We start from the raw sequence: 56,504 nt of genomic DNA on the forward strand, positions 1-56,504 counted from the left end.
GCTCGCATCCATCGGTAGCGCCACAGGCTACAACGTCCGCTAACCGCATGTACAGACCGCGGGACCCCTGGCCTTGTTACCTGCGCCGCCGGTGTGTCACAGCTTGGGCTTGTTATCTTTCATGGCATCCAGCGCCTTTTTCCGCGCGGCTTCTTCTTCATTGTTTTTCTTTTCCAGCACGTCGTAGCGAACCTTGTGGTCAACGATTTGGATCGCTGATCCGGTGATCATGTCGGAGCCATAGTGGCGATTCAATTTTGCATTCATTTGAATCCCACAGTTTGGCTCAAAGGCCGCTGGTACGGCCAAGTTAATGCTGTCGCCTTTTAATCTGGATAAATCTGTGCGTGGCGTGGTGACGTTGCCGCCCGCTCCAAAGGGGCACATGGTAGATCCCTTAATATTCGTCAAGGCATAATTTCTGTCATAAGCCCACAGCATGGACAGCTGATCGGGTGTAACGTCAGAAGGGGCACCATATTTCTGCTTCAGTGCTGAAATAAAAGTTGCTGTGGGAATATAGCCACCTTCTGGGTATTTTTGAGCACGTCCCAAAAACCAAATTTTCCCAGAGTCATCCTGCAGCGCAATCATGTGGTCATTGACTCTGTTATCCTTGCTTTCTGCAATTCCCTGAATTCCAACCACTTTACCTTCGCGGGTCTTGATTTCGCTGAATTTGTAGTCCGCATTCACCTTTTCCATCAGCGGTTTTTGTGTGGCAAGCAATGCCCCAATTTTCACCTCTCCAATGTCTGGGAGTGATTGTGCGAAAACGGACGATGCAGTGATGACTAAGCTGGTAATAATGGTATGTTTGAAAAATTTCATGGCTACTAAGACGTTGATTTGTATTTGGCGCGAGCCATGTTGTAAAACATGTGCCCGCACATATTGCGTCACCCGAAATGGAGCTCTCTTGACTCTATAGGGCGAACGAATCTTATAGGCGTCTCGTTGCTGGTGATTGGTGCCAAGTTTTTAATTTGTTTCAAAACATTGCTTCGGTGTGCTTGTGTATTTATCGATCGCACGTGCGATTTTTCCAGATCAGTTGGGCTGATTGCGTACTGCCTCACTGGGAAAAAATGAATCGACTTTTTCCATGCCGTTAGCAGCCGCACCTTGGCTGGCGTGAAGCATGCGCCAGTACTTCAGCCTGCTGCGCGAAAAGTGAGATTGATGCGGTGTGCACCGGTCCGCGGGTGGTGTGCTTCGGGCAAGGGCAGCACCCCATGAAACCGCAAGCGCGCAGGCCCGCCCCAGACCACCACATCGCCGTGCAGCAGCGCAATACGGCGGGTCTTGTCCGCCCGCTGCGCACCACCCCACAGAAACATCGCCGAAACACCCAGCGACACCGACACGATGGGGTGGGCGTAGTTGCCTTCGTCGCGGTCCTGGTGCAGCGACAGGCGCGTGCCGGGGGCATAGCGGTTGATGAGGCAGGCGTCGGGCGCAAAGTGGGCAAAGCCTGCGGCCTGCGCTGCATCGAGCGCCAGCTGGCGAAACAGCGGCGGCATGGCGGGCCAGGGCTGGCCGGTCTGGGGGTCAGAGCGGTCATAGCGGTAACCGCTGCGGTCACTCACCCAGCCCAGCGCGCCGCAGTTGGTCATGGCCACCGACATGGTCAGGCCGCCGGGGGTGACGAGGTGCCTGAAGGGCGCCTGGGCGGTGATCTGCTGCACCGCAGCCAGCAAGTCCGCCGCCTGCGCCAGCGCAAAGCCGCGCAGCACCAGGGCGCCGGGCTCCAGCACCTCGGGTGCCCGGGCGGGCTGGGGTGGGTCGTCGAACAGGCTGGCGGTCATGGCATCTGTCATCTTTGGCGAGGGGCTGCCTGCAACGGCTTTGGCGGTGACAACCTCATTCAGCATCATGAAAGATGATGCCCAGCGTGTGCCGCTGCCCGCTGCGCAAGCGGCTCACGCCATGGCGCATCTGCACGCGGTAGGGCCCGCGCGTGCCCTGCACGGGGCGGTGGTGCACGGCAAACACCACGGCGTCGCCGCGCGAAAGCGGCACCACCTCGGCCTGCGATTGCATGCGCGGGCGCTGCTCGGTCAGCACGAACTCGCCGCCGGTGAAGTCTCGCCCCGGCTCCGACAGCAGGATGGCCACCTGCAGCGGAAACACATGTTCGCCGTACAGGTCCTGGTGCAGGCAGTTGTAGTCGCCCGGCCCGTACTGCAGCAGCAGTGGCGTGGGGCGCATCTGGCCGGCGGCGTGGCAACGGGCGATGAAGTCGGCATGCTGCGCGGGGTAGCGCACGTCAATGCCCATCGCGGTGTTCCATTGGTTGGCGATGGGGGCCAGATGCGGATACAGCGCCCCGCGCAGACCCGCCACCAGATCGGGCAGCGGGTAGCTGAAGTACCGGTATTCACCCTGGCCAAAGCCGTGGCGCTGCATCACCACGCGGCTGCGAAAGGTGCCCTCTTGCGCGTGGCCGTACAACTGCGCCAGGGCGGCGCACTCGGCAGTATTCAGCAACCGGGGCAGCACGGCATTGCCTTGCTGGCGCAGGGCCTCGCTGGCGGTTTGCCAGTCGATGGTGGCCGCGCGTTGGTGCCACACGCTATCCGCCAGAGTGCCCGGGCTGGAAAAAGCCGCCACGCTCATGCCACCTTCTCTGCCGGCAGCGGGGCCGCTTCTGCGTCGGACTCGCGCGTCAGCAGGGCGCGTTTGCGCTCCACGCCCCAGCGGTAGCCCGACAGCGTGCCATCGCTTTTCACCACCCGGTGGCAGGGAATGGCCACCGCCAGCGCATTGGCCGCACAGGCCTGCGCCACGGCCCGCACGGCAGTGGGCGCGCCGATGCGCTGGGCCACCTCGGCATAGCTGGCCGTCTGCCCGGCCGGGATGGCCTGCAGCACCCGCCACACCCGCTGCTGGAACGCGGTGCCGCGCACATCCAGCGGCAGGTTCAGCCCCAAGCCCGGGGCCTCGACAAACGCCACCACCTGCGCCACCAGGGCTTCAAACGCGGCGTCGCCGCCAATCAGTCGGGCCTGCGCAAACCGGTCCTGCAGCTCGCGCAGCAGCGCGTCGGGGTCGTCGCCCAGCAAGATCGCGCAGATGCCCCGGTCGCTCTGCGCCACCAGAATGGCGCCCAGCGAGCACTGGCCGATGGCAAAGCGGATGTCTTGCGATGCGCCCCGTGCGCGATATTGGCTGGGCCGCATGCCCAGCACCTGGGCCGACTGTTCATAAAACCGGCTGCTGGACTGGTAGCCCGCGCCATAGATGGCGTCCGTCACCGAGTCCATGGTCGGGCTGTCGAGCGCACTGCGAAGCCGCTGCGCGCGCTGGGCCACCGCATAGGCCTTGGGGGTGAGGCCCGTGGCCTGCTTGAAGATGCGGTGCAGGTGCGAGGCACTCAGGCCCACACGTGCTGCTAGTGCATCGAGGGTGGGTGCTTCACAGGGCGCGGCGCTTTCGATGATGCGGCAGGCTTCCGTCACCAGCGCCGCGTGGTGCGACAGCGCGGTGGCCTGGCGCGGCTTGCAGCGCTGGCAGGGCCGGAACCCGGCGCGCTCCGCATCGTCGCAACTGGCATGGAACAGCACGTTCTCTGGCCGGGGTGTGCGCGACGCGCAACTGGGGCGGCAGTACACGCCCGTGGTCTGCACCGAGTACCAGAACGTTCCATCGGCCTCAGTGCTGCGCGCTACCACTGCCGCCCAGCGCGGGTCGGCCTGGGTGGCGGCCGCCTGCTCGGCTTTGGTGTTGGGACGGTGGCGGGTGGGCATGGGGGTGCTGCGGGGAAGAAGGGCGGACACATTCATCATGGTGCACGGCTCATGAGGTGGGTTGCAATGCCATGCACTCTAGGGACAGGGGCTGTGGGGCGCACTCCGAAGCTTGCTTTTGAATTCTGCGCTTTTGCGCAAGGCTCCCCGCACGGATGAGTTTGCTCACCTATTGATAGCTGCCAGCGCATGATTTACTAGCGCTACAAGGTAAAAACGCCCAAAACTCAGGTTTCAGGTGGCTGCAGCGGCCGGGGCCGCCGTTTGCCTGTGCCACCCCAGCGCAGCGCGTCTTCGCCGGGTATGCCCAGCGGGTTGTTGGCCGGTTCGGTCAAGGGGGCCAGCAGCGCGTGCAGGTCGGCCTCGCTGAACTTGACTGCGCCTTCGGCATCGTGCCCCAGCACGCCCTGGGCCAGCGCGCCCTTGCGGGCCTGCAGCTCCAGCATGCGCTCCTCGATGCTGCCTTCCACCACCAGCTTGTAGACAAACACCGGCTGGTCCTGCCCGATGCGGTGGGCGCGCGCGGTGGCCTGTTCTTCTACGGCGGGGTTCCACCAGGGGTCCAGGTGGATCACGGTGTCGGCGGCCGTGAGGTTCAGGCCCAGGCCCCCGGCCTTGAGGCTGACCAGCAGGATGGGGGCGCTGGTCTCGTCCTGCGACTGGAACTGCCGCACCACCGCGCCACGCTGGCGGGGTGGCGTCTGGCCGGTGAGTGTGAGGTAGGGCAGGGCCAGGGTGTCGAGCATCTCGGCTGCCAGGCCCAGCATTTCGGTGAACTGCGAGAACACCAGCACGCGGCGGCCTTCATCAACCAGGGCGGGTAGCAGGTCGGCCAGCAGTTCGAGCTTGGCGCGCTCCATGGCGTGGGCTGTCTTCGTCGTCCCCTTCACCAATCGCGGGTCGCAGCAAACCTGGCGCAGCTTGAGCAGTGCATCCAGGATGGCGATTTGCGAGCCTTCAAAACCCTGCCGCTCCAGTGCGCGGCGCACCTGTTTGTCGGCGGTGGTGCGCACGGCCTCGTACAGCTCACGCTGTTTGCCTTGCAATTGCACGCACAGGATGGTTTCGGTGCGCGGCGGCAGTTCGGTGGCCACGTCCTGCTTGCGGCGGCGCAGGATGAAGGGGCGCACACGCTGCGACAGCAGCTGGGCGCGCAGGGTTTCGCCGTTTTCCTCGATGGGCTTGCGCCAGCGGGCGTTGAAGCTGCGCACATCGCCCAGAAAGCCAGGCATCAAAAAGTCGAACTGCGCCCACAGCTCGCCCAGGTGGTTTTCCAGCGGCGTGCCGGTCAGGCACAGCAGGTGCGGCGCCTGCAGCTTGCGCAGTGCTCGGGCGCTGCGGCTGCCGGCGTTTTTCACCATCTGGGCCTCGTCCAGGATGAGCAGGTGGAAGGGCTCGGCGGCCAGCGCCTCCACATCGCGCCAGAGCAGTGGGTAGGTGGTCAGTACCAGGTCGTGGTCAGCGATGTGCAGGTAACGTTTGCCACGGTCGGCGCCATGCAGGGCGAGCACGCGCAGGCTGGGCGCCATGCGCGCGGCCTCGGCCTGCCAGTTGAAGAGGAGCGAGGTGGGTAGCACCACCAGCGCCGGTCGCTTCAGCCGCCCGGCCTCCTTTTCGGTCAGCACATGGGCCAGCGCCTGTGCGGTTTTGCCCAGGCCCATGTCGTCGGCCAGGATGCCGCCCAGGCCCTGGGCGCGCAGGTACTGCAGCCAGGCCAGGCCTTCAAGCTGGTAGGGGCGCAGCTGCACCTGCAGGCCCCGCGGTGCGGCCACCGGCTGGGGCGCACCGATAGAGCGCAGGCGCTTGGCGAGCTGCGCCAGGCCCACGTCGCCCTGCAGCTGCCAGTCGTTGTTCCAGCCGTTCACCGTGCCCACGCGGTGCACCTGCACGAGCCCTGCACGCAGGGCCTCAATGCGGCGGGCCTCCCAGGCGCCCAGGCGCAGCGGGTCGCCGTCCTTCAGCTGTTTGCGGGTGGGGTCGGTCAGCAAATCGACCATGGCGCCCACGATGGCCTTGAGTGGCCCGGCAGGCGCCTCGATGCGCTTGCCGCCGGGCGCGCGCAGCGAAATGATGGCGATGTCATCGATGGTGGCCATCTGCCGCGCGTTGAGCCAGCGGGCGTCGCGGCGCAGCAGGTCGGCCAGCATGGGGGCCAGGTCCAGCGTTTCACCGTCGATCTCGATGCCCAGGCTGAGCAGCCAGGCGCCCTCGCGCTCGGGCAGCATGAGCTTTTGCACGGGGCGCTGGCGTGTGCCCAGCGGGCCATCGACTTCCTTGGCCAGCAGCTCGCCAGTGTCGGGGGCGATGACCAGCTTCCAGCGCGACACGGGCACGCTTTCGTGCGCAAATCCGGGGTGTACCACCACGCTCCAGCCCTCGGTTCGCAACTGGGGAACCACGTCGGCCCAGAAGTCGCCAAAGTGCGCCTCCTGCGCCAGCGTCCACACAGGGCCCAGCGTGGTGGCGGCTGCGCGGTGGCGCCACTGCAGGCTTTTGGGGTCTACAGGGGTCAGGCCCAGGTCCCACACGCGGTCCATGGCGTCGGCTTCAGCCGCCAGGTTGCGCTGCATGCGCACCACCGGGCCACCGGTGTCGAACAGGTCTTGCACCGGGGCCGGGCGCGCGTTGAGGATGGAGGTGGGGGCCGGCGTCTGCCAGGTGGCGCCATCGTCGGTGCGGTAGGTCCAGTCAATCTGCACCAGCGTGACGCTGTCACCACGCGGGCCCAGTTTGCCCTGGGGCGCCATGCCCAGCAGACCATCGCCCCGACCCAGCGTCATGAGGGTGATGCGCGGGCGAAAGTGGCCGGGGACGACGCCATCGGGTGTGTTGGGCACCGGGCCGTGGCCCGGGGGATGGCTGCCATCGCCCCGCAGCTGCGCCATGACCTGCGCGGCCTCGGCGTCAGTCAGCGGGGGCAGCTGCTGCAGGGCGGCGCTGTCAGCACGGTTGCGCAGGGCCTGGGCCCATTGCGCAACCACATGGGCACGGCCTGCGGGGGGCGTGGGTGGAACGGGTGACTGCGGCATGCTGGGCATGGGCTGGCATTGTGCCCATGCGTGGCGTGCCCTTTCGTCTAAACGCTGCGTTGGGTGCCCAGCGCCAGTGCAAACAGCTCGTTGCGAAAGTGGATGCCCAGGCGGCTGAATGCGCGGTTGCGGTAGGTTTTGACGGTGGGCAGGCTCAGGCCCAGGTCGCAGGCAATGCCTTCCTGCGTCATGCCTTGCAACAGGCGGGCGCACACGTCCAGCTCGCGCTCGGTCAGCCCTGCGTGGGCGCGCAGCAGGCGTTCGCGCAGTGCGGGCAGGCTGTGGGACAGCGCGGGCGCGGTGGCCTGCGCCGGGGGCTGCAGTGCGGGTTGCAGCACGCCGGGGCGCTGGGCCAGGGCGATGTGCTTGCGGGTCAGCGCCAGCAGCACAGGGGCCATGCCTTCAAAGTCGCTGATCTGTCGGTCCTGGAACGGCTTTTGGTGCTGGTGGCGGTAGAAGTTGACGGCAAAGACCGAGCCATCGCTCTCGTGTTCGACCACCGACACCCGCTCGGCCACGCCATGGGCCTCGTATACGCGGGCGCGGTGTTCTGCGTCCACCTCGGGCGCCGTCAGGTGGCACAACTGGGTGGGCGCTTCGGCCGGGGCGGCTTCGTCCAGCGAGCGGCCCCAGGTGCGGTCGGTGCGGTAAGGGCCTGACAGGTAGGCCCACCAGCAGTCCTGCGTGGTGTCGGGAATGCCGTAACTGGCCGACATGAACAAGGTGGGTTTGCAATGGCGCCCGGTGCGGTACACCGACCACGACGCTGCGGGCAACACGGGGGCAAGCTCTTGCAGCATGCCGCAGGCAAACCCGTCGTCACCCAACTGGTGAACCATGGCGCCCAGGGCTGAGCCCGTGAGGTTGGGCGTGGGCGCAATGCTGCTGCCCGAGGTGCTTGCAGGGAGCCAGTGCCTCATGGGTTGCTCGGGGTATGCCGGGTGGGCTTTGTCATTGCTGTCATCTTCAGGGATGACAGGGGTCAAGCGCCACGGGATTTACGCTAGGTGCAACCCCGCAAGCAGGCTGAGTGCAAGCCGCCCAGCATGCGCCAGCCCCTTGCCAGACACCCGAAAGACGGAGCCCATGACCGAACCCGTGCCCTTTGTGGAACCTAGTTTGCGATTTTTTGCCGACCTGCGCGTGGAGGTGGGCGTGCCCCAGGAGGTGGGCCGCACCGTGCACGGCCTGCGCCGGCTCATCCCCATCCTGGGCGGTAAGGCCCAGGGCGATGGCTGGCAGGCCCGGGTGATGCCCGGCGGGGCGGATTTTCAGCTGATCGTGAGCGACACCCTGGCCGAGCTGGACGCGCGCTACACGCTGGAGGCGGATGGCGGCGACTTGATCTATGTGCAAAACCGCGCCGTGCGGTCCGGCCCGCCCGAGCTGATGGCGCGCCTGGTGCGTGGCGAGGTGGTGGACCCCGCGCAGATCTACTTTCGCTGCAGCCCCCAGTTCGAGACAGCGTCTCCCGCGTTGCGATGGATCGGGGAGCGCATGTTCACGGGCACCGGTGCGCGGTTTCCCGATGCAGTAGCCATGCGGTTCTGGGAGCTGATGTAGCCGCACAGTAGTCACGCATTTCACTTTTTTGATGACCGACAGCACACAACAACACCCTGGAGACCTTGCCATGACCTCTTTTTCCACGCTCACCCGCACCCTGTCTCGTGGACTCTCCCGCCGCCATGCCCTGCGCAGCGTCTGCCTGGCAGCCACGGTGGTGGCGGGCCTGGCCCCTGCCACCGGCGCCGTGGCGCAGACGGCGGGCTACCCCAACAAGCCGGTGCGCATCATCGTGGGCTTTCCGGCAGGCACCGGGCCGGACATCGTGGCGCGGCTGTTGGCGCAGAAGCTGTCGGAAGGCTGGGGCAACCTGGGCGTGATCGTGGACAACAAGCCCGGCGCCGGGGGCCTGATCGCTGCGACGGAGGCCGCACGCGCCACCCCTGATGGCTACACGCTGATGCTGGGCGAAACTGGACAGCTCAGCATTGCGCCCAGCAGCTACAACAAGCTGCCATATGACCCGCAGAAGGACTTCGCGCCCGTGAGCCAGGTGGTCACCGCCGACTTCGCGTTGCTCGTCAACCCACAAAAGGTGCCGTCGCGCAATGTGAAGGACTTCGTGGCCTGGACCCAGCAGCAAAAGGGCCTGTTCCTGGCCACCTTTGGCGCGGGTACCCCGGGGCACTTTGGCGCCTTCATGTTTGGCGAGGCCGTGAAGCTCAAGCCCGAGCCGGTGCACTACAAGAACACCACCGACGCGCTGGGCGGCCTGTTCAGCGGTGACGTGCAGGGCGTGTTTGCCAGCGTGGGCCTGGCCGCGCCCAACGTGAAGGCCGGCAAGCTGGTGGCGCTGGGCACCACAGGCGGTACCCGGTCCAACGCACTGCCCGACGTGCCCACCATCAAGGAGCAGGGCTACCCCAGCCTGGAGTTCAACTCGTGGTTTGGCATCGTGGCCCCGGCCAAGACGCCCCCCGAGATCGTCGCCAAGCTGAGCGCCGACATCATCAAGGCCGTGCAGTCGCCCGAGGGCAAGGCCAAGATGGAAGAGGCCGGTTTCCGCGTGACGGGCACCAACCGCGAGGAGTTCGCCCGCATCATCGCGGCCGACACGGTCACTTGGGGCAAGGCCGTGGCCGCCACGGGCTTCAAGGCCGACTGAGTCGGTACGGGCCCGGTATCGCAGGGCGCAAAGCCCTGCGATAGCAGCAAGCCTTTCGCCCACCAAAAAAACTGCGCGCCTTTCTCAGCGACGCCCTGACGGCCGTCGCCGGGCGTTCCTGCGCCAATGGTTCAAACCCACAAGACCGATTCACCGAGGAGACCACCATGCCATCCCTGTCATTGGACACCCCCATCGCGCAACGCGTTGCGCTGCCCGCCGCCATGCTGCTGCCGTTATTGCTCAGTGCCTGCGGCGGCGGTAACGCCGTACTGGTGACCGAGAGCGCCAACCCGGCCGCCGCTTGCGCTGCGTTGAGCACCAACGCGCAGCTCAGCAACACCAACTTGTCCACCAGCTATGTGCCACCCGGCACTCGCCGCCCCGGTGGCGCTGCCGCGGGCGACTTTTTGCCCGGGCACTGCGTGGTCACGGGCGCCATCAACCCGCGCGTGGGCGTGGATGGCAAGAACTATGCGATCGGTTTTCAGCTCAGCCTGCCCGACCGGTGGAACGGGCGTTTTCTGTTCATCGGCGGGGGCGGCAACGACGGCATCCTGCGCGACACCTCGCTCAGCTCCAGCATTTCGGGCGGCACGCCGTCGCCGCTGGGGCAGGGTTTTGCGGTGGTGTCCACCGATGCGGGCCATACCGGCACCAGCGCCAGCTTTGGCGCCGACCCGCAGGCGCGCACCGACCATGCCTACAACTCTTACGACAAGACGGCTGTGGCCTCCAAGTCGCTCATCAGCACGCGCTACGGCCGCAAGCCCGACTACTCCTACTTCTCTGGCTGCTCCGGCGGCGGGCGCCAGGGCATGATGTTCTCGCAGCGATTCCCGGACTACTTTGACGGCATCACCGCCGGAGCGCCCGCCATGCGCGTGTCCAGCGGTGCCACGGTGGCCGCCATGTGGAACACCATCCAGTTCAACGCCATTGCGCCCCAAGACGCCAGCGGCAACCGCATCCTGTCGCGCGCCTTCAGCAACACCGACCTGAAACTGGTGGCCACTGCGGTCAATGCCCGCTGCGACGCGGCCGACGGCGTGGTGGACGGCCTGGCCCAGAACGTCAACGCTTGCAAGGCGTTTGACCCCAGCGTGCTGCAATGCGCGGGCGGCAAGACCGACAGCTGCCTGTCGTCCGCCCAGGTGGGTGCGCTCAAGAGCGTGTTTGCCGGGCCCCGCAATTCCGTGGGCAAGGCGCTGTACACCGGCCAACCGTGGGACGCCGGGCTGGCGGCTCCCGGCTGGCGGTCCTGGACGCTGGGTAACTCGACCACGGCCACACCCGACGCACGCTACATCACGCTGATGGTGGATGCCCTGGTCAACGAGTTCTTCACACCGCCGGATCTCTCGTTCAACCCGCTGGCCTTCAACTTTGATACCGACCCCGCACGCATGGCAGCGTACTCGGCCATCTACGACACCTATGCCGACGACAAGCTGGCGGCCTACAAGCAGCGCGGCGGCAAGCTGCTGTTCATCCACGGCATGTCCGACCCGATCTTCTCGGCGTTTGACACCGTGGACTACTACGAACGCCTAGCGGCCAACAACGGGGGTGTGGCGGCGACGCAGAGCTTTGCGCGGACCTTCCTGGTGCCCGGCATGAACCACTGCTCGGGCGGGCCGGCCACCGACAGCTTTGACTCGATCCAGACCATGGTGGACTGGGTGGAGAAGGGCATCGCACCGCAAAGCATTGCGGCCAAGGCGCTGCCCACCAACACCGACTTCCCCAACCGCACGCGTCCGCTGTGCCCCTACCCGCAATTTGCCAAGTACAAGGGCTCGGGCAGTGTGGAAGATGCCAGCAGCTTTGTCTGCTCGGCGAGTTGACGCGCAGCCGGTAAGGCGTCGCTACGAAGAAAAAAGGGCCCCAGGGCCCTTTTTTCTTGTTGCCATCGGGCTCAGAGAGTCAGTGTTTTACCGCAGAGGCTGACGCCGGTGGCGGCAAGCGCAGCTGGGCCTGCTGCACCACACGGATGCAGTCGCGCAAATGCTGCTCCCCCAGGTAGCGCAGGGTGGCGTAGCCAATGGTCGCCGCCACTGCCTGGCCTGCCAGGGGCACGTATTTGGCGACCTGTTTGGTGCTCAGGCGCAGGCCCACGGTCTGCGTGGCCCGCAAGACCAGCTCGCGGGTGATCAGCTTGCCGATGAGCACTGACCCCACCAAGCCCACCGCCTTTTGCACCTGCTCCCGCTTTTTGGGGTCCAGCTGGTCGATCTGCTCGGCCGTGAGGCCGAACTCGGCGTTGATCTGGGGGATCAGGCGGGAGAGCAGGGCAGCATCCACCGCCCAGTCCAGCCCCGGCACAGGCACCACACTGGCGGCGGCTGCCACCACGGCGCGGCGGTGCAGCAGCTTGCGCGCGCGGCGTACAACCGCGGCCAGTTCAGGGTCTCCAGCGGCCATTTGCAATGAGGTGGGCATGGGTGACAACGTGATGGAGGGTGATTGGACGAAAGTGTGTGATTCAAAGCGCAGATGGCGGGCAGCTCAGCGAGCGGGGCAAGATCCAGGACCTCTCAGGACTTGCCCTTGACCAGGCCGTACACCACCAGCAGAGCGACAGCGCCCAGCACGGATGCAATCCAGCCAGCGCTGTCGCCCTGCGCATACCAGCCCATGGCCATGCCCACGTAGCTGGCCAGAAACGAGCCCGCTACACCGAGCAGCGCCGTCATGATCCAGCCCAGCTTGTCGTCCCCGGGTTTGACGGCACGGGCAATCAAGCCCACCACCAAACCAATCAGCAACATCCCCAGAAGTGACAGCATGTTTTTCCCCTTGATAGTTGGTTCAGACGATAGAGTCACTTTACAGATGGGGCAGTCAAAGCGCTGTCGGACAATGCCCCCTGTCAGCGTCCCCCAGGCAAGGTGGTGCTGTGCCGTGTGGAGTCCCACGGATGCAGGGGGCGTTCAAAAAGGCAGCGCTCAAAGCGGTGCGCATGCAGGTCCATGCCCGATATCTGGTGGTCGGTGCGCGAGCACACGTAGCGCCCGTTCGGCAGGCTGGCCCAGGCCGCCTCGGTGAGCAGGATCTCGTTGGCCGTGGCAATGTCTTCGCCCAATTTGCAGGCGCAGTTCATCTCGGGGCCAAACAGGTCCTCGCGTGCAATCACCAGGGTGGGCCCGAAGCCAATGCCTGCGCTCACGTTCAGCGTCCGCTCGGGCGGCAACACGGTGTTCATGGCGCCCAGGGCGCGCAGGGTGTCCAGCGCGGCCTCCAGGGCTTGCTCGGGCGTGGCGAACACCGCAAACAGGTTATCGGCCTCCTGCTTGATGACCTCACCGCCGTTGCCTTCGATCGCAGGGCGCGCTGCCTGCTCCATCTGGTGGATCATCGCCAGGAAGTGAATGATGCCGTAGCGCTGGGTGATGCGGGAGAACCCGCACATGTCCAGCACCAGGATGGCGACACTGCGCACAAACGCCTGTTCAATGGCGGCGTCAATCGCCCCGGTGCCGCTGGTCGGGGTCTGGTTGCGCTCTGACAGCAGGCGCCGGAGATAGCCCTTGTCGTGTGCAGTCGCAGCATCGGGGGGCAGCGCGGGGGTGTGGTGCATGGCAACGCCCTGTGGGTGGTGTCCGACATGGTAGCGCGGCCGGTGCTGGCGCCGCGCAGGTTGCGCCCGGGGCTACAGTGAGGCTTGCAAAGGGTGGTGGGGTGCTTGTCGTACCCACAACTGCCGCAGACTTCTCTCAAGACAGAAAGGTGTACCCACCATGTTCACTATGTCATCCACCCCATTCATTTCGTACTCCGTTGCACCGGCTGGGGCCCAGCGCTCGTTATGGAGCCAGTTGGTGGCTCGCCCGGCCGCCGTATTGGTAGCCGCCATGGCCTTGGGCGGTGTACTGTCGTTTCCTACTGCCGCCCAGGCGCAAAGCGACGAGGCATCCCTGGCGCGCGGTGCCGTGCCTGACACCACGCCGCAGCAGCGCTACCAGTCGGCCATTCGTGAAGCGGGGGGCGGGCTCAAGGTGAGCCTGGAAGAGTGCCGTGCCATGCCGACGGCGGAGCGCAAGCGGTGTGAGTCCGAGGCCCGGGCGCGTTATCAGGCTGACATGGCAGCAGCCAAGGCGCTGCTGCGGGGCGATCCGTCTGCCGGGCCGGTCAATGTGACCGGCGGCCCGATCCGCAGCACCGAGACGGTGTACGTGGTCAAGCCCTGATCACCGCGGCCCGCAAATGAAGGAAGCCGGGAGCGTTTTACGATTTATTTCTGCGCCTGGGGTGCTTGGGCGCTCTCGACACCTTCGCCCGGCGTCACACGGCGCGCGCCGTTGAAGCGGCGTGCCCAGTAGGCGACGCCCATGTCTTCCACCCGGATCTCCGAGCCGCTGCGGGGCGAGTGGATGAACTTGCCGTCCCCCACATAAATGCCCACATGGCTGAAATTGCGGCGCATGGTGTTGAAGAACACCAGGTCGCCGGGTTGCAGCTCTTTCTTGTCGATGACCTGGGTGGCGGCTGCCTGCTGATCAGCACGGCGGGGCAGCAAAAGCCCCACCGTCTGCTCATAGATAGCGCGCACAAAGCCGCTGCAGTCAAAGCCGGTCTCGGCACTGTTGCCGCCACGCTTGTAGGGCACGCCCAAAAAACCCATGGCGTTGACCACCAGGTCACCCGCGCGGCCTGCTACGGTCTGGGCCTTGTCAGCCACCTTGTGGCTCACGTCTTCGAGTCGGGTAAACAGCCCTTTGTCCGCGAGCAAGCGGTCCATATCGTCAGAATTGGTGCCCTGGGGCGCCGCATGCGCAGCGGTGGCGCAGGCAAGGATGAGGATGCAAAACCATCTGGACATGGGGGCGAAGGGTAACACGGTATGGTTATTTATCAAAAATAAGCATTTTTGCAAGCTGTTGATTTGATTCAGATAAATCGATGGGCGCAGTGTTTTCACAGGCAAAAGCCGCTTGCAAGATGCGCGCCAGACTGGCTTGCCTCCGCCCCGGGTGCGGTCGGTGGCAAGGCTACGGGCCAAAAGGAGCTTGAGAGCATGGGTTGGACTCTAAATCGGCAGGTAGTGCTAGTGAACAAAGCACAGGTAGCTATATTTTTGATAGCAGCCAGTGCGCAAGCAGGCAGCCAGGCCCAAGGCGTACCCGTGCCCCCGCCGGCGGTGTCGCTGGTGACGGTGGCCACCGGCCTGGTCCACCCCTGGGCGGTGGCCTTTTTGCCGGGCGGGCAGTTCTTGGTGACCGAGCGGCCGGGGCGCCTCCGCGTGGTCAGCGCGACGGGACAGGTGGGGCCTGCGCTGGCGGGAGTGCCGCAAGTGGCGGCAGGCGGGCAGGGCGGCCTGCTGGACGTGGTGACCGACAACGACTTTGCCCGCAACCGCCGCATCTACTTCTGTTTTGCCGAGCCCGCAGCGGGTGGCGCGGCAGGCAACAGCACGGCGGTGGCGCGCGCCACCTTGTCGGCCGACGCCAGCAGCCTTCAGGAGGTGCGCGTCATCTTCAGCCAGCGGCCCAAGGTGGAGAGCGCGCTGCACTTTGGCTGCCGCATTGCCCAGGCCAGCGACGGCAACCTGTTTGTGGCGCTGGGCGAGCGCTACCACCGCAAGGACGATGCCCAAAAGCTCGACAACCACCACGGCAAGGTCATCCGTATCACGCCCGACGGAGCAGCGCCGCCCGACAACCCTTACGTGAAGCAGCCCGGCGCCTTGCCCGAGATCTGGAGCTACGGCCACCGCAACCCCCAGGGCGCCACGATGGCCCCCGACGGCAAGCTGTGGATGCACGAACATGGCCCGCAGGGCGGTGACGAAATCAATCTGCCCCAGCCCGGGCGCAACTACGGCTGGCCTGTCATCACCTACGGCGAGAACTACGGCGGCGGAAAGATGGGCGAGGGCACGGCCCGCTCCGGCATGGAACAGCCACTGCACCACTGGACACCGTCCATCGCCCCTTCGGGCATGGCGTTTCTGACCAGCACGCGCTACGGCACGGCGTGGCAGGGCAGTTTGTTCGTCGGGTCTCTCAAGTTTGGCACCCTGCACCGGCTGGAAGTGTCTGGCGGCAAGGCGCAAAAGGAGGAGCGGCTGTTGCAAGGCAATGGCGAGCGCATCCGCGACGTACGCCAGGGGCCAGACGGCTTGTTGTACCTGCTGACCGACAGCCCACAGGGACGGTTGCTGCGCTTGCAGCCCGCTGCGGCCCCATGACCGGTTTTGCTTGATGCAGGTCAAGCAAGCCCGGAGATGGGTGACCGATCCGGCGGACCCGGGGTGATCCCGCAGGCTGGGCGCGTATTTTCGGTATAGGCTGGCGCGATGCATGCTGAGACCACCACCTCTTCCCCTGCCACGCCCTCCGCTCCTCCTGCGGCCTCGGTCAATCCGGGCACCGCGCCCGACGATCTGGCGAGCACGCCGCCCCGGTCTCAATTGGCCCTGCGCCGTGTGGCGATCGACACCTGGCGAGAAAACGTCGCCTACCTGCACCGCGACTGCGCCGTATACCGGGCCGAGGGCTTCCAGGCCCTGTCCAAGATCGAGGTTCGCGCCAACGGCCGCCGCATCCTGGCCACGGTGAACGTGGTGGACGACCCTGCCATCGTGGGCTGTCACGAGTTGGGCCTGTCGGAAGACGCGTTTGCCCAGCTCGGCGTGGACAACGGCCACACCGTGTCGGTGGCCCAGGCCGAGCCGCCCGAGTCCATGGGCGCGCTGTTCCGCAAAATCGCCAGCGAACGCCTCACTCGCGAGGACTTCGGTGCCATCGTGCGCGACATTGCCGACCACCGCTATTCCAAGATCGAACTCACGGCCTTCGTGGTGGCCTGCCACCGCAACGAGCTGGACCGGGAGGAGGTGTTCTTCTTGACCGATGCCATGGTGGCCAGCGGCCGGCGGCTGGACTGGCACGAACCGCTGGTGGTGGACAAGCATTGCATTGGCGGCATCCCCGGCAACCGCACCACCATGCTGGTCGTGCCCATCGTGGCGGCGCACGGCATGTTGTGCCCCAAGACCTCGTCCCGCGCCATCACATCCCCCGCAGGCACGGCCGACACCATGGAGGTGCTGGCCAAGGTAGAGCTGCCGCTGGAGCAGCTGGCCGACATCGTGCGCGACTACCGTGGCTGCCTGGCCTGGGGCGGCACGGCCAACCTCTCGCCCGCTGACGACGTGCTGATTTCGGTGGAGCGGCCGCTGTCCATCGACTCGGCCGGGCAGATGGTGGCGTCCATCCTGTCCAAAAAGGTGGCGGCGGGTGCCACGCACCTCGTGCTCGACATTCCCATCGGCCCCACGGCCAAGGTGCGCTCTATGCCCGACGCACAGCGCCTGCGCCGCCTGTTTGAGTATGTGGCGCGACGCATGGGTCTGTCGCTGGACGTGGTCATCACCGATGGCCGCCAGCCCGTGGGCAACGGCGTGGGCCCGGTGCTGGAGGCGCGCGATGTGATGCGTGTGCTGCAGAACGACCCGCGCGCGCCTGACGACCTGCGGCAGAAGGCGCTGCGCCTGGCCGGACGCCTGATCGAGTGCGACCCTGATGTGCGCGGCGGCGACGGCTACGCGATTGCGCGCGACATCCTTGACTCCGGCCGGGCGCTGGCGCGCATGAACGCCATCATCGCCGCCCAGGGCAGCACGGGGTTTGACCACAACCACCCGGCACTGGGTGTGCTGACGCTGGACGTGGTGGCTCCCGCCAGCGGCGTGGTGGCGGGCATCGACAACTACCAGATCGCCCGCGTGGCCCGGCTGGCTGGTGCGCCCAAGGTGCCGGGCGCCGGGGTGGACCTGATGCACAAGCTGGGCGACACCGTGGCCGCCGGCGACCTGCTGTACCGCGTGCACGCCAGCTACCCGGCTGACCTCGAGTTTGCGCGCCACGCGTGCGAGCGGGACAGCGGCTACCGCTTGGGCACGGCCGACGAGGTGCCACGCGTGTTTGTGGAGTTCTGACCATGACACCGCCCGAAGCCCCCTGTGTGCTGTATTTCGATGACGAAGTCGCGCCTGCGCTGCGCCTGGCGCAGGCCGCCGGTTTGCCTGCCCAGGCCATCGAACGCCACCGTTTTCCCGATGGCGAACTCAAGCTGCGCCTGCCGGTGAACGAGACCACTGGCCGCCTCCCACTGCACGCCTTGCTGCTGCGCAGCCTGCACCAGCCCAATGAAAAGCTGGTGGAGCTGCTGCTGGCCGCACGCACGGCCCGCCACCTCGGCGTGCACCACCTCACGCTGGTGGCGCCGTACCTGGCCTACATGCGGCAAGACATCGCCTTCCACCCCGGTGAGGCCGTGAGCCAGCAGGTGGTGGGTGGGTTTCTGGCCGGGCTATTCGACGCGGTGGTCACAGTGGACCCGCACCTGCACCGCATCGATCGGCTCGAGCAGGCCATCCCCGTGCCGCAGGCCTTGGTGCTCAGCGGTGCCGAGCCGCTGGCCGACCTGATTGCCCAGCGCCGCCCCAATGCTTTGCTGGTGGGGCCCGATGGCGAATCCGCCCAGTGGATCGCCCAGGCCGCCGCGCGCCACGGCTTTGACCATGCCGTGTGCACCAAGGTGCGCCATGGCGACCGCCACGTGGCCATCGAACTGCCCGCGCTCAACGCCCAGGGGAGGGCGGTGGTGCTGCTGGACGACATGGCCAGCACCGGCCGCACGCTGGCGCTGGCCGCGCGGCTGCTGCTGCAGGCGGGTGCCGCCTCGGTGGATGTGGCGGTGACGCATGCGCTGTTTGCGGGCGATGCGCTGCAGGTGCTGCATGAAGCCGGAGTGGGGGAGGTGTGGAGCACGGACTGCATCCCGCACCCGAGCAACGCCGTGGCCATGGCCGGGCCGTTGGCCACGGCGCTGCAGTCCGTCCTTCGCACCTGAAAACCCCGGGCTCGGGCTGCGACAATGCGCCATTGCCTTCCTCGCTGCGCCCGCACAGCGATTCAACGAACACAGAAACGGTCCCACCATGCTGCTTGACGCCACCGAATCCCAACTCGTCCTGGTCGATTACCAGGAGCGCCTGATGCCCGCCATCCACGAAGGCCCCGCCGTGCTGGCCAACGCCCGCCGCCTGGCGGAGATCGCCCGCATGCTGGATGTGCCCGTGTGGGGCACCGAGCAAAACCCCTCGCGACTGGGCGCCAACGACGCCGCGCTGCGCGCCCTGTGCCAGAAGACCCTGGCCAAGATGCACTTCAGCGCCGCCGAAGAAGGCCTGGGCGAATGGCTGCGCCCGCCGGCCAAGCCCCAGGGCGGCAACGCACGCAGCCTGCCCAAGCACCTGCAAAAGCCCGCACCGCTGGCGGCAGAGCGCGGCACCATCGTGATTGCCGGGTGCGAAGCCCATGTCTGCCTGCTGCAGACCGCGCTGGACCTGATCGACGACGAGTTTGAAGTGTGGGTGGTGACGGACGCCTGCGGCTCGCGCACCGAACGCAACCGCGACGCCGCCTTTGACCGCCTGGCCGGCGCAGGCGCCGAGCTGGTGACCACCGAGATGGTGGCGTTTGAATGGCTGGGTAGCTGCGAGCACCCGGCGTTCAAGGACGTGCTCGGGCTGATCAAATAGCGCTTTTCAAGCCAAATTGGCTGCTAGCGCATGATTTTCATGCGCTGGTAGCTATCAAAATAATAGTAATTGGTGCGGGTCCGGTCAGGCGAAGTAGGGCGTTGCCAGCTTCACTGCCAGGCCCACCAGGGCACAGCCGCCCAGCAGCGGCATGACGCCCAGCTTGAAGCGGAACAGTGCCACCAGCGCACCCACGGCGATCACCGCCGACACGGCATCGAAGTGGCCGCCAAATCCTTGTGGCCACAGCAGGTGGTAGGCAAAAAACAGCGCCAGGTTCAGGATCACGCCCACCACAGCAGCCGTGATGGCTGACAGTGGAGCGGTAAATCCCAGCTTGCCGTGCGTGGCCTCCACCAGCGGGCCGCCCGCCAGGATGAAGATGAACGAGGGCAAAAAGGTCACAAAGGTCACGACCGTGGCCGCAGCCACGGCGCCTGCAAAGAGGGCGTCCGGCCCCCACACCTGCTGCAGCCAGCCGCCCACAAAACCCACAAACGCCACCACCATGATCAGTGGGCCGGGCGTGGTCTCGCCCAGGGCCAGGCCGTCAATCATCTGCGGGGCGCTGAGCCACTGGTAGTGTTCTACCGCGCCCTGGTACACATAAGGCAACACAGCATAGGCGCCGCCAAAGGTGAGCATGGCCGCCTTGGTGAAGAACCAGCCCATCTGCGTGAGCGTGCCGTGCCAGCCCTGCGTGGCCACCAGCAGGCCCATGGCCGCCAGCCACAGCACCAGCCCTGCCACCAACACCTTGACCAGGTGGACGCGAGAAAAGCGCGCATGGGCAGGCGTTGGCGTGTCGTCATCGATCAGCGCAGGGCCATAACCCTTGTGGGCGCTGGCATGGCCGCCCCCCAGCGCAAACACGGCGGGCCAGCGTTGCGCGCCAAAGTAGCCGATGAGCCCGGCCGCCAGCACGATGGCGGGGAAGGGCGTGTCGAACGCGAAGATCGCCACAAACGATGCGGCAGCGATGCCCCACATCCAGCCGTTCTTGAGCGCGCGGGTGCCGATGCGGTGCGCGGCATGCAGCACCAGTGCCGTCACTGCGGGCTTGATGCCGTAGAAGATGCCCGCCACCACCGGCACATCGCCAAAACGCAGATACACCCACGACAGCCCGATCAGGATGAACAGCGAGGGCAGCACAAACAGCGTCCCCGCCACGATGCCGCCCCAGGTGCGGTGCATGAGCCAGCCGATGTAGGTGGCCAGCTGCTGCGCCTCGGGGCCAGGCAGCAGCATGCAGTAGTTGAGGGCGTGCAAGAAGCGGTTTTCGCTGATCCAGCGGCGCCGTTCCACCAGCTCGGCGTGCATGATGGCGATCTGGCCTGCAGGCCCGCCGAAGCTGATGAACCCGAGCTTCAGCCAGAAAAGAAAGGCGTCGCGGAACGGGACGGACGTGGGGGCAGGGGACGGTGCTGGGTGCATGGTCCGGGAGTGTGACAGGCCGGTATGACGTTTGCCGACATATCAATATGCCTGCTGCATCTGGAGCCATGGATGATGAGGCAGAGGGTTGGCTGCGTCAGTTTGCCGCAAGCCCGTCATGAATAATTATGAATTCAAAACCTGCTGTCCTGGCAGGGCGAGAGAGATGCCGAGGAGACACCCACAATGACCGCACACAGCACCTACGCCGACTTCTACCGCCAGTCCATCGACCACCGAGACACCTTCTGGAGCGAGCAGGCGAAGCTGATCGACTGGAAGACGCCGCCCCAGCAGGTGTGCGACTACAGCAACCCGCCGTTTGCGAAATGGTTTGTGGGCGGCACCACCAATCTGTGCCACAACGCGGTAGACCGCCATCTGGCCACGCGCGCCAGCCAGGCGGCGCTGGTGGCGATATCGACAGAAACCAACACCGAACGCAGCTACAGCTTTGCCGAATTGCATGCCGAGGTGCAGCGCATGGCGGCGGTGCTGCAAGGCCTGGGCGTGAAGAAGGGCGACCGCGTGCTCATCTACATGCCCATGATTGCCGAGGCCGCGTTTGCCATGCTGGCCTGCGTGCGCATTGGCGCGCTGCATTCGGTGGTGTTTGGCGGCTTTGCCTCGGGCTCGCTGGCCTCGCGCATCGAAGATGCCGAGCCGGTGGCCGTGGTCAGCGCCGATGCCGGGTCGCGCGGTGGCAAGGTGGTGCCGTACAAGCCGCTCCTGGACGAAGCCATTGCGCTGTCCAAACACAAGCCCAGCGCCGTGCTGATGGTGAACCGGGGCCTGGCCCCCATGCACCTGCAGGCCGGTCGCGACCACGAATGGGCGCCGCTGCGAGAGCAGCACCTGAACACCGTGGTGCCCTGCGAATGGGTGGAATCCACCCACCCCAGCTACACGCTGTACACCAGCGGCACCACCGGCAAGCCCAAGGGGGTGCAGCGCGACACCGGCGGCTACACGGTGGCGCTGGCGGCCAGCATGAAGCACATCTTTGACGCCAAGGCGGGCGATGTGTACTTTGCGACCAGCGACATCGGCTGGGTGGTGGGCCACAGCTACATTGTTTACGGCCCGCTGATCGCGGGCATGACCACCATCATGTACGAAGGCCTGCCCACGCGGCCCGATGCGGGCGTGTGGTGGAGCATCGTCGAGAAGTACCAGGTCACGCACATGTTCTCGGCCCCCACGGCGGTGCGGGTGCTGAAGAAGCAGGACCCGGCCTATCTGGCCAAGTACAACGTGAAAAGCCTCAAGGCCCTGTGGCTGGCGGGCGAGCCGCTGGACGAGCCCACGGCCCAGTGGATCAGCGACGCGCTGGCCGTGCCCATCATCGACAACTACTGGCAGACCGAAACCGGCTGGCCCATCCTGACCCTTGCCAACGGCGTGCAGCAGCAGACCACACGCTTCGGCAGCCCCGGCAAAGCCATGTACGGCTATGGCGTGAAGCTGATCGACGAGGCCACGGGCGAAGAACTGACCGGTGCCAACCAGAAGGGGGTGGTCGCCATCGAGGGCCCGCTGCCCCCCGGCTGCATGCAGACGGTGTGGCGCGATGACGCCCGCTTTGTGAACACCTATTGGAAGAGCATCCCCGGCCGCCTCATCTACAGCACGTTTGACTGGGGCATCCGCGATGCCGACGGCTACCACTTCATCCTGGGCCGCACGGACGATGTGATCAACGTGGCCGGCCACCGCCTGGGCACGCGCGAGATCGAGGAGAGCATTGCCTCCCACCCCAACATTGCCGAAGTGGCCGTGGTGGGCGTCGCCGACAGCCTGAAAGGCCAGGTGGCGATGGCGTTTGCCGTGGCGCGTGATGCCTCAGGCCTGACCGATGATGCCGCGCGGCTCAAGCTCGAAGGCGAGGTCATGAAGCAGGTGGACCACCAGCTCGGCGCCGTGGCGCGGCCGTCGCGCGTGTACTTTGTGACCGTGCTGCCCAAGACCCGCAGCGGCAAGCTGCTGCGCCGCGCCCTGCAGGCCGTGGCCGAGCGGCGCGATCCAGGCGACCTGACAACGATGGAAGACCCGGCGGCGCTGCAGCAGGTGAAGGACCTGGTGGGCTGAGTTCAGGCCCGCCCGGGCCGCCGGGTCACTGCAGTGGCTTGGCAACAAATGCCTGTTTACCCTGCCGGTCGAACCCCGCCTGCTCGTAAAAGCGCAGGGTGTTTTCGTCCTTGCGGCCCGTCATCAGCATGACCTTGTAGCAGTGCTCCCGCCAGGCATGGGCCAGGGCGTGCTGCAGCAGCGCATGCCCCCAGCCCTGGCCGCGATGGGCCGAGTGCGTCACGACGTTCTCGATGACGCCATAGGGACGGCATGCACGCGTGAGGTTGGGGATGACGGTCAGTGTGCAGGACGAGACCAGCACACCCTTATCCCACCCACCAAAGTACCGAATGCGTGGGTTGGCGAGCGCCTCGGCCCACACGCTCTGCGCCTCGGGTAGTGGGGGCAGAGGGTCGTCTTGCGCGTGCAGGTGGGTGTACAGACTGAGCAGGGGGGCCAGGTCTTCGGCGCAGAGTTCACGGATGTTCAAGGCCAGCCTCCAGGGGGCGAAGAATATGCTTGGTTGCTACCAAACTCATAGCTGCTGACGCATACGATACTAGCGCCTGGCAAGGTTTTAATGCTACAAAACCGGCCGGTTTCGCTGCCACCCTGCAGGCGGCTGCCAGGTGGGCGTCCAGCCGATGAAATCCTCCAGCGGCATGGGCCGGGCAATGCAGTAGCCCTGCGCCTGCAGGCAGCCCAGCTGCAGCAGCATCTGCCCCTGTTCGACGGTTTCCACCCCTTCGGCGATCACCCGGTAGCCGAACGAGCGTGCCAGGCCGATCACACCCTGCACGATGGCCAGATCCCCCGGGTCGCCCATCATGCCGTGCACAAAGCTCTGATCGATCTTGAGCGTGTCCATGGGCAGGCGGCGCAGGTAGGTCAGCGACGAATAGCCGGTGCCAAAGTCGTCCAGCGCCACCGTCACGCCCATGGCGCGCAGGGCGTTCAGGGTGTCGGCGACGGCGCTCAGGTCGTACAGGGCGGCGCTTTCGGTGATCTCTATCTCGACCAGGTGCGCGGGCACCCGGGGGTGGCGCGCCAGACAGCCAGCCACCCAGTCGGCAAAGTCTGGTTGCTGCAGGTGCTGGGCAGCAATGTTGATGCTCAGCGGCATGGGCATGCCCCGGTCCTGCAGCTGCTCCAGCACCGTGAGCGCGGCCTCGGCCACCCATTCGCCAAAGCCGATCTCCAGATCGGTGCCCTCCAGCAGCGGCAAAAATTCGCCGGGGGACACCAGGCCGCGCTCGGGGTGCTGCCAGCGTGAGAGCACTTCGGCGCCCACCACCGTGCCACTGCGCATGTCCACCTTGGGCTGCAGGTACAGGATGAACTGGGCTTGCGCCAGTGCCTCGCGCAGGTAGTGCCCCTGCGCGCGCAGCAGCTGCAGGGCGCGCTCCTGGGCGGCGTCAAACTGGTGGAAGCGGTTGCGCCCCGCCTGCTTGGCGGCATACATGGCCTGGTCGGCATGGCGCAGCAGGGTGTCGGCGTCGGCGTCGTCCTGCGGAAAGATGGTGTAGCCGATGCTGGCCGTGACGACCACGCGCTCGGTGTCCAGCGTGTAGGGGGCCGAGACGCTTTCCATCACGCGTTCCAGCATGCGTTCGCAGTCGCTCACCGAGCCGAGGCCAGGCATGAGGATCACGAACTCGTCGCCACCCAGCCGGGCCACCGTGTCCAGCGGCTGCAGTGCGCGCGTGAGCCGCCCGGCCACCACCACCAGCAGGCGGTCGCCCGCCCCGTGGCCCAGGCGGTCGTTGACCGGCTTGAAGCCGTCCAGGTCGAGGTAGGCCACACCCAGCTGCTTGCCGGTGTCACGGGCCTGGGCCATGCATTCCTGCAGCTTGCGCGCCAGCAACACCCGGTTGGGCAGGCCGGTGAGGGCGTCATACAGCGCCAGGCGCTGCAGCATGACCTCCTGCTCGCGCTGGGGGGTCACGTCGATGGCCACACCGAGCATGCGGGCCGGGCGGCCTTGCTCGTCAAAGCCCACGATCTTGCCCAGGTTGCGCACCCAGCGCACTGGCTCGTTGGGCTGGTTCAGCCGCCAGGTGGCGTCAAACGGGGTGCCCAGGTGGGCGGTGTGGCGCGACAGCTCGGTGGTGATGCGGTCGATGTCGTCCGGTGCAATGGCCGTGGTCCATTGCACGGCCGCCGAGGTGTCGCTGGTCACCGGCAGCCCGCGCATGGCACGCCAGCGGCGGTCGCCCGTGACCAGGCCGGTCTGCAGGTCCCAGTCCCACAGGCCCAGCGATGCGGCGGAGATGGTGAGCGACAGCAGGGCCTCGCGTTCACGCACCTGCACCTCGTTGCGCTTGCGGTCAGTGATGTCGTGCACCGAGAACAGCCAGCAGGGCTCGCCATCGAACTCGGTGGCGCGCATGGACTGCAGCACGGTGCGCCGGGGGCCATTGCGCACGTTCAAGGTCACTTCGTAATCGCTGAGGTGGCCGTTCTGGCTGACCTGCTCCATCAGGCGCTGGCGGTCTTCAGCGGTGAAGATGCCCAGCTCGACGGCGGTGCGGCCGATGGCCTCTTCGCGGGGAATGCCCAGCATCTCGACCCAGGCAGGGTTGAGGTCCACATAGCGGCCATCGCTGCGGTGCGACAGGCCCATGGGGTAGGGCATGAGATGGAAGATGCGCGAGAAGCGCTCCTCGGACTGGCGCAGGCGTTGCTCGGCACGCTTGGCTTCGTCGATGTCCTGCATCACGCCGCGCACCCTGACCACGCGGCCGTTCTCGATCACCGGCTCGCCCCGGGCGCGCACCCAAAAAAGATGGCCGTCGGCGTGATAGACCTCCATCTCCATGCTCCACTCAGCGCGTGAACGGATGCTCTGGCGGAATTTTTCGCGCAGCGGCTCGCGGTACTGCGGGGCCACATGGCGGTCGATGTAGTCGCTGGGGGGCGGCTGGTTGGGTGACAGGCCGTGGATGTCAAAACAAACGTCCGACCAGTACACCAGGCCGCGGCCACGCTCGTCCTCCCATGCGCCCAGCCGGGCCAGTCGGCCGGCTTGCTGCAGCTGGTTGTAGAGCGCCCGAAGTTCGTCGCTGGTGCGTTGGGCTTCGGTCATGTCGTGGAAAACGAAAACAAAGCAGTTTTCGCCATTCACAAGCACAGAGCGTGCCGACATCAGGCCCGGAACCTGCACCCCCTTGCTTTGCGCGACCAGGGGCAACCGGTCCACCTTGCCTTCTCGCTGATAGGTGTCCAGCAGCCGCTTGCGCTCGTGCTCGTTGGCCCAGATGTGCAGCTCCGACGAGGTGCGGCCCAGGACCTCCTCGCGCGTGAAGCCCAGCAGCTCGCAGAACGCCGGGTTCACATCGATGTAGCGCCCGTCGGTTATGCGGGTGATGCCTGCCGGGTCGGGCAGCGTCTGGTAGAAGGTGGTGTATTTGGCCTCGGCAGACTGAAGGGCCTCCTCGGTCTCGCGGTGGGCGGTGATGTCCACGTCCATGCCGATCAGGCTGGCCGGGCGCCCCTGCGCATCGCGCCGGGCGACGGTGCCGCGGGACATCAGCCAGCGCCACCGCCCCTGGGTGTCCATCACGCGGAACTCGGCCTCGTAGCTTTCCTCCAGCCCGTCCATGGCACGGGCCAGCTTGGCGGCATTGCGTTCAGCGTCCAGCGGGTGGCGCCGGGCGTACCAGCGCTGCCAGAGGTCGGGCGACTGCAAGTCGGCACTGGTAATGCCATAGGCCTCATAAAACCGGCCATCACAGAAGAATCGGCGTTCGACCACATCCCATTCCCAGCGGCCGCCGCCCAGGGCATCCAGCGCCAGGCGCAGCTGGTGCTCCTGCTGGCCCAGCGTCTGCTGGATCTCGTTGCGCGCCAGCTCGGCGCGGGCCCGGCTGGCAATCACCAGCCAGCCAATCCCGAGCATCAGCACGCCCGCGCCGTGGTGCCAGTGCATGTTGCTGGTGCCTTCAGGGGCCGTGCTGGTGGCCGTTGTGACCAGCGAAACCACGAGCGGCAGCGTGAGGGTCAGTCCGGCCAGTGGCGCCCAGTCGGGCCAGGCCCAGCGCTGGCTCAGGCTGCGCCACGCCCAGCCGGTAGCCAGCGCGCCGCCCAGAACGGTGGTGGCGGGCCAGACGGCCGAGGTGTCTGTCCAGAGCGCGGCCTGCAAGGCCAGCACGGCGGTGATGGCCGCCGCCGGCACGCCAAAAAACAGCGCCACGAACGCCGTGGCGGTGGGGTAGGCCACGATGTGGAGTTCCGGCGCATTCCAGCGCAGCGCCTCGAAAGCTGCGATGGAGACCAGCCCGCCCGCCACGCCGAGCAGGATCAGGGTGCGCCGGGACGGGTGCAGAGACTCCTGCGGCGACAGCCAGACCGGCACCAGCAGCAGCAGCATGAGGGCAGTGCCCGCCAGCAGCGTGTTGTTACCCATGGTGTTTTCCCTGGGTGGTCTGGTCGCTGAAGCGGGCGGCTGCGGGTCTGGAACGTGGCGGACAAGCCAAAAGAAGGAGCGGGTGCATGTCGCGACCTGTGCCGCATGTGGCCTTGCTCAGAAGGCATGCACCCGATAAAAAAACCATCCGCCAAGTTTAGGCCTGTTCTGAGGTGGGCCGGGCGGGCCGCAGCGTCCTGATAAGTCCGGTTGACAACAAAGTGCCGCACACGATCACCAGCGCGCAGCCCACCATCCACGGCGTGATGGTTTCGCCCAGGAACAGCGTGCCATACAGCACGGCGAACACCGGGGTGATGAAGGTCACGGCCAGCGCGCGGCTGGGGCCCGCGTGCTCGATCAGGCGAAAGTACAGGATGTAGGCAATGCCGGTGCACAGCACGGCAATGGCCAGGATGGCCGCCCAGGCGCGTACTCCGGGCATCTGCGCCGGCCACAGCCACAGCGTGGGCAAGGCCAGGCCCAGCGCGGCACCCAGCTGGCTGCCTGCGGCCGTGGCCAATGGCGGCAGCCCCGTGAGGTGGCGCCGCGCAAAACTGGCCGACACGCCATAGAACGCCGACGCCAGCAGGCAGGCCGCAATCGCCCAGTGGGCGTGGTCGGTCTTGAACCCGGTGCCGGCGGGTGCGCGCCATGCCAACAGGGCCACGCCCACAAAACCCAGGGCCAGGCCCACCCAGCGCAGACGGTTGATGCGGTCGCCCAGCCACACCCAGGCGATCAGCGCACCAAACAGCGGCACCGTGGCGTTGAGGATCGAGGTCAGGCCCGTGGCGATGTGCAGCACCGCCCAGGAAAACAGCGAGAACGGAATCGCCGAATTGATGACCCCCGCAAACAGGATGGGCCGCCAGTGCTGGCGCAGCGCAGGCCAGTGGCCCTGGCGCAGCATGATGGGCCACAGGAACACCGTGGCCAGCGCCACCCGCAGGCCGGCAGTGGGCAGGGGGCCAAAGTCCGACGCACCCAGGCGCATGAACAGGAACGACGCGCCCCAGAGTGCGGCCAGCAGGATGAATTCGCCGATCCAGGTGGAGACGGGCCGGGTGGCGGGGCTGTTCATGCGGTGGCTTTCATGGGATGGGCTGCGGCGGCCAAAAGGGGTGCATTCTCCAGCGTCAGCAAAGCCCTCTTGCGATCGAGGCCGCCTGCATAGCCCGTCAGGCTGCCATCGGCACCCAGCACACGGTGGCAGGGCACCACCACGCTCAGTGGGTTGCGGCCCACGGCGGCACCCACGGCCCGCACGGCGCTGGGGTTGCCCAGCTGGCGGCCCAGCGTGCCGTAGCTGATGGTCTGGCCCCGGCCAATCTGCAGCAGCGCGCGCCACACCGATTGCTGGAATGCCGTGCCCCCCGACAGGTCCAGCGGCAGGTCGAAATGCTGGCGCTGCCCGCCCAGGTATTGCTGCAGCTGGTGGGCGGCTTCTTGCAGCACAGGGTGGTCGCCAGGGGCCAACGCCCAGGCCTCGGAACCGTGCAAGTGGGCGCTGGGCTCGTGGCGCTGGCCTTCAAACCAGACGCCCGACAAGCCGTTGGGGGAAGCGGCCAGCCGCACGGGCCCCAGCGGGGTGTCGGCCCGTGCCTGCACGGTGAAAGAGTGAAACTGCATGCTGAGAGGTCTTGAAAGAGTGGTAGAGGCCGTTTTGGGGCGAAATTGGCACCATGCGCTAGTGTTTATTGCCTGGTTTGCTACTGTTTTGATAGTGTCTGAGCATCTGTAGGCTGAGCCGCTCCGGCACTGCTGCCACCGGCAGCCCAGGCGCGCAGCACCGCGTAGCTGCGCCAGGGGCGCCAGGCCTGCGAGGCCTCTTGCGCGGCGCGTGCGGGGTTCTTGTGCTGCTGCACCCCCAGCGCCTTGTGCAGCGCTACGTCCCCCGCCGGGAAGGCGTCGGGCCAGCGCAGCACCCGCATGGCGATGTACTGCGCCGTCCAGTCACCAATGCCGGGCAGGGCGCACAGGGCGGCAGTGGTGCTGGGCACGTCGGCGCCCGCGTGCAGGGGCAGGCTGCCGCTGTCCACCGCGCGGGCCAGTGCCACGATGGCCGCTTGACGCTGGCGCACGATGCCCAGCTGGCCGAGCGTGTCGCCATCGGCGCGGGCCAGGGTGGCTGCGGTGGGAAACAGCTGGTGCAGCCCGGGCCAGGGCGTGGCGATGGGTTCACCCAGCCGCTCCACCAGCCGCTGGCCCAGCGTGCGCGCGGCCGCCACGGTGATCTGCTGGCCCAGCACGGCGCGCACGGCCAGCTCAAAGCCGTCAAACGCTCCGGGCACACGCAGGCCATCACCCTCCGGAAAGTGCGGGTGCAGCACGGCGTTGATGGCTGCGGGGTCGGCGTCCAGGTCGAGCATGGCACGCACACGGCGGATGACGAGCGGCAGCACGGGGTACAGGCTGTCGCTGGTCTGCAGCAGCACCTGGTGGCGCGCCAGGTCAAAACGGGCACTCAGCCAGCCGGTGGTCTCCTGCGGCAGGCCGGTGCAGGTCCTGGCCAGCCGCACGGTGCGGCGCAGGCCGGGGCCGTCCGCACCATGCACCACGCACTCCACGCCATGGAACTGCCGCTTTTCAAAAAAGGCCAGCAACGCCGCCACGTCCAGTGGCGGGCGCCACGCCAGGCGCACGGCGCTGGTGCGCCCCGCGCCCGATGTGGCGCTGCCAACACCGTTGCGCCGCAGCTGGGTGGGGTTGAGCCCGTAATGCCCCACAAAGGCGGCATTGAAGCGGCGCACGCTGGCGAACCCGCTGGCCAGTGCGACCTGCGTCACGGGCATGGCGGTGTCGGTGAGCAGCTGCTTGGCCGTGAGCAACCGCCGTGTCTGCAGATATTGCAACGGCGATACGCCCAGGGCCGCCTCAAAAATGCGGCGCAGATGCCGGTCGCTCACGCCCAGCCGCTCGGCCAGGCGGGCCACGGTGGCGCTGCCCTCGCCGGGTGCGGCCGGTGTGGGCCAGAGGTCGGGCGCGTCCAGCAGGCGCACGGCTTGCTGCACCAGAATGCCGCTAGCGTCCTGCACCGACCACACCATCGCCTGGGGGGCCAGCTCCGGCCGGCAGCGCAGGCAGGGGCGAAACCCGGCGCTTTCGGCCTGCGCCGCCAGCGCAAAAAACCGGCAGTTCTCGCGCCGGGGTGTGCGCACGGCGCAGACGGGGCGGCAGTAGATGCCGGTGGAGGTCACTCCGGTGAAAAAATGCCCGTCAAACCGCGCGTCGCGCGCCTGCAGCGCCAGGTAGCGGCCTTCGTCGGATGCCACATCCGTGGCGGTGTACGAGGGGGGGGCGGTCGGGGTCATGGGCCAGATCATAGGAGCCTGGCTTCGCATCACTGGCCGTTTTCGGACCTGTGCCTTTGGCAAGGGCAGGGCGCACGCCTGAGGCATCGACTGACAAACACCCCCAGGGCCGCCGCCTACAATGCAGCGGACTTTTCAACCCCATCACGAAAGGCCCCCCTGCGTGCAACCGACCCCCGCCATCTTCAAAGCCTATGACATCCGCGGCATCGTGCCGTCCACCCTGAACGAAGACGTGGCCTTGGGCCTGGGCCGGGCCTTTGGCACCGCAGCACGCGCGGAAGGGCAGACCACCGTGGCGGTGGGGCGCGATGGGCGCCTGTCCGGCCCCGCGATGTCGGCGGCGCTGATCCGGGGGCTGGTGGAGGCGGGCATCGAGGTGATCGACGTGGGCCTGGTCACCACGCCGCTGCTCTACTTTGCGGCCAGCACGCTGTGCACCAGTGGTATCCAGGTCACCGGCAGCCACAACCCCAAGGACTACAACGGCTTCAAGATGGTGCTGAACGGCCGCGCCATCTATGGTGATGAGATCCAGGGCCTGCGCCGCACCATGGAGCAGGAAAGCTGGCAACTGCTGGCCGGTGGCTCGGTCCGCCATGTGGATGTGCTGCCCGCGTACCGCGAACGCATTGTGGGTGACGTGAAGCTGGCCCGGCCGCTCAAGATCGTGGTGGACTGCGGCAACGGCATTGCCGGCGCGTCGGCCCCCGCCATCTTCCGTGCGCTGGGCTGCGAGGTGATCGAGCTGTTCTCGGAGGTGGACGGCAACTTCCCCAATCACCACCCCGACCCGAGCAAACCTGAAAACCTGCGTGACCTGATCGACGCCCTGAAGGCCAGCGATGCCGAACTGGGCCTGGCCTTTGACGGAGACGGCGACCGCCTGGGCATTGTGACCAAGGACGGCACCAACATCTTCCCCGACCGCCAGATGATGTTGTTTGCGCAAGACGTGCTTTCGCGCGTGCCCGGCGGCGAGATCATCTTCGACGTGAAGTGCACCCAGCGCCTGGCGCCCGCCATTGCAGCGGCCGGTGGCGTGCCGGTGATGTTCAAGACCGGCCACTCGCTGATCAAGGCGCGCATGAAGGAGACGAACTCTCCCCTGGGTGGCGAGATGAGCGGCCACATCTTCTTCAAGGAGCGCTGGTACGGCTTTGACGACGGTACCTATGCCGGCTGCCGCCTGCTGGAGATCCTGAGCCGCAGCAGCGACCCGAGCGCCGTGCTGAACGCACTGCCCACCAGCTTCTCGACCCCCGAGCTGAACGTGGCCTGTGCCGAGGGCGAGCCGCACCGCCTGACGGCCGAGCTGCAGGCCCTGGCCGCAGAAACCTTTGCCGCGCCCGCCGCCATCAGCAGCATCGATGGCTTGCGCGTGGACTGGCCCGATGGCTTTGGCCTGATCCGCGCCAGCAACACCACCCCCGTGCTGGTGCTGCGCTTTGAGGGCCACACGCCCGAAGCCCTGGCCCGCATCGAGGCCGCCATGCTGGCGCTGCTGCACCGGGTCAAGCCCGACGCCCATGTGGGCGCAGCCAGCCACTGACATTGCCTGCCGCACGCCCGATGCTGTCGCTCTCCACCCCCCTGTGTGTCGCTGCCGCCCAGACGCCGTCGGCGCCGGGCGACTTGGAGCGCAACCTGCAAACGCACCTGGCCTGCGTGCGGGCCGCTGCCCACCAGGGCGTGCAACTGCTGCAGTTCCCGGAGCTGTCGCTCATGGGCTACGAGCCAGCGCTCATGGCAGACCATGTACTGACGGCCGACCACCCCGTGCTGCTGGCCTTGCGCCAGGCCGCCCAAAGCCATGGCATGGCCCTGGTGGTGGGTGCTCCGGCTGAGCCTGCGGAGCAGGGCGCATTGCCCGCCATTGGTGCCTGGCTGCTGGGGCCGGACGGCAGCGTGGCGCTGTACCGCAAGCGCCATCTGCACGACAGCGAAGAGCAATTTGCCAGCGTGGGCACGGACGACGCGCAGGTGCAACTGGTGGCCGGCGAGCCCACGGCGCTGGCCGTGTGCGCCGACATCACCCATCCCGAGCATGCCCAGGCGGCCCGCGGGGCGGGCGCGGCCCTGTATGCGGCGGGCGTGCTGATCTCCGAAAAGGCCTATGCGGCCGAATCGGCCATGCTGGAAGGCTACGCGCGTGACCACGACATGGCCGTACTCGCGGCCAACTACAGCGGCACGTCCGGTGGCTACGTGAGTGCGGGGCGCAGTGCCTTCTGGGCGCCCGGTGGCCGCTGTGTGGTGGCTGCGCCGGGTGACGCGCCCTGCATCGTCTGGGCACAGCGCAGCGACAGCGGCTGGGCGGGTGGTGTGCTGAGCCTGTCTGTGCCCGCATGAACGCCGCGCGGGCCCTGTATTCGCTGCTGACCTGGAGCGCGCAGCCGCTGCTGCGGCGCAAGCTGCGCCGCCGTGCGGTGGCCGAGCCGGGCTACGCCTACGCGGTGGGCGAGCGCTTTGGCCGCTACCCGGCCCCCATCGACAGCCTGATGCCCCACAGCAGCACCGACCCGCTGGGGCGGTTTGTGTGGGTGCATGCCGTGTCGCTGGGCGAAACCCGGGCCGCCGCCATCTTGCTGGCCCAGTTGCGTGAACAGCTGCCAGGCATGCGCCTGTTGCTCACCCACGGCACCGCCACAGGGCGGGCCGAGGGCGAAAAGTTGCTGCTGCCGGGCGATGTGCAGGTGTGGCAGCCCTGGGACACGCCGGGCGCCGTGGGGCGGTTTTTGCGCAAGTTCCGCCCGGCCATCGGCATCCTGATGGAAACCGAGGTGTGGCCCAACTTGGTGGCGGGCTGCCGACAGCGGCGCATTCCGCTGGTGCTGGCCAATGCGCGCTTCAACGAGATATCGCTGCGCAAGGCGCAGCGCCTGTCAGCCCTGGCGCGGCCTGCGTATGGCGGCCTGACGGCAGTCTGGGCCCAGACGCAGGAAGACGCCACGCGGCTCGCGGCCATGGGCGCGCCGGTGCGTGGTGTGCTGGGCAACCTCAAGTTTGACGTGGTGCCGGACGCACAGCTGCTGGAGCGGGGCCGCGAGTGGCGCACCCGCACCGGCCGCCCGGTGGTCTTGCTGGCCAGCAGCCGCGAGGGCGAGGAGGCCATGTGGCTGGAGCAGATCCAGAAAATACGGCAAAAATCGCCCCAAGCGCTAGTGGATTGTGCCTTGGCAGCTATCAATAGTGAAGCATCTGGCGGGGATCTTTCCCCCGTGCAATGGCTCATCGTGCCGCGCCACCCGCAGCGGTTTGACGAGGTCCACCAGCTGCTGCAGCGGGCCGGCCTGTCGGTGTCGCGCCGCAGCACCTGGGCTGCGGCACCTGCGGCCGCTGACGTGTGGCTGGGGGACTCGATCGGTGAAATGGCGCTGTATTACGGCCTGGCCGATGTGGCCTTGCTGGGCGGGAGCTTCGCCCCACTGGGCGGCCAGAACCTGATCGAGGCCGCTGCCTGCGGTTGCCCCGTGGTGCTGGGCCCGCACACCTTCAACTTTGCCGAGGCGGCCGAACTGGCGTGCGCGGCGGGGGCAGCACAGCGGGTGCCCGACCTGGCACAAGGAATGGCACAGGCTGCAGCCCTGGCGGGGGACGCCCGTGCCCACGAACAGGCCAGCGAGCGGGCAACCCGGTTCGCGGCCACGCACCGAGGGGCTGCCCAGGCCACGGCGCGTGCGATTGTGGCGCTGGTGCAGCCCGAGGGCGGCCTGCACTAGGCTTCAGTAATTCATGTACGGGATGCACCCCGGCGCGGGGTGCAAGGCCCCATTACTTGGCCAGCAGTGCGTTGACAGCTTCGATGTCCTGCTGTGACAGCGTGCCCGCCGCCTGGCGCAGCTTGAGCCCGCCCAGCAGCACGTTGTAGCGGGCCTGGGCCAGGTCACGCTTGGTCTGGTAGAGCTGGCTTTGGGCGTTGAGCACGTCGATGTTGATGCGCACACCCACCTGGTAGCCCAGCTTGTTGGCGTCCAGCGCGCTCTGGCTGGAGGCTTCGGCCGCTTCCAGGGCCTGCACCTGGCCCTGGCCGGACTGCACGCCGTAGAACGCTGCGCGCGTGGCCTGGGCCACGTTGCGGCGGGCGGTTTCGAGGTCGGCCTCGGCCTTGGTTTCGAGGGCCAGGGTTTCCTTCACGCGGTTTTGCACGGCAAAGCCTGCAAACAGGGGGAGGTTCAGTGCCACGCCCACGCTGGCGGCATTGCTGCGGGCCGTGACGCCGGGCGAGGTAATGGTGCCGTGCAGGTTGCGCGTGACGTTGTAGCCCGCCTGCAGGTCCACCGTGGGCAGGTGGCCGGTTTCGGCTTTTTTGGTCTCCAGCCGCGCAATGTCCAGCGCAATGGCGGCCTGGCGCACGCCGGGCTGCTGGTCGCGGGCGGTGTCCACCCAGGTGGCAAGGTTGTCCGGCACTACGCCAGGCAGTTGCACCGGCAGTGCCAGGGGCTGCGGCTTGGTGCCGGCGATGCCGACCAGCTGGTCCAGCGCCAGGCGCTTGACGCGCAGGTCGTTCTCGGCGGCGATCTCCTGGGCAATCACCAGGTCGTAACGGGCCTGGGCTTCACGCGAATCGGTCACCGTGGTGGTACCGACCTCGAAATTGCGCTTGGCGGCGGCCAGTTGCTCGGACACGGCGGCCTTCTGGGCCTGCACAAAGGTGAGGGTGTCTTGCGCCGCCAGCACGTCGAAGTAGGCCTGGCTCACCCGCACCAGCAGGTCTTGGGTGGCGGCATCCAGCTGGGCCTGGGCCACATCCACGCCGCGTTGGCCTTGCTCCAGCGTGATGCGATTGGCAGGCCGGTACAGCGGCTGGGAGGCATTGACCCCCACGGTCTGTGCCGTGCCGGTGTTCTCGATCTTGGGTTTGCTCAGCTCCACGTTGGAGCGGGTGAGGCCCCCGGTGAGTGCGGCGGAAGGCAGCAGGCCGGCGCGGGCCTGGTCGGCCTTGCGGGCTGCGGCGTCCAGTTGCGCACGCGCCGACTGCCAGGCCGTGTCATAGGTGCGGGCCGATTCCACCAGTTGCAGCAGGCTTTGGGCCTGGGCTGGCGCACACAGCGCTGCGCCCAGCGCCAGGGGCAGGATGGACAGGGACAGGGGCCTAAACGGTGTCATTGGGGGTCCTTCGGAAGAGTCTGCGAATCGAATCGGGGTGGGCAGCGGCGGGCAGCACTGGGGCATGGGTGCGGCAAGTGCGGTCCATCAACAACGGTCCATCAACCACAAAGGGCGTCAGTAGCGCGGCACCGCCGGATCGCTTTCGTGCGACCAGGCGTCAATACCGCCGGTGATGTTGGCCAGATGCTCGAACCCGTGGTGCTGCAAGAACGAGGCCACGCGCAGGCTGCGGGCGCCGTGGTGGCACAGGCAGGCAATAGGGCGTTGCGCCTGGCGGGCGGGCTCCAGCTCGGCCAGCCGCGCGGGCAACTCGCCCATGGGGATGGCCACCAGCTCAAACCCGTCGGCGCGCACGCTGGCGGTCTGCAGCTCCCAGGGCTCACGCACGTCCAGCACCAGGGGCTGGCTGCCTTCAGGTGCAGCGGCAAACCAGGCAGACAGCTGGGCGGGGCGGACGTGATCGATCATGCAAAACTCCGAAGGCAACCGAAGGGCAGGGGGTCAGAACGTGAAGCCAGAGGGCTCGGGGAAGTTCACCAGGCGCGGCGCGATGGTGTCCCAGGGCGATGTGGTCTCAAAGCGGTCGCCGGTGCGGCGGGTCAGGGTGAAACGCATCACGGGCTCGCCACCCACGATGGCGCCCAGGCGGCCCCCATCGCGCAGCAGGGACAGCAGGTGGCTGGGCACCTCGGCCACGGAGCCGCTGAGCACGATCACGTCGAACGGGCCGTCAGGGATGGCATCGCGGGCACCGTCGCCCTGGCGCACGTCGGCGTTCTGCACGCCAGCATCGCGCAGGTTCTCGCGGGCCATTTCGGCCAGCTCGGGGTGGATTTCGAGGGACACCACACGTTCGGCACGGGCGGCCAGCAGGGCGGCCATGTAGCCCGAGCCGGCGCCGATTTCGAGCACGCGGTCGGTGGGCAAAATGCGCAGGTCTTGCAGGATGCGCGCTTCCACGCGGGGCTGCAGCATGCTGTGGCCTTTGCGCACGGCTTCTTCAGCGTCATTGCCCAGCAGCGGGACTTCAATGTCCATGAAGGCCAGGCTGCGGTAGGCCGGGGGCACAAAGTCTTCGCGGCGCACCACGGCCAGCAGGTCCAGCACGTCGGCATCGAGCACGTTCCAGGGGCGGATCTGCTGCTCGATCATGTTGTAGCGGGCCTGGGCGATGGGGTCGCTGATGTTGGCGGACGTGTTCAGGGGCAGGTTCATGGGATTTCTCCGTGGGGCAGATGCAAGGCCGATCGGGACGATCAGGACAAACCTTCGATTTTAGGCGCTGCCGGAGCGCGTCCCATCTTGCGAAGGGCCCACTGGGCCAAGTCGTCCATGTAGCAATACACCACCGGCACCACCACCAGGGTCAACAGGGAGGAAGTAATCACGCCGCCAATCACCGCCTGGCCCATGGGCGCGCGCTGTTCCGAGCCTTCGGACAGCGCAAACGCCAGGGGCACCATGCCGAAGATCATGGCCAGCGTGGTCATGAGGATGGGGCGCAGCCGCACACGGGCGGCCAGCAGCAGGGCATCGGCGCGGGGCAAGCCGGGCACGGTCTGGCCCTGGTCATTCACGTGTTCCTCGCGGGCACGGATCGCAAAGTCCACCAGCAGGATGGCGTTCTTGGTCACCAGCCCCATCAGCATGACCACGCCGATGATGGAGAACATCGACAGCGTGGAGCGGAACATCAGCAGCGCCAGCACCACACCAATCAGCGTGAGTGGCAGCGAGGTCATGAGCGCGAGCGGCTGCAAAAAGCTCTTGAACTGGCTCGCCAGGATCATGTAGATGAAGATGATGGCCATGGCCAGTGCCGAGATGGCGTAGCCGAACGATTCGGCCATGTTCTTGGTGGAGCCGCCAAACTGGTAGCGGTAACCCGGCGGGAAGGTCACGGTCTCCAGCGCCTTCTTGATGTCGTTCGACACTTCACCGGCCGAGCGCTGGGACACGTTGGCGTTCACCGCCACTTCGCGGGTCAGGTCGCGGCGGTTGATCTGGTTGGCGCCGGTGGATTCGGTGACGCTGGCGACCTGGTTCAGGCGCACGATGCGGGTCGTGCCGTCGGTGGCGGCCAGGGCAAAGGGCAGGCGCTCCAGGTCGGCCGGGGTGGTGCGCGCCTCGGGCGCCAGGCGCACATTCACGTCATAGGTCTGGTCGTCGGGCGCACGCCAGTTGCCCACCGTCGTGCCTGCCACCAGCGTGCGCAGCGAGGCCGCCATGGGCGCCACCGACAGGCCCAGGTCCGACGCCACTTCACGCTTCACATCCAGCGCAATCACAGGCTTGTCAGGCTTGGCGCTGGTGTCCAGGTCCACGAGGCCGGGAATGTCGCGGATCTTCTCGGTGACGATTTTGGTCAGGCGCTCCAGTTCGCGCAGGTCGGGCCCCTGCAGCGAGAACTCCACCTGCTTCTGGCCGCCCACCGCATCCAGCAGGCCCACATGGGTCACGGTGATGCCGGGCACGGTCTTCAGGCGCTCGCGCAGCACGTCGGACATCTGGTCCACGCTGCGGCTGCGGTCCTTGCGGTCTACCAGCCGCACGTATATGCTGGCGTACATCTTGCCTTGGGCGTTGCCGGTGTTGATGGTGGCCAGTGTGTAGCGCACTTCGGGCATCTCGCGCAGGATGCCTTCCACCTGCCTGGCCTTGGACTCGGTGGCCTCGAGCGACGAACCCACGGGGGTGTAGAAATTGAGGGAGGTCTCTGAAAAATCGGCCTTGGGCACAAACTCGGTGCCCAGCAGCGGCACCATGACCACGCTCAGCACGAACACCGCCAGGGCGATGACCATGGTGGCCAGCTTGTGCACCAGCGACCACCGCAGGATGTGCTGATAGCCCTCTGCCAGCGCATCGGTGGCGCGGTCAAACCAGCCGGTGACGCGGCCAATGGTCTTGTCGTAGAAGGTGACGGGCGCCGTCTTTTGGCCGTGCGCATGGATGCTCGGGTCGTGCCAGATGCTCGACAGCATCGGGTCGAGCGTGAAGCTCACAAACATCGAAATCATCACCGCCGCGACGATGGTGATGCCGAACTCGTGGAAGAACTTGCCGATGATGCCGCCCATGAAGCCGATGGGCATGAACACTGCCACGATGGACAGCGTGGTGGCCAGCACCGCCAGGCCGATCTCCTGCGTGCCGTCCATGGCGGCTGCGTAGGCGCCTTTGCCCATCTGCACGTGGCGCACGATGTTTTCGCGCACCACGATGGCATCGTCGATCAGCAGCCCCACGCACAGGCTCAGCGCCATGAGCGTGATCATGTTGATGGTGAAGCCAAACATGTTCATGAACAGGAACGTGCCGATCAGCGCGATGGGCAGCGTCAACCCGGTGATCACGGTGGAGCGCCAGGAGTTCAGGAACAGAAAGACGATGAGCACCGTGAGGATGGCCCCCTCGATCAGCGTCTGGCGCACGTTGTTGACCGCCACGCGGATCGGGCGGGCGCTATCGCCAATGGTTTCGAGCCGCACCCCGGGTGGCAGCTGGTTCTTCAGTTCCACCACGGCGGCGTTCAGGCCATCGACCACCTCAATGGTGTTCTCTCCCTGCGACTTTTGCACCGACAGCAGCAGCGTGCGCTGGCCGTTGTAGAGCGCCAGGCTTTCCACTTCCTGCGCGCCGTCGTTGACGCGGGCCACCTGGTCCAGGCGCACCGGCGCACCGTTCTTGCGGGCCACGATGATCTTGCCGAAATCCTCGGGCCGCTCCATGCGCGCGTCGATCTGCACCACGCGCTCCTGCGCCAGCGAGCGGATCGCACCCACGGGCAGGTCCTGGTTCTCGTTGCGCACGGCATTGGCCACCTGGTCGGGGGTCACGCCAAAGGCTTCCAGGGCCTGTGGGTTGAGGTAGATGTTGATTTCGCGCTTGGTAGCACCCACCAGGTTCACCGCGCCCACGCCGCGCACGTTTTCCAGGCGCTTCTTCAGGATCTGCTCGGCCCAGGTGGTCAGTTCCACCGCGCTGCGACCCGATTTTTCGTCGGGCAACACGGCCAGCGACCATACGGCGCGGCTGGCGGGGTCAAAGCGCAGAACGCGTGGCTCCTTGACCTCGGTGCGCAGCAAGGGACGCACGGTGGCGACCTTTTCGCGCACATCCTCGGCGGCCTTGCGGCCGTCGATGTGGAGCTGGAACTCGATGATGACAACCGCCGTGCCCTCATAGCTGCGCGAGGTGAGGGCGTTGATGCCCGCAATCGAGTTGACACCTTCCTCGATCTTCTTGGTGACCTCGCTCTCGACGATTTCAGGCGACGCGCCGGGGTAGTCCACGGTGACCACCACCACCGGGAAGTCGATGTTGGGAAACTGATCGACCTTGAGGCGCTGGTACGAGAACAGGCCCAGCACGACGATGGCGAGCATCACCATCGTGGCGAACACGGGGTTTTTAAGACTGACTTTGGTGAACCACATGGCGCGTCCGCTGGTCAGGGCGCAGTGCGCGAGGCGGGAGCGGCTTGTGGCGCAGCAGTTGCCGCCGCCACGGGCGTGCCCTCGCGCAGCGAACCCATGCGGCCTGCAATGACCGTCGTGCCCACGGGTACGCCGTCCACCGCGACCAGGGTCTGCCCATTGACCACGGCGCGCGCTCCCGTCTGCACCGGCGCATAGGCCACGCGGCCCTCCTTGATCGTCTGGAGATAGGGTGCCGGTTTGTCGGTGCGCACGGCATCCAATGGAACGGTCAGTACCTGCGCACTGCCGGTGGCCAGAAGGCCTTGCACAAACAGGCCTTGGCGCAGGCTTGCGCTGTGGGGTGCCTGGTCCACCCGCAAATAGACTGGCACGGTGCGGCTGCCCGCCTGGGCGCTGGGGTTGATGCGCACGACGGTGGCTTGTACCGGCGCCGAGGCGCCTTCGACCGTGAGCTGGGCCTTCTGACCCACACGCACGCCGACGGAGTCAGCCGGGGTGAGCAGCGCTTCGAGTTCCAGGCGGGAGAGGTCCACCACTTCGATGATGCGGGCGTCGATGGGCACCCGCTCTCCCGGCTGGGCCAGCCGCTGCGCCACCAGGCCGCTGATGGGGCTTTTGAGGACGGTGTCTTCCAGCGCCTTGCGGGCGACGTCGGCGGCCGATACGGCGGCCTGGTAGCTGGATTGGGCCGCTTCCAGGCTGGCTTGCGAGGTGACCAGCGCCGTGGCAGAGATAAAGCCCTGGTCTACCAGTGCACGGTTGTTGTTGTACTGCCGCTGGTTGATGTCCACCTGCGATTTGGCTGCATCGGCCTGCTGCTGGGCCTGGCGCAGGCGTGCACGGGCTTCGGTCGGGTCGATGCGTGCCACTTCCTGTCCCGCCTTGACGCTGTCGCCTTCGCGCAAAGTCAGGCCCTGCAGCTCGCCGGCCACGCGTGCCTTGACCATGGCCGAGTCCACGGCACGCAACGAGCCTGATACCGGTACCCCCAGAGAGAGTTGGGACGATTGCACGGTGATCACTTCGTCGGCCGCCAGTTGCAGCGGTGCCTCGGCCCGTTGTGTGGACGCCTCGGCCAAAGCCTTTTGCTGCGCCTGCCGCGCCGCCATGGCACGCCAGACACCGCCACCGAGCAGCACGACAACGACGGCCGCAGCCATCCAGGGAATCCAGCGTTTCATGGTCAGGGTGTGCGCGAGCGCGTGAAAGAAGGGGGAGGGGACGGCTTGTCAGACGGCAATGTGCCTGCCGCGCCGGAAGCTGCAGGCGCCTCCGAGCGCACACACAGGCCGTGCAGGATGTTGTCGATCTGCGTCTCGATGTATTGCTCAGGTGTCAGCTCCTGGGCATCAGGCACGCAGGCGCCCACAGAGTGCTTCCACATCATGAGGAAGATCATGGGGGCCAGCACCAGGTACACGGCGTAGTCGAGGTTCACGGGGCGGAATTCGCCCCGCGCAATGCCACGCTCCAGGATGCGGCGAATCAGCGCCTGGCCGGGCAGGATGACTTCGTGCTGGTAGAACTGCGCAATCTCGGGGAAGTTCTGCGCCTCGCTGAGCATGAGCTTGGTAATGCCTGAGGCCTTGGTGCACCCGATGCGTTCCCACCAGACCTGGTAGCAATAGCGCAGGACCTCGCTGGTGGTTCCCACAAAGGTCTCCAGCTCGCTGTTCCACTCGGCAAAGCGGCCGGCGATGTTTTCGCGCACCACCGCCTTGAAGAGCTCTTCCTTGCTGGGGAAGTACAGAAACAGTGTGCCCTTGGATACCCCTGCGCGCGCCGCCACCTCATCCACCCGTGTGGCGGCAAACCCCTTCTCGACGAACAGGTCGAGGGCAGCCTCCAGCAGCTCTCCCGGGCGGGCTTCCTTGCGGCGCTCGCGTTTGGTGCTGGTCGTGGCAGAGGAGGGTTGGGGGGGAGTGGTCAAACCGGCTATTTTTAATGACTGACTGGTTAGTAATGTAGCCAGTGCCTGTGGGCGCGTCAATGCTGCCTTGTCACAAGCTGCCAAAAAGGCGCGCCGTTTCGCATTGCTGCGGTGCACATCTCTCCTTGCTGGCACGGTGGTTGCGTGCGCTCGGTGCAGTGCACCGGTGCCGCAAATGTCTGCAGCAAGACAAATTTCGCTCCTAAATGTCTTATTGACAGGACATTAGAACTATTCCTAATATGACCTCCATGCCGTCCAACAATCTGCCGCTCCCCAAGTACCACCAGATCTATCTGGTGCTGCGCGAGCAGTTGCAAGAGGGGCGGTTTGCCGATGGTCTGCCGGGCGAACTGGCGCTGATGCGGCAGTTCGCGGTGGCGCGTGTCACGGTGCGCCGCGCGCTGGAGCTGCTGGAAGGCGAGGGCATGATCTCCCGCGAGCCCGGTCGGGGCACCCGCCCTTTGGCTCCCGCCCCAGCCACTGCCAACGGCGCGGGCGGCGAGGGCGGCGAGGGCGAAAGCAGCCGCGCGCATCTCACCGGCCTGCTGGAGAACCTGGTCAGCATGGGCCTGCGCACCTCCGTCAAGGTGCTGGATGTGGATACGGTCACAGCATCGCGTGCCGTGGCCGGTGCGCTGAATATTGCAGTGGGCGACGCCGTGCAAAAGGCGGTCCGTGTGCGCAGCACCAAAGAGGGGCCGCTGTCGCACATCACCACCTATGTGCCCGCCGACATTGCCCGCCAGTTCGGACGGCGCGAGCTGGCGCGCAAGCCCATCCTGGTGCTGCTCGAAGAGTCGGGCGTCAAGGTGGGCCGCGCGCACCAGACCATCTCGGCCAAGCTGGCTGACGCTGTCGTGGCCCGCCACCTGGATGTCTCGGTGGGCTCGGCACTGTTGGCTGTGCGCCGTCTCATCTATGACGACCAGGAGCGCCCCGTGCAGTGGCTGCACGGCCTCTACCGGCCGGACCGCTACGAATACGAAATGCAGCTGTCCCGTGTGGGCAGCATCGACGCCAAGGTCTGGGTCAGCAAAGAGCTGTCGGCCCAGTTCCACTGAATCCGTTCCCCCAACCTCAATCCGACCCACCTGCCAGGAGAATGCCCATGAGTACTCGCCGTCATTTCATGTCCCAGTCGGCTGCCGCCGCGTCGGCGCTGGCCTTCCCACTGGTGGGCGGGGCGCAGGCCAAGTCCGTCAAGGTGGGGGTGCTGCACCCGGTGACCGGCGCACTGGCCTATTCGGGCCAGCAATGCCGCGAAGGCGCGATGATGGCCATTGAAGACATCAACAAGGCTGGTGGCATCAAGGCTCTGGGCGGCGCCAAGCTCGAAGCCCTGCTGGGCGATGCGCAGTCACAGCCTCAGGCCGGTGCCGCCGAGGTAGAGAAGATGAACGAAGCGGGCGTGTCCGCCGTGGTGGGGGCGTTTGCCTCGGCCATCTGCCTGGCCACTACGCAGGCCGCCGCCAAGTACAACCTGCCGCACATCGTGGATGTGGGCGTGGCCGACCAGATCGTGGAGCGCGGCCTCAAGAGCACCTTCCGCTTTGGCCCCGGCTACAAGAAATGCGCCGAGACTGCCGTGGCCAACCTGCATGTGCTGAACACGGCGGCAGGCAAGCCCGCCAAAACAGTGATGATCATCCATGAAGAATCGCTGTTTGGCACCGGCACTGCACAGCTGCTGGCGCGGGAGCTACCCGGCTACGGCTACGAGGTCAAGGAAGTCGTCAAGCACGCCAACCCCACGCGCGACTTCAACAACATCGTGCTGCGCATGAAGGCGATCAACCCCGACATTGTCATCCCCGCCAACTATTACAACGAGTACGCGCTGCTGGTGCGCACCATGCAGCAGCAAAAGGTCACGCCCAAGGCGATCTACTCGGTGTTGGGTGGGGCGGCGTCGAGCTACAAGTTCGTCAAGGAGTTTCCGGACGCTGCCAACGGCATCATCGACTGCAACCACTGGTTCAACCCCAAGGACAAGCGCGCGCAGGACCTGAAGAAGCGGGTCGAGGCCAAGGGCCTGTTCTTCAGCTACGAGCTGTTCATGACCTACACCTCGATGTGGCTGCTGGCCGATGCGCTGGAGCGCGCCAAGTCGATGGACCGTGCCGCCCTCATCGACGCACTGGAAAAGAGCACCTTTGCCGATCACATCATGCCGTACGGCCCGACCAAATTCGTCAATGGACAGAACCAGGGTGCCCAGCCGCTCATGACCCAGGTGCTGAACAAGGACATCAAGGTCATCATCCCGCGCGACTATCGCGAAGCGGACCCGCTCTTCCCGCTAAAGGCCTGACACCCACCACTTTTCGGCCCTGAATGCAGGGGCTGCGGGGCGCTCCCACGCGGAGCGCCAGGCCGCGCCTTTGCCTGAACGCCGGACTCCACACCCATGTTCGAGCTCAGCATCCTCTTTCCCTCCCTCCTGAACGGCCTGACGACGGGCGCGGTCTATGCCCTGATCGCGCTCGGGCTCACGCTGATCTACGGCGTGCTGCACATCATCAACTTCGCGCATGGCGCGTCGCTGATGCTGGCGCTGTACGCCGTGTACCTGCTCAAGCAGCACTTCGGGCTCGACCCCTACCTGGCGCTGCCCATCCTGGTGCCTGGCATGTTCGCCCTGGGCTACGGCCTGCAGCGCCTGGTGATCAACCGGGCCAGCCACGGCAAAGACGAGAACATCCTGCTGGTCACGCTGGGCATCTCCATCGTGATGGAGAACCTCGCTCTGCTGTTCTTCAAGTCCGACACGCGCACCATCGAAACGGCCTACACGCTGACCACCGTCGCTGTAGGCCCCGCCATGATTGCGCTCCCGAAGCTGGTGGCCTTCGCCGGGGCGCTGGTGGTGTCGGGCGTCTTGCTCTGGATCGTCGGCAAGACCGACCTGGGCCGCGCCATCCGTGCCGTGGCCAAGGAAAAGCATGGTGCCAAGCTCATGGGCATCAACGTGGACCACGTGTACGCGATGAGCTTTGGCATCGGCCTGGCTTGCCTGGGGGCGGCCGCGTGTTTTCTGCTGCCGGCTTACTACGTGAATCCGCAGGTGGGCAGCGGCTTTGTGCTGGTGGCTTTCACCATCGTGGTGCTGGGCGGCATGGGCAGCTTTACCGGTGCGCTGGTGGGAGGGCTGCTGATTGGGGTGGTGGAGTCGCTGGGCGGCCTGTATCTGGGCGAATCGCTGGGGCAGATCGGCATCTTTGCCATCTTCATCGCGGTGTTGCTGTTCCGCCCGCAGGGCTTGTTTGGAGCCAAGGCATGAAGCAACTCTGGACCATTGGAGTGTTCGCGGCCATCGTGGCGGCCGTGACGGGCGTGTCGGACTCCGGCGTGCTGCTCAACTTTGTGATGATGGCGCTCTACGCTGCCTTGCTGGCCCAGGCATGGAACATCCTGGGCGGCTTTGGCGGGCAGTTCTCGTTCGGCCATGCACTGTTCTTTGGCACGGGCGCCTACATCCAGGCCATTGCGCAGATGCAAGGAGGCATGAACCCCTGGGTGGCCTTGCCCATGGCCGTGGCGGGCAGTGCGCTGGTGGGGTTGTTCGTGGGCGGGCTGTCGTTCCGCTACGGGCTCAAGGGTTCGTACTTTGCGCTGGTCACGCTGGCCTTTGCCGAGGTGTTCCGCATCCTGGCGCTGTCGGTGCCGTTCACCGGGGCAGGTGTGGGCCTGATGCTGCCGCTCAAGGAATCTCTGGGCAACATGCAGTTCGGATCGCGCAAGGGCTATGTGTTTCTCATCCTGGCGCTGGTCACGCTGGCGCTGCTGGTGAGCTGGTGGCTCAAGAACTCGCGCTTTGGCGCCTGGCTGCAGGCCGTGCGCGACAACGAAGACGCGGCGCGTGCCATTGGCGTGAATCCTTTCAACGTGAAGATGGGCGCTATCGCACTGTCGGGCGGTTTCATGGGCGCAGCCGGTGCGTTTTATGTGCAGGTGTTCCAGTACATCGACCCGGGCATTGCCTACGGCTCCGTCACGTCGGTGGAAGCCCTGGTGGCCGCCATCGTGGGCGGCATCGGCACCGTTTGGGGGCCCGTGCTGGGCGCCCTGGTGCTGCACATCCTGGCCGACATCACGCGCAACCTGTTCGGGCAGCTGCCGGGCATCAACATGGTGATCTACGGCGTGGTGCTGGTGCTCATCGTGATGTTCCTGCCGCGTGGTATCGCAGGCATTGGGCAGTCGGTGGTGGCGATGTGGAAACGTTCGGGAGGCCGCCATGGCCAATGACCTGTTGCAGCTCAGTGGCCTGAGCAAATCCTTCGGCGGCCTGAAAGCCGTGCAAAACGTGAGCCTGGCGGTGCCAGAAGGTTCTTTAAGGGCGCTGATCGGCCCCAATGGCGCAGGCAAGACCACGCTGTTTGCACTGATGTCGGGCTTTGTACGGCCCGACGCAGGCACGGTGAGCTTCGCAGGCCAGGACATCACCGGTCAGGCGCCCCATCTCAATGCCCGGCTGGGCATGACGCGCACCTTCCAGATCGTGCAGCCGTTTGCGGCACAAACCGTGCGTGAAAACATTGCCGTGGGCGCGCACCTGAAGGAGCCCAACCGCCGCGCGGCGCTGGCATTGGCGAGCGACGTGGCCGCCCGCGTGGGCCTTTCGCCCCAGCTGGACAAGCCTGCAGCCGACCTCACGGTGGCGGGCCGCAAGCGGCTGGAGCTGGCGCGCGCGCTGGCGACACAACCGCGCCTGCTGCTGCTCGATGAAGTGCTGGCGGGCCTCAACCCCCAGGAGATTGCCGAGATGATTCCCGTGGTGCGCGGCATCGCCGATGGTGGCGTGACCGTGTTGATGATCGAGCACGTGATGCAGGCCGTGATGAACCTGGCCGAGCATGTGTGGGTGCTGGCGCAGGGCCAGTTGATTGCCGAGGGTAGCCCGGGCGCGGTGACGTCCGACGAGCGCGTGATTGAGGCCTACCTGGGCCACGGCACGGCGGCGCGCCTGCGTGCCGCTGCCGCGAAGGAGGCCGCATGAGCAGCGCCGTCCCATCGTCCGCATCCAGCCCCTTGCTCAGCGTGGCGGGCTTGCGCGGCGGCTACGGCCGCGTCGAGGTCCTGCGGGGTGTGGACCTGCAGGTCCAGCCCGGCGAGACCGTGGCCCTGCTGGGCAGCAACGGCGCGGGCAAATCCACCTTCAACAACGTCGTGTGTGGCATTTACAAGGCCTGGGACGGTACTGTCGCTTTTGGCGGCGCGGACCTGAGCGGCGCGCACTACACCGAGGTCGTCAAGGCCGGGCTGATCCAGGTGCCCGAAGGGCGCAAGATTTTCCCGAACCTCAGCGTGCTCGAAAACCTCTCGCTGGGCAGCTTCACCCGCGCGCGGGAGCGCCGGGCCGACAACCTTGACAAGGTGTTTGCCACCTTTCCGCGCCTGAAGGAGCGCACCACCCAGCTCGCGGGCACCATGAGCGGCGGCGAGCAGCAGATGCTGGCTATTGGCCGGGGCCTGATGGCCGAACCCCGTCTGCTGATCCTGGATGAGCCATCTTTGGGCCTGTCGCCCCTGCTGGTCGAGGAGATGTTCGGCCTGATTCGCCAGCTGCGTGCCACCGGGCTGGCGGTGTTGCTGGTCGAGCAGAACGTGGGCCAGTCGCTGGAGATTGCGGACCGTGCCTACGTGATGGAAAACGGCAGCATTCGCTTTTCTGGCGCGCCCGACGAACTGCTGCGCAGCGACGACCTGCGCCGCGCCTATCTGGGCCTTTGAATCCCATGCTCCTCGCCCATGCCATCCCGATTGACCAAGGCACGGTGATGCCTGCGCTGTGACTGAAGAAGGAGACACCACACCATGATCCAACGCCGCAGAATCCTCCAAGCGCTTGCCCCTGTGCCGGCCATGCTGATGGGCGGGCGGGCCTTTGCCCAGTCCACGCCCATCCGCATCCTGGTCGGCGCCCCGGCCGGCGGCTCCACCGACACCTTGGCGCGCACCCTGTCCATCGAAATGGGCCGCCTGCTGGGCCGCACCGTGATCGTCGAGAACCGGCCCGGTGCGGGCGGCAACATTGCCGCCGACGCGGTGGCCAAAGCCGCACCCGATGGCAACACGCTGCTCATGAGCTTCACCAGCCATGCCATCAACGCCAGCCTTTACCCCTCGCTGCCGTTCGACCCTGTCAAGGACTTCACCCCGCTGACCTGTATGGCCACCTCGCCCTCGGTGCTGGTGGCCCACCCCTCGCTGCCTGCCAAAGATGTGCGTGAGCTGATCGCACTGGCCAAGGCCAAGCCTGGCAAGCTCAACTTTGCGATTGGCGCGGTGGGTTCATCGCTGCATCTGGCGGGCGATGCCTTCAAGATGCAGTCGGGCGCCTACATCGTCAACATCCCGTACCGGGGCACTGCGCCCGCGTTGCAGGATGTGCTGGCGGGGCAGGTCGACCTGATGTTCGCCGCCGTCGGCAATGCACAGGCGCAGATCCGCGCGGGCAAGCTCAAGGCGTTGGGCGTGACCAGTGCCAAGCGCCTGCCCGCCTTTCCGGATGTGCCTGCGATTGCCGAGGTGCTGCCGGGCTACGAATCCAGCGCCTGGTTTGGCCTGTTTGGCCCGGGGCAGATGAACCCCGAGCTGTCCAAGCGCCTGAGCGATGCCGCACGCCAGGCCATTGTCACCCCCGACGTGAAAAAGCGGCTGGAGTTGGAGGGCGCCGTGCCAGTGGGCAACAGCCCGGACGAGTTTGCGCGTTTTGTGCAGGCCGAAATCCCGCGCTGGGCCAAGGTGGTGAAGTTTGCCGGAGCCAAACCCGAATGACCGCCACCCCAGATGTTGTGGCCAGCACCCTGGCCCAGAAGCTGGTGGCCCGCGCCAGCGGCCGCGCCAGCGTCACACCCGGTGAAATCGTCAACTGCAGCGTGGACCTGGCCATGTTTCACGACTCGTCCGGCCCCCGGCGCCTCAAGCCCATGCTCGACGAACTGGGCGCGCAGATCTGGGACAAATCGCGCGTGGTCCTTGTCATGGACCACTACCTGCCCGAGCGCGACGAAGAATCCCGCCGCATCGTGCGCATCGCCCGCGACTGGGCGCGCGAGCAGGCTTTGCCCCATGTGTATGACGGCCAGGGCATCTGCCATGTTGTGGTGCCCCAGCACGGACATATCCGCCCCGGCATGTTCTGCGTGGGCGGCGACTCGCATTCGCCCACAGGCGGTGCATTCGGTGCCTACATGTTTGGCATCGGCAGCACCGAAATGCTGGGCGTGGTGGTGACCGGCGAAATCTGGCTGCGCGTGCCCCACACCCTGCAGATGCATTGGAGCGGACAGCTGGCCCAGGGCGTGACGGCCAAAGACATGATGCTGCACATGATTGGCCGCTTTGGCATGAACGGCGGCCAGTACCAGGCCGTGGAGTTTGCCGGCCCCGCCGTGCAGGCGCTGGGCATGCAGGAACGCATGACGCTCTCGAACATGAGCGCCGAGCTGGGCGCCCAGGCCGGTCTGATTGCCCCCGACGCCACCACACGCGAGTGGTTGCGGGCGGCGGGCGTGCCCGACGCAGACCTGCAGGGGCTGGATGCCTGGCGCACGGATGAAGGCGCAGCCCTCACGCGCCACACCTTCGACGCCACCACGCTCACGCCGCAGGTCGCCGCGCCCCACAGCCCGGCCAATGCCGCCCCCGTGGCACAGCACGCAGGGCAGGGCATCGACGTGGCCTACATCGGCGCCTGCACGGGCGCCAAGCTGGACGATCTGCGCGCTGCCGCCTCGGTGCTGCGTGGCAAACGCGTGGCCAGTGGAGTGCGCCTGATGGTGGCCCCTGCCAGCCAGCAGGACCAGGCCGCTGCGCGCGATGAGGGCGTGCTGCAGGTATTGCAGGACGCGGGGGCCGAACTGTTCCCTACCACTTGCGGTGCCTGCGCCGGCTATGGCGACACTGTAGGAGACAACACCACCGTCATCTCCAGCACCGCCCGCAACTTCAAGGGCCGCATGGGCTCGGCCACCGCGCAGGTGTATCTGGCGTCGCCGTACACCGTGGCGGCATCGGCCGTGCGCGGTTGCATCACCGACCCCCGCGAGGTACTCGCATGAGCATGATTCACCCCCTGAGTCGCTTCGCGCCTTCCCCCTCTCTCGCTGCGCGGGAGGGGGACGCCACCGGTGGCCTGGCAAAGCCAGTTCCACGGTGGCACTGGTCTGGGCCTTGCCGGTTTCATACACCGCGCGTTGGATGAACGACATGACGAATATTCACAGGGTATGGCGCCTTGGCGCTGACATCGACACGGATGTACTCGCCCCCGGCCATGCCATGAAGCACGGCCTGGACGTGCTGGCGCGCCACTGTCTCGAATCGGTGCGGCCCGATTTCGTGGGCGGCGTGCGCAAGGGCGATGTGATCGTGGCCGGGCCCAACTTCGGCATTGGCTCCTCGCGCGAGCAGGCGGCCGCCGTGCTGGTGCGGCTGGGCATTGTGGCGGTCATCGCGCCGTCGTTCAGCGGTCTCTACTTTCGCAACGCCTTCAACCTGGGACTGCTGCTGTTGACCTGCGCCGAGGCCGATGCATTGGGCGCACTGGGTGACGGCGATGCCGTCACGCTCGACTGGCAGACGCCCGCTGTCATCACCCCCCAGGGCCGAGCGCTGGTCTGCGACTCGATTCCCCCGTTTCTCATGGACATGGTGCGCGCTGGCGGTCTGCTGAACCAGCTGCGCACCCGCTTTGGCAAGGAGGCCATCAATGGCTGAACACAATACCACCACCGCACCGCCCTCGATGGACCCCGTCACCCTGGCCGTCTTGCGCGGCCGCCTGGAGCAGATCGCGGACGAGATGGACGCCACGCTGTACCGCAGCGCGTTCAACCCCATCATCGCCGAGGCGCACGATGCCTGCCACGGCCTGTACGACGCCGTCAGTGGCGACACGCTGGTGCAGGGCAAATCGGGCCTGCCCGTGTTTGTGGGGGCGATGGCTTTCGCCGTCCGCGCTGCCATGCGGGCCGCGGGCGAGCGCGGTGGCATCACGGCGAGCGACACCTGGCTGTTCAACGACCCCTACGAAGGCGGCACGCACGCCAACGACTTCAAGCTGGTGCGGCCCTTCTTTCGCGGTGGCAAGCTGTACTGCTTTCTGGCATCGGCCGCGCACTGGCACGATGTGGGCGGCGCCGTGCCCGGCAACTACAACCCGGCCGCTACCGAGTGCTGGCAAGAGGCGGTGCAGATTCCGCCCGTGCGCATCGTGCGGGGCGGCGTGTTCGACGACGACGTGCTCGCCATCCTCAAGGCCAATACCCGCCTGCCCGACAGTCTGTGGGGTGACCTGAACGGCCAGCTGGCCGCGCTGGACCTGGGCGAGCGCCGCCTGCACGACCTGTTGGACCAGTACGGCGATGCCCAGGTGCAGCAGGCGATGGGTGAGCTGCGCACGCGCGCCGTCAAGCTCATGCAGTCGCACATCGCGGCGCTGCCGGACGGGCGCTACAGCTTCAGCGACATCCTGGACAACGACGGCGTGAAGGACGAGCCGCTGACCATTGCGCTCGACATGACGGTGCAGGGCGACCGCCTCACGCTCGACTTCTCGCGCACCTCGCCGCAGTGCGCCGGACCGGTCAACATCTCACGCGCCACGGCCATTGCGGCGTGTTACGTGGCGCTCAAGCATTTGTTCCCCGATGTGCCTGCGAATGCGGGCGTGTTGGACGCGGTGGACTTTGTGCTGCCCGAGGGCCTGGTCATTAGCGCCGCGCGCCCACGCCCCGTGGGTGGCTACACCGAAACCATCCTGCGCATGATCGACGTGATCTTCAGCGCCACCGCGCAGGCCGACCCGAAGCGTGCCATGGCCCAGGCCTACGGCACCATCAACGCGCTGTCCATCGCCGGGCTGCGCACCGACCCCGCGCGCAAGGGCCAACGCTGGGTGATGTTCAGCTTCTTCGGTGGCGGCCACGGCGGGCACAGCGATGGCGATGGCCTGAGCCATGGCAATGCGCCCATCTCCACCGCCACCATCCCGCCGCTCGAAATTCTGGAGGCGGCGTACCCCGTGCGCTTCACGCAGTGGGCGTTGCGGCCCGATTCGGGCGGCGACGGCCAGCACAGGGGTGGCCTGGGCGCTATCTATGAGATTGAGCTGCTGGAGCAGGATGCCGAGGTGTTCATCTTTGGCGAGCGTGGCAAGGCGTCTCCCCAAGGCATTTCGGGCGGTAGCGCAGGTTCCATGAACGTCTTTAGCTATGAAAACGATAGTGAATGGAAGCAGCCGCCCATGCGCTCCAAGATGATTGGCATCCGCCTGAAGCAGGGCGAGCGCGTGCGCTTGGAGACCCCTGGCGGTGGTGGCTACGGTGCCCCGGCCGCGCGGGATGCGGCAGCGCGTGAGAAGGATCTGGCGATGGGCTATGTGAGCGTCCCTGACGCACTGAAAGCATTGAAAGGCAAGGCATGAGCAGCGGCAAGGTTTCGGACAAGGCTTTGAGCGAGGCGTCCTATGTGGTGGGCGTGGACGTGGGTGGCACCTTCACCGACCTGTTCGTGCTGGATGAGCGCGACGGCAGCGCCCGCATCGTCAAGGTGCCCAGCACCCGGGGTGAGGAGGCGCGCGGCTTCATGAATGGCGTGGCGCGTGTGGCCGATTCGGCCGCGCAGATCGCCACCATCGTGCACGGCACCACCGTGGGTACCAATGCGCTGCTGGAGCGCAAGGTAGCACGCACCGGCATCATCACCACCCGCGGCTTTCGGGACGTGCTGGAGATGCGCCGCCGTGACCGGCCGCAGACCTGGGGCCTGCGCGGCAGCTTCGAGCCCATCGTGCCGCGCAACCTGCGCCTGGAGGTGGATGAGCGCGTATTGGCCGATGGCACTGTGCACACGCCCGTGGACATCGAGCAGGTCAAGGCCCAGGCGCGCGCGCTGCTGGATGCGGGCTGCGAGGCCGTCTGCGTGTTCTTCATCAACACCTACGCCAACCCCACCAACGAGCAGGCCGCCGTGGCCGCCGTGCGCAGCGTGTGGCCCAACCCGCATGTGACGGCCGCCAGCGAGGTGTTGCCCGAGATCCGCGAGTTCGAGCGCTGCTCCACCGCCACGCTCAACGCCGCCCTGCAGCCCGTGGTGGGCAGCTACCTGGAGCGGCTGGAGGGCGACCTGCGCACGCAGGGCTTTGGCGGCGAGCTGCTCATCGTGCAAAGCAACGGCGGCGTGATGTCGCGCCAGACGGCCTGCGATGTGCCGGTGCGCACCGCGCTCTCGGGCCCGGCGGCGGGCGTGATTGCCTGTGCAGCGATTGCGCGTGCGGCAGGTTTCCCCGATGTGATCACGGGCGACATGGGCGGCACCTCGTTCGACGTGTCGCTGGTGGCCAAGGGCGAGGCGGCCTTGGCCGCACAGACGGCCATTGAATTTGGCATGGTCGTGCGCTCGCCCATGATCCAGATCGAGACCATTGGCGCGGGTGGTGGCTCGATTGCCTCGGTGGACGCCAGCGGCATGCTGCAGGTGGGCCCCGAGTCGGCCGGTAGCATCCCCGGCCCGGCCTGCTATGGCCGGGGCAACACCCGGCCCACGGTCACCGATGCCAACGTGCTGCTGGGCCGTATCGCCGCCGACCGGCCCCTGGGCGGTGGCCTGCTGGCCGCCATGGACGCGCAAAAGTCGCGCGACGCCATCGAGACCCATGTGGCCCGACCCCTGGGCCTGGATGTGATGGCAGCCGCCGAAGCCATCCTCACGGTGGCCAACGCCAAGATGGCGGGCGCCGTGCGCGTGGTGTCCATCGAGCGCGGGCACGACCCGCGCCAGTTTGCCTACATGCCGTTTGGCGGCGGCGGCGCACTGCATGTGTGCGCCATGATGCGCGAGGTGGGCGTGGGCACGGGCATCGTGCCGCGCTACCCCGGCGTCACCTCCGCCCTGGGCTGTGTGATGGCTGACATGCGCCACGACGCGGTGCAGACGCTGAACAAACCCCTGGCCGACCTGGACGTGGCCGACCTTCGCCAGCGGGTGGCCACACTCGCCGCCACCTGCCAGCAGCGCCTGGATTCGGCGGGCGTGAAGTTTGTCGAAGTGCAGGAAATCATTGCGCTCGACATGCTCTATGCCGGTCAAACCCACACCGTGCAGGTGCCCGTGGCGGCTGATGCGCTGAGCCACGAAGGCATCCGCGCTGCTTTCGAGGCCGCCTACCGCGCCGCCTTTGGCCGTGTGCTCGACGGCATTGCCGTGCGGGTGATGAACCTGCGCTACGCCCGCGTGGGCGTGCGTCCCAAGTTCGACCTGACGGTACTCGCCCCGCAGACCACTACCGTGAACCCGTCGCTGGGCGTGCAGCGCGTGTTCCACGCCGGCCGCTGGTGGGACGCCGCGCGCCACGCACGGCTGGACCTGCCCGTTGGCACCCGCATCGACGGCCCGGCCATCCTGGAGCAGCCCGACACCACGGTGTGGCTGGAGCCTGGCTTCAGCGCCACGGTGGACCCGCTGGGCAATCTGCTGGTGCGGGCCGACGGGGAGGGCGCAGCATGAGTCACAGTGCCATCGACCCGCGCCACACGGCGCTGGTCATCATCGACCTGCAAAACGACTTTTTGGCCCCGGACGGCGCCTACGCGCGCGGTGGCGCGGTGAGCGCTGCCGCCCAGGCCTTGCCACCCCGGGTGGCAGCGGTGGCCAACGCACTCAAGGCGGCGGGCGGCATGGTGGTGGGCAGCCAGTTCACCCTGTGGCCCGATGCGCAGGGCGAGCCCATGGTGTCGCCCCACCTCAAGGCCTTGCGCCCATTTCTGCGGCGCGGCGACTTTGCGCCTGGCAGCACAGGCCAGGCCCATGTGCCCGAGATCGCACCGTGGGTGGACGTGTCGGTGTGCAAGGTGGCGTATTCGGCTTTCTTCAACACCCAGCTGGACTGGGTGCTGCGCCGCGCGGGCATCACCACTGTGGCGGTATGCGGCATCGTCACCAACGGGGGCGTGGCCAGCACGGTGCGCGATGCTCACATGCGCGACTACCAGACGCTGGTGCTGTCCGACGGCTGCGCGGCCTTCAAGCAAGAGGTGCACGACACCTCGCTGGCCGACATGGCCAACGTGGCCCAGGTGCTGAGCTGCGCCGACTTTGCTGCCGCTGTGGCCGCCCCTTCCGCATGAATGCGCCCAAGAGCACACCCCGCATCTGCCATGCCGAGCACATGCCCGGCACCGTGGCGCAGGACGCACATGTGCCAGTAATCATCGTGGGCGGCGGCGCCTGTGGCCTCACGGCGGCGCTGATGCTGCACGACGCCGGTGTGGACTGCGCGGTGCTGGAGCGAGATGCCACCCCGCTGGGCTCGTCGGCCCTCTCATCCGGCTTTATCCCCGCGCCCGGCACGCAGGCGCAGCGCGCGGCGGGCATTGATGACAGCCCGGAGCGGTTTGCCGCCGACATCAGCGCCAAGGCCAAGGGCAGGGCAGCGCCCCATTTGGTGCAGGCCTATGCCCAGGCCATCGGCCCGGCGCTCGATGCACTGCAAGCGCGCCATGGCCTGCAGTGGCAGGTGCTCGATGGATTTTTGTACCCCGGCCACAGCGTGCGCCGCATGCACGCCACGCCCGAGAAAACCGGCGTGGGCCTGATGGGCCGCCTGGCCAACGCGGTGACGGCGGTCGACATCCCGCTGATCACCGAAGCCACCGTGCGCGAGCTGTGGGTCAACGCCCAGCAGCGCGTGATCGGCGTGGGCTACGAGCGGCCCGACGGCACGCTGGAGCACCTGGCCTGCGACGCACTCATCCTGGCCTGCAACGGCTTTGGCGGCAACCCGTCCATGGTGCGCGAGCTGCTGCCCGAGATGCGCGATGCGCTGTTCGCTGGCCACACCGGCAACGACGGTAGCACCATCGCCTGGGGCCAGGCGCTGGGCGCACGGCTGGCGGACCTGGGCGGCTACCAGGGCCACGGCTCCTGGGCCATTCCGCAGGGTGCGCTGATCTCGTGGGCGCTGATGATGGAAGGCGGCATCCAGGTCAATGCGCTGGGCGAGCGCTTTCACGACGAGACACAGGGCTACTCCGAGGCGTCGGTGCATGTGCTGGCGCAACCGGGCGGCGTGGCGTGGAATGTGTTCGATGCGCCCATCCTCGCATTGGCGCGCAGCTTTCCGGACTTTGTCGATGCTGAGGCAGCCGGTGCTGTGAAGCACTGTGACAGCGTGCAGGCGCTGGCGGCATTGATCGGCTGCGAAGAATCAAAATTGATAGCAACCCTGGCAAGTACCACTAGCGCTAGCGGCCAGAACGACCACAATCGACGTGTGTTTGCCCGCCCATTGCAGGCGCCGTTCTGCGCGGTCAAGGTGACCGGCGCGCTGTTCCATACCCAGGGCGGGCTGGACATCGACGCCCAGTGCCGTGTGCTGGGGCAGACTGGCCAGCCATTTCCCAATCTTTTGGCCGCAGGCGGCGCGGCCCGCGGCGTGTCGGGCGATGCGGTGTGGGGTTATCTCTCCGGCAACGGCCTGCTCAGCGCCGTGGCCGGTGGCTACATCGCCGCGAACACGGCGGCCAGGCTGAACCGTCAGAAAGTGTGAAGACATGACCCCTTCATCGTTCAAAGAACGCCTCCATGAACCCTGCGCCATCCTGGCCCCCGGCGTCTACGACGCCCTGAGCGCCCTGGTGGCCGAGCAGGCGGGCTTCGAGGCGCTCTACCTCTCGGGCGCATCGATTGCCTACACCCGCCTGGGCCGCTCCGACGTGGGCCTGACCACCTACACCGAGGTGGAAGACACCCTGGCACGCATCACCGAGCGCGTGCGCACGCCGGTC

49 protein-coding genes (2 of these 49 running past the window's edge) are annotated in these 56,504 nt (G+C 66.7%); 27 read left to right on the forward strand and 22 right to left on the reverse strand.

All coding sequences use genetic code 11. From position 1 onward, the window contains the following. Positions 1-43, forward strand: partial view of a DUF3592 domain-containing protein gene (locus ACTJKQ_RS03580; RefSeq protein ID WP_440596016.1) — the 3' portion only. The gene continues 1,070 nt to the left of window position 1, outside the view; the window shows 43 of its 1,113 coding nt (coding positions 1,071-1,113); the start codon falls outside the window, past its left edge; it ends in the stop codon at positions 41-43. Positions 44-96: 53 nt separating this feature from the next. Here the strand turns inward: ACTJKQ_RS03580 and ACTJKQ_RS03585 are convergent, their stop codons facing one another. From ACTJKQ_RS03585 to ACTJKQ_RS03610, 6 genes are all read right to left on the reverse strand, one after another. Further along, on the reverse strand, positions 97-831 hold the full coding sequence (locus ACTJKQ_RS03585; RefSeq protein WP_440596017.1) for a hypothetical protein: 735 nt from the start codon (positions 829-831) through the stop codon (positions 97-99). Between the two features lie 323 nt (positions 832-1,154). Then, positions 1,155-1,808 carry a DNA oxidative demethylase AlkB gene (gene alkB / locus ACTJKQ_RS03590; protein ID WP_440596018.1) on the reverse strand — a complete coding sequence of 218 codons (654 nt, stop codon included), beginning with the start codon at positions 1,806-1,808 and terminating at the stop codon, positions 1,155-1,157. A 55-nt stretch (positions 1,809-1,863) separates the two neighbouring features. Beyond that, complete coding sequence (locus tag ACTJKQ_RS03595) at positions 1,864-2,619, reverse strand: 2OG-Fe(II) oxygenase (RefSeq protein ID WP_440596019.1); 756 nt, start codon at positions 2,617-2,619, stop codon at positions 1,864-1,866. After that, positions 2,616-3,749 carry a bifunctional DNA-binding transcriptional regulator/O6-methylguanine-DNA methyltransferase Ada gene (ada, locus tag ACTJKQ_RS03600; protein ID WP_440596020.1) on the reverse strand — a complete coding sequence of 378 codons (1,134 nt, stop codon included), beginning with the start codon at positions 3,747-3,749 and terminating at the stop codon, positions 2,616-2,618. The genes ACTJKQ_RS03595 and ada overlap by 4 nt, the downstream gene beginning before the upstream one ends. Before the next feature lie 227 nt (positions 3,750-3,976). Beyond that, complete coding sequence (locus ACTJKQ_RS03605) at positions 3,977-6,787, reverse strand: DEAD/DEAH box helicase (protein WP_440596021.1); 2,811 nt, start codon at positions 6,785-6,787, stop codon at positions 3,977-3,979. Between the two features lie 38 nt (positions 6,788-6,825). Beyond that, positions 6,826-7,698: a helix-turn-helix transcriptional regulator gene (locus ACTJKQ_RS03610; protein WP_440596022.1), complete on the reverse strand. Its 873-nt coding sequence runs from the start codon at positions 7,696-7,698 to the stop codon at positions 6,826-6,828. A gap of 166 nt (positions 7,699-7,864) precedes the next feature. On the opposite strand from ACTJKQ_RS03610, the gene ACTJKQ_RS03615 reads away from it, so the two are divergent. The 3 genes from ACTJKQ_RS03615 to ACTJKQ_RS03625 all read left to right on the forward strand — a co-directional run bounded on the left by ACTJKQ_RS03615 (position 7,865) and on the right by ACTJKQ_RS03625 (position 11,296). Continuing rightward, complete coding sequence (locus ACTJKQ_RS03615; RefSeq protein WP_440596023.1) at positions 7,865-8,341, forward strand: DUF3237 domain-containing protein; 477 nt, start codon at positions 7,865-7,867, stop codon at positions 8,339-8,341. 70 nt (positions 8,342-8,411) lie between these two features. After that, positions 8,412-9,449: a Bug family tripartite tricarboxylate transporter substrate binding protein gene (locus tag ACTJKQ_RS03620; protein ID WP_440596024.1), complete on the forward strand. Its 1,038-nt coding sequence runs from the start codon at positions 8,412-8,414 to the stop codon at positions 9,447-9,449. Positions 9,450-9,616: 167 nt separating this feature from the next. Then, on the forward strand, positions 9,617-11,296 hold the full coding sequence (locus tag ACTJKQ_RS03625) for a DUF6351 family protein (protein WP_440596025.1): 1,680 nt from the start codon (positions 9,617-9,619) through the stop codon (positions 11,294-11,296). A 79-nt stretch (positions 11,297-11,375) separates the two neighbouring features. Here ACTJKQ_RS03625 and ACTJKQ_RS03630 read toward each other — a convergent pair whose 3' ends face one another. The 3 genes from ACTJKQ_RS03630 to ACTJKQ_RS03640 all read right to left on the reverse strand — a co-directional run bounded on the left by ACTJKQ_RS03630 (position 11,376) and on the right by ACTJKQ_RS03640 (position 13,029). After that, positions 11,376-11,891: a hypothetical protein gene (locus ACTJKQ_RS03630; RefSeq protein WP_209819608.1), complete on the reverse strand. Its 516-nt coding sequence runs from the start codon at positions 11,889-11,891 to the stop codon at positions 11,376-11,378. Positions 11,892-11,986: 95 nt separating this feature from the next. Next, the gene (locus tag ACTJKQ_RS03635) at positions 11,987-12,238 is read right to left on the reverse strand and encodes a GlsB/YeaQ/YmgE family stress response membrane protein (protein ID WP_056062936.1); all 252 of its coding nucleotides are present in this window, start codon (positions 12,236-12,238) and stop codon (positions 11,987-11,989) included. Between the two features lie 83 nt (positions 12,239-12,321). Further along, positions 12,322-13,029, reverse strand: coding sequence for an adenylate/guanylate cyclase domain-containing protein (locus ACTJKQ_RS03640; RefSeq protein ID WP_440596026.1), 708 nt, complete (start codon positions 13,027-13,029; stop codon positions 12,322-12,324). Between the two features lie 169 nt (positions 13,030-13,198). Here ACTJKQ_RS03640 and ACTJKQ_RS03645 point away from each other — a divergent pair, with 169 nt between their 5' ends. Further along, positions 13,199-13,639 (forward strand): hypothetical protein, encoded by a 441-nt coding sequence (locus ACTJKQ_RS03645; protein WP_440596027.1) that lies wholly within the window; start codon positions 13,199-13,201, stop codon positions 13,637-13,639. Between the two features lie 44 nt (positions 13,640-13,683). On the opposite strand, the gene ACTJKQ_RS03650 is transcribed toward ACTJKQ_RS03645, so the two are convergent. Beyond that, the gene (locus ACTJKQ_RS03650) at positions 13,684-14,271 is read right to left on the reverse strand and encodes a C40 family peptidase (protein WP_056062930.1); all 588 of its coding nucleotides are present in this window, start codon (positions 14,269-14,271) and stop codon (positions 13,684-13,686) included. A gap of 195 nt (positions 14,272-14,466) precedes the next feature. Between ACTJKQ_RS03650 and ACTJKQ_RS03655 the strand changes: the two genes are divergently transcribed. The 4 genes from ACTJKQ_RS03655 to ACTJKQ_RS03670 all read left to right on the forward strand — a co-directional run bounded on the left by ACTJKQ_RS03655 (position 14,467) and on the right by ACTJKQ_RS03670 (position 18,999). After that, a complete protein-coding gene (locus ACTJKQ_RS03655) occupies positions 14,467-15,639 on the forward strand; it encodes a PQQ-dependent sugar dehydrogenase (protein ID WP_440596028.1) in 1,173 nt (390 codons plus the stop codon). Positions 15,640-15,861: 222 nt separating this feature from the next. Next, the gene (locus tag ACTJKQ_RS03660; RefSeq protein ID WP_260667279.1) at positions 15,862-17,391 is read left to right on the forward strand and encodes a thymidine phosphorylase family protein; all 1,530 of its coding nucleotides are present in this window, start codon (positions 15,862-15,864) and stop codon (positions 17,389-17,391) included. A 2-nt stretch (positions 17,392-17,393) separates the two neighbouring features. Further along, the gene (locus ACTJKQ_RS03665) at positions 17,394-18,308 is read left to right on the forward strand and encodes a ribose-phosphate diphosphokinase (RefSeq protein ID WP_440596029.1); all 915 of its coding nucleotides are present in this window, start codon (positions 17,394-17,396) and stop codon (positions 18,306-18,308) included. Between the two features lie 88 nt (positions 18,309-18,396). Continuing rightward, a complete protein-coding gene (locus tag ACTJKQ_RS03670; protein WP_056062923.1) occupies positions 18,397-18,999 on the forward strand; it encodes an isochorismatase family protein in 603 nt (200 codons plus the stop codon). 84 nt (positions 19,000-19,083) lie between these two features. Here the strand turns inward: ACTJKQ_RS03670 and chrA are convergent, their stop codons facing one another. After that, entirely contained in the window at positions 19,084-20,436 is a 1,353-nt protein-coding gene (gene chrA / locus ACTJKQ_RS03675; RefSeq protein ID WP_440596030.1) for a chromate efflux transporter, read from the reverse strand. A 186-nt stretch (positions 20,437-20,622) separates the two neighbouring features. On the opposite strand from chrA, the gene ACTJKQ_RS03680 reads away from it, so the two are divergent. After that, positions 20,623-22,524 carry a propionate--CoA ligase gene (locus ACTJKQ_RS03680; protein WP_440596031.1) on the forward strand — a complete coding sequence of 634 codons (1,902 nt, stop codon included), beginning with the start codon at positions 20,623-20,625 and terminating at the stop codon, positions 22,522-22,524. Between the two features lie 25 nt (positions 22,525-22,549). Here ACTJKQ_RS03680 and ACTJKQ_RS03685 read toward each other — a convergent pair whose 3' ends face one another. From ACTJKQ_RS03685 to ACTJKQ_RS03705, 5 genes are all read right to left on the reverse strand, one after another. Continuing rightward, positions 22,550-22,996, reverse strand: a complete 447-nt coding sequence (locus ACTJKQ_RS03685) for an N-acetyltransferase family protein (RefSeq protein ID WP_440596032.1) — start codon at positions 22,994-22,996, stop codon at positions 22,550-22,552. 93 nt (positions 22,997-23,089) lie between these two features. Beyond that, the gene (locus ACTJKQ_RS03690) at positions 23,090-26,911 is read right to left on the reverse strand and encodes an EAL domain-containing protein (protein ID WP_440596033.1); all 3,822 of its coding nucleotides are present in this window, start codon (positions 26,909-26,911) and stop codon (positions 23,090-23,092) included. Positions 26,912-27,068: 157 nt separating this feature from the next. Continuing rightward, positions 27,069-27,995 carry a DMT family transporter gene (locus tag ACTJKQ_RS03695; RefSeq protein ID WP_099730309.1) on the reverse strand — a complete coding sequence of 309 codons (927 nt, stop codon included), beginning with the start codon at positions 27,993-27,995 and terminating at the stop codon, positions 27,069-27,071. Next, entirely contained in the window at positions 27,992-28,543 is a 552-nt protein-coding gene (locus tag ACTJKQ_RS03700) for a methylated-DNA--[protein]-cysteine S-methyltransferase (protein WP_440596034.1), read from the reverse strand. Before ACTJKQ_RS03700 ends, ACTJKQ_RS03695 begins: the two co-directional genes overlap by 4 nt. 80 nt (positions 28,544-28,623) lie before the next feature. Next, positions 28,624-30,225 carry a DNA-3-methyladenine glycosylase 2 family protein gene (locus ACTJKQ_RS03705; protein WP_440596035.1) on the reverse strand — a complete coding sequence of 534 codons (1,602 nt, stop codon included), beginning with the start codon at positions 30,223-30,225 and terminating at the stop codon, positions 28,624-28,626. A 163-nt stretch (positions 30,226-30,388) separates the two neighbouring features. Between ACTJKQ_RS03705 and ACTJKQ_RS03710 the strand changes: the two genes are divergently transcribed. The 3 genes from ACTJKQ_RS03710 to ACTJKQ_RS03720 are packed head-to-tail and all read left to right on the forward strand — an operon-like array spanning position 30,389 to position 33,947. Beyond that, positions 30,389-31,777, forward strand: coding sequence for a phosphomannomutase/phosphoglucomutase (locus ACTJKQ_RS03710; protein ID WP_108497002.1), 1,389 nt, complete (start codon positions 30,389-30,391; stop codon positions 31,775-31,777). Between the two features lie 20 nt (positions 31,778-31,797). Continuing rightward, positions 31,798-32,577 carry a carbon-nitrogen hydrolase family protein gene (locus tag ACTJKQ_RS03715; protein ID WP_440596036.1) on the forward strand — a complete coding sequence of 260 codons (780 nt, stop codon included), beginning with the start codon at positions 31,798-31,800 and terminating at the stop codon, positions 32,575-32,577. Beyond that, complete coding sequence (locus ACTJKQ_RS03720) at positions 32,574-33,947, forward strand: 3-deoxy-D-manno-octulosonic acid transferase (protein WP_440596037.1); 1,374 nt, start codon at positions 32,574-32,576, stop codon at positions 33,945-33,947. Before ACTJKQ_RS03715 ends, ACTJKQ_RS03720 begins: the two co-directional genes overlap by 4 nt. Positions 33,948-33,999: 52 nt before the next feature. Here the strand turns inward: ACTJKQ_RS03720 and ACTJKQ_RS03725 are convergent, their stop codons facing one another. From ACTJKQ_RS03725 to ACTJKQ_RS03750, 6 genes are all read right to left on the reverse strand, one after another. Then, positions 34,000-35,334: a TolC family outer membrane protein gene (locus ACTJKQ_RS03725; RefSeq protein WP_099730303.1), complete on the reverse strand. Its 1,335-nt coding sequence runs from the start codon at positions 35,332-35,334 to the stop codon at positions 34,000-34,002. Between the two features lie 117 nt (positions 35,335-35,451). Beyond that, the gene (locus ACTJKQ_RS03730) at positions 35,452-35,805 is read right to left on the reverse strand and encodes a rhodanese-like domain-containing protein (protein WP_055401749.1); all 354 of its coding nucleotides are present in this window, start codon (positions 35,803-35,805) and stop codon (positions 35,452-35,454) included. 33 nt (positions 35,806-35,838) lie between these two features. After that, complete coding sequence (locus tag ACTJKQ_RS03735; protein WP_440596038.1) at positions 35,839-36,552, reverse strand: protein-L-isoaspartate O-methyltransferase family protein; 714 nt, start codon at positions 36,550-36,552, stop codon at positions 35,839-35,841. 41 nt (positions 36,553-36,593) lie between these two features. After that, on the reverse strand, positions 36,594-39,776 hold the full coding sequence (locus tag ACTJKQ_RS03740; RefSeq protein WP_260667254.1) for an efflux RND transporter permease subunit: 3,183 nt from the start codon (positions 39,774-39,776) through the stop codon (positions 36,594-36,596). Between the two features lie 14 nt (positions 39,777-39,790). Then, complete coding sequence (locus ACTJKQ_RS03745; protein WP_440596039.1) at positions 39,791-40,960, reverse strand: efflux RND transporter periplasmic adaptor subunit; 1,170 nt, start codon at positions 40,958-40,960, stop codon at positions 39,791-39,793. Positions 40,961-40,962: 2 nt separating this feature from the next. Continuing rightward, positions 40,963-41,709 carry a TetR family transcriptional regulator gene (locus ACTJKQ_RS03750; RefSeq protein ID WP_440596040.1) on the reverse strand — a complete coding sequence of 249 codons (747 nt, stop codon included), beginning with the start codon at positions 41,707-41,709 and terminating at the stop codon, positions 40,963-40,965. Positions 41,710-41,951: 242 nt separating this feature from the next. Here ACTJKQ_RS03750 and ACTJKQ_RS03755 point away from each other — a divergent pair, with 242 nt between their 5' ends. The 14 genes from ACTJKQ_RS03755 to ACTJKQ_RS03820 all read left to right on the forward strand — a co-directional run. Next, on the forward strand, positions 41,952-42,773 hold the full coding sequence (locus ACTJKQ_RS03755; RefSeq protein ID WP_440596041.1) for a GntR family transcriptional regulator: 822 nt from the start codon (positions 41,952-41,954) through the stop codon (positions 42,771-42,773). Positions 42,774-42,820: 47 nt separating this feature from the next. Next, a complete protein-coding gene (locus ACTJKQ_RS03760) occupies positions 42,821-44,023 on the forward strand; it encodes an ABC transporter substrate-binding protein (protein WP_440596042.1) in 1,203 nt (400 codons plus the stop codon). Between the two features lie 96 nt (positions 44,024-44,119). Beyond that, complete coding sequence (locus tag ACTJKQ_RS03765) at positions 44,120-44,992, forward strand: branched-chain amino acid ABC transporter permease (protein ID WP_440596043.1); 873 nt, start codon at positions 44,120-44,122, stop codon at positions 44,990-44,992. Continuing rightward, on the forward strand, positions 44,989-45,960 hold the full coding sequence (locus ACTJKQ_RS03770; protein WP_440596044.1) for a branched-chain amino acid ABC transporter permease: 972 nt from the start codon (positions 44,989-44,991) through the stop codon (positions 45,958-45,960). The genes ACTJKQ_RS03765 and ACTJKQ_RS03770 overlap by 4 nt, the downstream gene beginning before the upstream one ends. After that, the gene (locus ACTJKQ_RS03775; RefSeq protein WP_440596045.1) at positions 45,950-46,711 is read left to right on the forward strand and encodes an ABC transporter ATP-binding protein; all 762 of its coding nucleotides are present in this window, start codon (positions 45,950-45,952) and stop codon (positions 46,709-46,711) included. Before ACTJKQ_RS03770 ends, ACTJKQ_RS03775 begins: the two co-directional genes overlap by 11 nt. Continuing rightward, entirely contained in the window at positions 46,708-47,445 is a 738-nt protein-coding gene (locus ACTJKQ_RS03780) for an ABC transporter ATP-binding protein (protein ID WP_440596046.1), read from the forward strand. The genes ACTJKQ_RS03775 and ACTJKQ_RS03780 overlap by 4 nt, the downstream gene beginning before the upstream one ends. Positions 47,446-47,529: 84 nt before the next feature. Continuing rightward, positions 47,530-48,492 (forward strand): Bug family tripartite tricarboxylate transporter substrate binding protein, encoded by a 963-nt coding sequence (locus ACTJKQ_RS03785; RefSeq protein WP_440596047.1) that lies wholly within the window; start codon positions 47,530-47,532, stop codon positions 48,490-48,492. Next, a complete protein-coding gene (locus ACTJKQ_RS03790) occupies positions 48,489-49,778 on the forward strand; it encodes a 3-isopropylmalate dehydratase large subunit (protein ID WP_440596048.1) in 1,290 nt (429 codons plus the stop codon). The genes ACTJKQ_RS03785 and ACTJKQ_RS03790 overlap by 4 nt, the downstream gene beginning before the upstream one ends. Positions 49,779-49,917: 139 nt before the next feature. Beyond that, complete coding sequence (locus ACTJKQ_RS03795; RefSeq protein ID WP_440596049.1) at positions 49,918-50,436, forward strand: LeuD/DmdB family oxidoreductase small subunit; 519 nt, start codon at positions 49,918-49,920, stop codon at positions 50,434-50,436. Further along, positions 50,429-52,144, forward strand: coding sequence for a hydantoinase B/oxoprolinase family protein (locus ACTJKQ_RS03800; RefSeq protein WP_440596050.1), 1,716 nt, complete (start codon positions 50,429-50,431; stop codon positions 52,142-52,144). The genes ACTJKQ_RS03795 and ACTJKQ_RS03800 overlap by 8 nt, the downstream gene beginning before the upstream one ends. Beyond that, positions 52,141-54,225 carry a hydantoinase/oxoprolinase family protein gene (locus ACTJKQ_RS03805; protein ID WP_440596051.1) on the forward strand — a complete coding sequence of 695 codons (2,085 nt, stop codon included), beginning with the start codon at positions 52,141-52,143 and terminating at the stop codon, positions 54,223-54,225. The genes ACTJKQ_RS03800 and ACTJKQ_RS03805 overlap by 4 nt, the downstream gene beginning before the upstream one ends. Then, the gene (locus ACTJKQ_RS03810; protein WP_440596052.1) at positions 54,222-54,845 is read left to right on the forward strand and encodes a cysteine hydrolase family protein; all 624 of its coding nucleotides are present in this window, start codon (positions 54,222-54,224) and stop codon (positions 54,843-54,845) included. Before ACTJKQ_RS03805 ends, ACTJKQ_RS03810 begins: the two co-directional genes overlap by 4 nt. Further along, positions 54,842-56,266 carry an FAD-dependent oxidoreductase gene (locus tag ACTJKQ_RS03815; protein ID WP_440596053.1) on the forward strand — a complete coding sequence of 475 codons (1,425 nt, stop codon included), beginning with the start codon at positions 54,842-54,844 and terminating at the stop codon, positions 56,264-56,266. Before ACTJKQ_RS03810 ends, ACTJKQ_RS03815 begins: the two co-directional genes overlap by 4 nt. 4 nt (positions 56,267-56,270) lie before the next feature. Further along, positions 56,271-56,504: the 5' end (the start) of an isocitrate lyase/PEP mutase family protein gene (locus ACTJKQ_RS03820; RefSeq protein ID WP_146870872.1), read on the forward strand. It continues 630 nt past the right edge of the window; the window shows 234 of its 864 coding nt (coding positions 1-234); the start codon lies at positions 56,271-56,273; its stop codon lies off the right edge, out of view.

Source organism: Acidovorax sp. 22279, from assembly GCF_052045435.1.
Taxonomy (GTDB): Bacteria; Pseudomonadota; Gammaproteobacteria; order Burkholderiales; family Burkholderiaceae_C; genus Acidovorax; species Acidovorax delafieldii.

Coding starts and splice junctions, on each gene's coding strand:
- ACTJKQ_RS03635 (WP_056062936.1), bottom strand. CDS start 12,238: ATGCTGTCACTTCTGGGGATGTTGCTGATTGGTTTGGTGGTGGGCTTG.
- ACTJKQ_RS03725 (WP_099730303.1), bottom strand. CDS start 35,334: ATGACACCGTTTAGGCCCCTGTCCCTGTCCATCCTGCCCCTGGCGCTG.
- ACTJKQ_RS03790 (WP_440596048.1), top strand. CDS start 48,489: ATGACCGCCACCCCAGATGTTGTGGCCAGCACCCTGGCCCAGAAGCTG.
- ACTJKQ_RS03670 (WP_056062923.1), top strand. CDS start 18,397: ATGCTGCTTGACGCCACCGAATCCCAACTCGTCCTGGTCGATTACCAG.
- ACTJKQ_RS03730 (WP_055401749.1), bottom strand. CDS start 35,805: ATGATCGATCACGTCCGCCCCGCCCAGCTGTCTGCCTGGTTTGCCGCT.
- ACTJKQ_RS03735 (WP_440596038.1), bottom strand. CDS start 36,552: ATGAACCTGCCCCTGAACACGTCCGCCAACATCAGCGACCCCATCGCC.
- ACTJKQ_RS03740 (WP_260667254.1), bottom strand. CDS start 39,776: ATGTGGTTCACCAAAGTCAGTCTTAAAAACCCCGTGTTCGCCACGATG.
- ACTJKQ_RS03775 (WP_440596045.1), top strand. CDS start 45,950: ATGGCCAATGACCTGTTGCAGCTCAGTGGCCTGAGCAAATCCTTCGGC.
- ACTJKQ_RS03655 (WP_440596028.1), top strand. CDS start 14,467: ATGGGTTGGACTCTAAATCGGCAGGTAGTGCTAGTGAACAAAGCACAG.
- ACTJKQ_RS03605 (WP_440596021.1), bottom strand. CDS start 6,787: ATGCCCAGCATGCCGCAGTCACCCGTTCCACCCACGCCCCCCGCAGGC.
- ACTJKQ_RS03695 (WP_099730309.1), bottom strand. CDS start 27,995: ATGAACAGCCCCGCCACCCGGCCCGTCTCCACCTGGATCGGCGAATTC.
- ACTJKQ_RS03760 (WP_440596042.1), top strand. CDS start 42,821: ATGAGTACTCGCCGTCATTTCATGTCCCAGTCGGCTGCCGCCGCGTCG.
- chrA (WP_440596030.1), bottom strand. CDS start 20,436: ATGCACCCAGCACCGTCCCCTGCCCCCACGTCCGTCCCGTTCCGCGAC.
- ACTJKQ_RS03765 (WP_440596043.1), top strand. CDS start 44,120: ATGTTCGAGCTCAGCATCCTCTTTCCCTCCCTCCTGAACGGCCTGACG.
- ACTJKQ_RS03700 (WP_440596034.1), bottom strand. CDS start 28,543: ATGCAGTTTCACTCTTTCACCGTGCAGGCACGGGCCGACACCCCGCTG.
- ACTJKQ_RS03795 (WP_440596049.1), top strand. CDS start 49,918: ATGAACGACATGACGAATATTCACAGGGTATGGCGCCTTGGCGCTGAC.
- ACTJKQ_RS03780 (WP_440596046.1), top strand. CDS start 46,708: ATGAGCAGCGCCGTCCCATCGTCCGCATCCAGCCCCTTGCTCAGCGTG.
- ACTJKQ_RS03630 (WP_209819608.1), bottom strand. CDS start 11,891: ATGCCCACCTCATTGCAAATGGCCGCTGGAGACCCTGAACTGGCCGCG.
- ACTJKQ_RS03595 (WP_440596019.1), bottom strand. CDS start 2,619: ATGAGCGTGGCGGCTTTTTCCAGCCCGGGCACTCTGGCGGATAGCGTG.
- ACTJKQ_RS03770 (WP_440596044.1), top strand. CDS start 44,989: ATGAAGCAACTCTGGACCATTGGAGTGTTCGCGGCCATCGTGGCGGCC.
- ACTJKQ_RS03585 (WP_440596017.1), bottom strand. CDS start 831: ATGAAATTTTTCAAACATACCATTATTACCAGCTTAGTCATCACTGCA.
- ACTJKQ_RS03645 (WP_440596027.1), top strand. CDS start 13,199: ATGTCATCCACCCCATTCATTTCGTACTCCGTTGCACCGGCTGGGGCC.
- ACTJKQ_RS03720 (WP_440596037.1), top strand. CDS start 32,574: ATGAACGCCGCGCGGGCCCTGTATTCGCTGCTGACCTGGAGCGCGCAG.
- ACTJKQ_RS03800 (WP_440596050.1), top strand. CDS start 50,429: ATGGCTGAACACAATACCACCACCGCACCGCCCTCGATGGACCCCGTC.
- alkB (WP_440596018.1), bottom strand. CDS start 1,808: ATGACCGCCAGCCTGTTCGACGACCCACCCCAGCCCGCCCGGGCACCC.
- ACTJKQ_RS03690 (WP_440596033.1), bottom strand. CDS start 26,911: ATGGGTAACAACACGCTGCTGGCGGGCACTGCCCTCATGCTGCTGCTG.
- ACTJKQ_RS03715 (WP_440596036.1), top strand. CDS start 31,798: ATGCTGTCGCTCTCCACCCCCCTGTGTGTCGCTGCCGCCCAGACGCCG.
- ACTJKQ_RS03680 (WP_440596031.1), top strand. CDS start 20,623: ATGACCGCACACAGCACCTACGCCGACTTCTACCGCCAGTCCATCGAC.
- ACTJKQ_RS03610 (WP_440596022.1), bottom strand. CDS start 7,698: ATGAGGCACTGGCTCCCTGCAAGCACCTCGGGCAGCAGCATTGCGCCC.
- ACTJKQ_RS03815 (WP_440596053.1), top strand. CDS start 54,842: ATGAATGCGCCCAAGAGCACACCCCGCATCTGCCATGCCGAGCACATG.
- ACTJKQ_RS03755 (WP_440596041.1), top strand. CDS start 41,952: ATGACCTCCATGCCGTCCAACAATCTGCCGCTCCCCAAGTACCACCAG.
- ACTJKQ_RS03650 (WP_056062930.1), bottom strand. CDS start 14,271: ATGTCCAGATGGTTTTGCATCCTCATCCTTGCCTGCGCCACCGCTGCG.
- ACTJKQ_RS03805 (WP_440596051.1), top strand. CDS start 52,141: ATGAGCAGCGGCAAGGTTTCGGACAAGGCTTTGAGCGAGGCGTCCTAT.
- ada (WP_440596020.1), bottom strand. CDS start 3,749: ATGCCCACCCGCCACCGTCCCAACACCAAAGCCGAGCAGGCGGCCGCC.
- ACTJKQ_RS03665 (WP_440596029.1), top strand. CDS start 17,394: ATGACACCGCCCGAAGCCCCCTGTGTGCTGTATTTCGATGACGAAGTC.
- ACTJKQ_RS03620 (WP_440596024.1), top strand. CDS start 8,412: ATGACCTCTTTTTCCACGCTCACCCGCACCCTGTCTCGTGGACTCTCC.
- ACTJKQ_RS03640 (WP_440596026.1), bottom strand. CDS start 13,029: ATGCACCACACCCCCGCGCTGCCCCCCGATGCTGCGACTGCACACGAC.
- ACTJKQ_RS03625 (WP_440596025.1), top strand. CDS start 9,617: ATGCCATCCCTGTCATTGGACACCCCCATCGCGCAACGCGTTGCGCTG.
- ACTJKQ_RS03810 (WP_440596052.1), top strand. CDS start 54,222: ATGAGTCACAGTGCCATCGACCCGCGCCACACGGCGCTGGTCATCATC.
- ACTJKQ_RS03615 (WP_440596023.1), top strand. CDS start 7,865: ATGACCGAACCCGTGCCCTTTGTGGAACCTAGTTTGCGATTTTTTGCC.
- ACTJKQ_RS03785 (WP_440596047.1), top strand. CDS start 47,530: ATGATCCAACGCCGCAGAATCCTCCAAGCGCTTGCCCCTGTGCCGGCC.
- ACTJKQ_RS03705 (WP_440596035.1), bottom strand. CDS start 30,225: ATGACCCCGACCGCCCCCCCCTCGTACACCGCCACGGATGTGGCATCC.
- ACTJKQ_RS03745 (WP_440596039.1), bottom strand. CDS start 40,960: ATGAAACGCTGGATTCCCTGGATGGCTGCGGCCGTCGTTGTCGTGCTG.